The organism is Paraburkholderia sp. GAS333, from assembly GCF_050435665.1.
Classification (GTDB): Bacteria; Pseudomonadota; Gammaproteobacteria; order Burkholderiales; family Burkholderiaceae; genus Paraburkholderia; species Paraburkholderia fungorum_A.
Genome location: NZ_JBNDKS010000001.1, coordinates 1,492,494 through 1,549,738, shown reverse-complemented (window position 1 = coordinate 1,549,738; position 57,245 = coordinate 1,492,494). Strand labels below are relative to the sequence as shown.

The 57,245-nt window shown below is 62.3% G+C and carries 49 protein-coding genes and 2 tRNA genes (1 of these 51 only partly in view); 33 read left to right on the top strand and 18 right to left on the bottom strand.

What is annotated here, in order from left to right:
• From tig to ABH945_RS06860, 8 genes are all read left to right on the top strand, one after another.
• Positions 1-397, top strand: the end of a protein-coding gene (tig, locus tag ABH945_RS06895; RefSeq protein WP_074763947.1) for a trigger factor. 950 nt of this gene lie to the left of the window's left edge; only the last 397 of its 1,347 coding nucleotides appear in the window; its start codon lies beyond the left edge, outside the window; its stop codon occupies positions 395-397.
• A 192-nt stretch (positions 398-589) separates the two neighbouring features.
• Positions 590-1,243, top strand: a complete 654-nt coding sequence (gene clpP / locus ABH945_RS06890) for an ATP-dependent Clp endopeptidase proteolytic subunit ClpP (RefSeq protein ID WP_074763948.1) — start codon at positions 590-592, stop codon at positions 1,241-1,243.
• A 180-nt stretch (positions 1,244-1,423) separates the two neighbouring features.
• Positions 1,424-2,695, top strand: a complete 1,272-nt coding sequence (gene clpX, locus ABH945_RS06885) for an ATP-dependent Clp protease ATP-binding subunit ClpX (RefSeq protein WP_074763949.1) — start codon at positions 1,424-1,426, stop codon at positions 2,693-2,695.
• A 204-nt stretch (positions 2,696-2,899) separates the two neighbouring features.
• A complete protein-coding gene (gene lon, locus ABH945_RS06880; protein WP_074763950.1) occupies positions 2,900-5,323 on the top strand; it encodes an endopeptidase La in 2,424 nt (807 codons plus the stop codon).
• Between the two features lie 329 nt (positions 5,324-5,652).
• Positions 5,653-5,925: an HU family DNA-binding protein gene (locus tag ABH945_RS06875; protein WP_007585907.1), complete on the top strand. Its 273-nt coding sequence runs from the start codon at positions 5,653-5,655 to the stop codon at positions 5,923-5,925.
• A 130-nt stretch (positions 5,926-6,055) separates the two neighbouring features.
• Positions 6,056-6,131: transfer RNA gene (locus tag ABH945_RS06870), tRNA-Val, on the top strand.
• Positions 6,132-6,176: 45 nt separating this feature from the next.
• Positions 6,177-6,253 (top strand) — tRNA-Asp (locus ABH945_RS06865).
• Positions 6,254-6,337: 84 nt separating this feature from the next.
• Positions 6,338-8,281, top strand: coding sequence for a SurA N-terminal domain-containing protein (locus ABH945_RS06860; protein WP_074763951.1), 1,944 nt, complete (start codon positions 6,338-6,340; stop codon positions 8,279-8,281).
• Between the two features lie 148 nt (positions 8,282-8,429).
• Here ABH945_RS06860 and ABH945_RS06855 read toward each other — a convergent pair whose 3' ends face one another.
• Both ABH945_RS06855 and ABH945_RS06850 read right to left on the bottom strand, forming a co-directional pair.
• Positions 8,430-8,771 (bottom strand): hypothetical protein, encoded by a 342-nt coding sequence (locus ABH945_RS06855; protein WP_429250096.1) that lies wholly within the window; start codon positions 8,769-8,771, stop codon positions 8,430-8,432.
• A gap of 119 nt (positions 8,772-8,890) precedes the next feature.
• Positions 8,891-9,595 (bottom strand): arylesterase, encoded by a 705-nt coding sequence (locus ABH945_RS06850; protein WP_074763953.1) that lies wholly within the window; start codon positions 9,593-9,595, stop codon positions 8,891-8,893.
• Here ABH945_RS06850 and ABH945_RS06845 point away from each other — a divergent pair.
• Positions 9,594-10,280: an ABC transporter ATP-binding protein gene (locus ABH945_RS06845; RefSeq protein ID WP_429250095.1), complete on the top strand. Its 687-nt coding sequence runs from the start codon at positions 9,594-9,596 to the stop codon at positions 10,278-10,280. The genes ABH945_RS06850 and ABH945_RS06845 overlap by 2 nt on opposite strands.
• Positions 10,281-10,395: 115 nt before the next feature.
• Here ABH945_RS06845 and pgi read toward each other — a convergent pair whose 3' ends face one another.
• On the bottom strand, positions 10,396-12,018 hold the full coding sequence (gene pgi / locus ABH945_RS06840) for a glucose-6-phosphate isomerase (protein ID WP_074763955.1): 1,623 nt from the start codon (positions 12,016-12,018) through the stop codon (positions 10,396-10,398).
• A 298-nt stretch (positions 12,019-12,316) separates the two neighbouring features.
• Positions 12,317-13,906, bottom strand: coding sequence for an NAD(P)H-hydrate dehydratase (locus tag ABH945_RS06835; protein ID WP_429250094.1), 1,590 nt, complete (start codon positions 13,904-13,906; stop codon positions 12,317-12,319).
• Here ABH945_RS06835 and ABH945_RS06830 point away from each other — a divergent pair.
• Positions 13,905-14,225, top strand: coding sequence for a hypothetical protein (locus tag ABH945_RS06830; protein ID WP_429250093.1), 321 nt, complete (start codon positions 13,905-13,907; stop codon positions 14,223-14,225). The genes ABH945_RS06835 and ABH945_RS06830 overlap by 2 nt on opposite strands.
• On the opposite strand, the gene ABH945_RS06825 is transcribed toward ABH945_RS06830, so the two are convergent.
• Complete coding sequence (locus ABH945_RS06825) at positions 14,178-15,476, bottom strand: FAD-dependent oxidoreductase (RefSeq protein WP_429250092.1); 1,299 nt, start codon at positions 15,474-15,476, stop codon at positions 14,178-14,180. The two genes, ABH945_RS06830 and ABH945_RS06825, sit on opposite strands and share 48 nt — an antisense overlap.
• Positions 15,477-15,779: 303 nt before the next feature.
• On the opposite strand from ABH945_RS06825, the gene purL reads away from it, so the two are divergent.
• Both purL and ABH945_RS06815 read left to right on the top strand, forming a co-directional pair.
• Positions 15,780-19,871, top strand: a complete 4,092-nt coding sequence (purL, locus tag ABH945_RS06820) for a phosphoribosylformylglycinamidine synthase (RefSeq protein WP_429250091.1) — start codon at positions 15,780-15,782, stop codon at positions 19,869-19,871.
• The gene (locus tag ABH945_RS06815) at positions 19,829-20,086 is read left to right on the top strand and encodes a hypothetical protein (RefSeq protein WP_143026234.1); all 258 of its coding nucleotides are present in this window, start codon (positions 19,829-19,831) and stop codon (positions 20,084-20,086) included. Before purL ends, ABH945_RS06815 begins: the two co-directional genes overlap by 43 nt.
• Before the next feature lie 8 nt (positions 20,087-20,094).
• Here the strand turns inward: ABH945_RS06815 and ABH945_RS06810 are convergent, their stop codons facing one another.
• The 5 genes from ABH945_RS06810 to ABH945_RS06790 form a co-directional block, all read right to left on the bottom strand.
• Positions 20,095-20,874 (bottom strand): peptidylprolyl isomerase, encoded by a 780-nt coding sequence (locus tag ABH945_RS06810; protein ID WP_074763960.1) that lies wholly within the window; start codon positions 20,872-20,874, stop codon positions 20,095-20,097.
• Positions 20,875-20,883: 9 nt separating this feature from the next.
• Positions 20,884-21,198 (bottom strand): BolA family protein, encoded by a 315-nt coding sequence (locus ABH945_RS06805; RefSeq protein ID WP_429250090.1) that lies wholly within the window; start codon positions 21,196-21,198, stop codon positions 20,884-20,886.
• Between the two features lies 1 nt (position 21,199).
• On the bottom strand, positions 21,200-21,730 hold the full coding sequence (locus ABH945_RS06800) for a septation protein A (RefSeq protein ID WP_074763962.1): 531 nt from the start codon (positions 21,728-21,730) through the stop codon (positions 21,200-21,202).
• 350 nt (positions 21,731-22,080) lie between these two features.
• On the bottom strand, positions 22,081-22,503 hold the full coding sequence (msrB, locus tag ABH945_RS06795) for a peptide-methionine (R)-S-oxide reductase MsrB (protein WP_074763963.1): 423 nt from the start codon (positions 22,501-22,503) through the stop codon (positions 22,081-22,083).
• 92 nt (positions 22,504-22,595) lie between these two features.
• The gene (locus ABH945_RS06790; RefSeq protein ID WP_429250089.1) at positions 22,596-24,152 is read right to left on the bottom strand and encodes a protein adenylyltransferase SelO; all 1,557 of its coding nucleotides are present in this window, start codon (positions 24,150-24,152) and stop codon (positions 22,596-22,598) included.
• 216 nt (positions 24,153-24,368) lie between these two features.
• Here ABH945_RS06790 and ABH945_RS06785 point away from each other — a divergent pair, with 216 nt between their 5' ends.
• The 3 genes from ABH945_RS06785 (at position 24,369) to ABH945_RS06775 (ending at position 29,769) form a co-directional block, all read left to right on the top strand.
• Positions 24,369-26,045 carry a 3-(methylthio)propionyl-CoA ligase gene (locus ABH945_RS06785; RefSeq protein ID WP_429250088.1) on the top strand — a complete coding sequence of 559 codons (1,677 nt, stop codon included), beginning with the start codon at positions 24,369-24,371 and terminating at the stop codon, positions 26,043-26,045.
• Between the two features lie 167 nt (positions 26,046-26,212).
• Entirely contained in the window at positions 26,213-28,303 is a 2,091-nt protein-coding gene (locus ABH945_RS06780; RefSeq protein ID WP_429250087.1) for a 3-hydroxyacyl-CoA dehydrogenase NAD-binding domain-containing protein, read from the top strand.
• A 287-nt stretch (positions 28,304-28,590) separates the two neighbouring features.
• Positions 28,591-29,769 (top strand): acetyl-CoA C-acyltransferase, encoded by a 1,179-nt coding sequence (locus ABH945_RS06775; RefSeq protein ID WP_074763967.1) that lies wholly within the window; start codon positions 28,591-28,593, stop codon positions 29,767-29,769.
• A gap of 93 nt (positions 29,770-29,862) precedes the next feature.
• Here the strand turns inward: ABH945_RS06775 and ABH945_RS06770 are convergent, their stop codons facing one another.
• Positions 29,863-30,375, bottom strand: a complete 513-nt coding sequence (locus ABH945_RS06770) for an LEA type 2 family protein (protein WP_074766394.1) — start codon at positions 30,373-30,375, stop codon at positions 29,863-29,865.
• A 69-nt stretch (positions 30,376-30,444) separates the two neighbouring features.
• Positions 30,445-30,831, bottom strand: coding sequence for a hypothetical protein (locus ABH945_RS06765; protein WP_429250086.1), 387 nt, complete (start codon positions 30,829-30,831; stop codon positions 30,445-30,447).
• Positions 30,832-31,010: 179 nt separating this feature from the next.
• On the opposite strand from ABH945_RS06765, the gene ABH945_RS06760 reads away from it, so the two are divergent.
• From ABH945_RS06760 to ABH945_RS06740, 5 genes are all read left to right on the top strand, one after another.
• Positions 31,011-32,513 carry a PLP-dependent aminotransferase family protein gene (locus tag ABH945_RS06760; protein ID WP_429250085.1) on the top strand — a complete coding sequence of 501 codons (1,503 nt, stop codon included), beginning with the start codon at positions 31,011-31,013 and terminating at the stop codon, positions 32,511-32,513.
• 140 nt (positions 32,514-32,653) lie between these two features.
• Positions 32,654-33,139: a PaaI family thioesterase gene (locus ABH945_RS06755; protein WP_074766396.1), complete on the top strand. Its 486-nt coding sequence runs from the start codon at positions 32,654-32,656 to the stop codon at positions 33,137-33,139.
• Between the two features lie 178 nt (positions 33,140-33,317).
• Positions 33,318-34,316, top strand: a complete 999-nt coding sequence (locus ABH945_RS06750; protein WP_074763970.1) for an NADP-dependent oxidoreductase — start codon at positions 33,318-33,320, stop codon at positions 34,314-34,316.
• 53 nt (positions 34,317-34,369) lie between these two features.
• Positions 34,370-35,293, top strand: coding sequence for an SDR family oxidoreductase (locus ABH945_RS06745; RefSeq protein WP_429250084.1), 924 nt, complete (start codon positions 34,370-34,372; stop codon positions 35,291-35,293).
• A gap of 145 nt (positions 35,294-35,438) precedes the next feature.
• A complete protein-coding gene (locus tag ABH945_RS06740) occupies positions 35,439-36,398 on the top strand; it encodes an alpha/beta hydrolase (protein WP_429250083.1) in 960 nt (319 codons plus the stop codon).
• 115 nt (positions 36,399-36,513) lie between these two features.
• On the opposite strand, the gene ABH945_RS06735 is transcribed toward ABH945_RS06740, so the two are convergent.
• Together ABH945_RS06735 and ABH945_RS06730 are read right to left on the bottom strand one after the other, a co-directional pair.
• Positions 36,514-37,359: an NRDE family protein gene (locus tag ABH945_RS06735; protein ID WP_429250082.1), complete on the bottom strand. Its 846-nt coding sequence runs from the start codon at positions 37,357-37,359 to the stop codon at positions 36,514-36,516.
• Between the two features lie 137 nt (positions 37,360-37,496).
• Positions 37,497-38,570 (bottom strand): YgfZ/GcvT domain-containing protein, encoded by a 1,074-nt coding sequence (locus ABH945_RS06730; RefSeq protein ID WP_429250081.1) that lies wholly within the window; start codon positions 38,568-38,570, stop codon positions 37,497-37,499.
• 78 nt (positions 38,571-38,648) lie between these two features.
• Here ABH945_RS06730 and mltG point away from each other — a divergent pair, with 78 nt between their 5' ends.
• The 11 genes from mltG (at position 38,649) to ABH945_RS06675 (ending at position 50,319) form a co-directional block, all read left to right on the top strand.
• Complete coding sequence (gene mltG, locus ABH945_RS06725; protein WP_429250080.1) at positions 38,649-39,659, top strand: endolytic transglycosylase MltG; 1,011 nt, start codon at positions 38,649-38,651, stop codon at positions 39,657-39,659.
• Positions 39,659-40,279 carry a dTMP kinase gene (gene tmk / locus ABH945_RS06720; protein ID WP_074763974.1) on the top strand — a complete coding sequence of 207 codons (621 nt, stop codon included), beginning with the start codon at positions 39,659-39,661 and terminating at the stop codon, positions 40,277-40,279. Before mltG ends, tmk begins: the two co-directional genes overlap by 1 nt.
• 95 nt (positions 40,280-40,374) lie before the next feature.
• Entirely contained in the window at positions 40,375-41,403 is a 1,029-nt protein-coding gene (locus ABH945_RS06715; protein ID WP_429250079.1) for a DNA polymerase III subunit delta', read from the top strand.
• Positions 41,404-41,525: 122 nt separating this feature from the next.
• Positions 41,526-42,077 (top strand): GNAT family N-acetyltransferase, encoded by a 552-nt coding sequence (locus ABH945_RS06710; RefSeq protein WP_074763976.1) that lies wholly within the window; start codon positions 41,526-41,528, stop codon positions 42,075-42,077.
• 34 nt (positions 42,078-42,111) lie between these two features.
• A complete protein-coding gene (locus tag ABH945_RS06705) occupies positions 42,112-42,903 on the top strand; it encodes a TatD family hydrolase (protein ID WP_429250078.1) in 792 nt (263 codons plus the stop codon).
• 100 nt (positions 42,904-43,003) lie between these two features.
• Complete coding sequence (locus tag ABH945_RS06700) at positions 43,004-43,717, top strand: ankyrin repeat domain-containing protein (protein WP_429250077.1); 714 nt, start codon at positions 43,004-43,006, stop codon at positions 43,715-43,717.
• Positions 43,718-43,940: 223 nt separating this feature from the next.
• Positions 43,941-44,297: a Rap1a/Tai family immunity protein gene (locus ABH945_RS06695; protein WP_074763979.1), complete on the top strand. Its 357-nt coding sequence runs from the start codon at positions 43,941-43,943 to the stop codon at positions 44,295-44,297.
• 387 nt (positions 44,298-44,684) lie between these two features.
• Entirely contained in the window at positions 44,685-45,911 is a 1,227-nt protein-coding gene (locus tag ABH945_RS06690; RefSeq protein WP_074763980.1) for a mechanosensitive ion channel family protein, read from the top strand.
• Between the two features lie 418 nt (positions 45,912-46,329).
• A complete protein-coding gene (gene otsA / locus ABH945_RS06685; RefSeq protein WP_074763981.1) occupies positions 46,330-47,742 on the top strand; it encodes an alpha,alpha-trehalose-phosphate synthase (UDP-forming) in 1,413 nt (470 codons plus the stop codon).
• Between the two features lie 85 nt (positions 47,743-47,827).
• Positions 47,828-49,009 carry an AAA family ATPase gene (locus ABH945_RS06680; protein ID WP_429250076.1) on the top strand — a complete coding sequence of 394 codons (1,182 nt, stop codon included), beginning with the start codon at positions 47,828-47,830 and terminating at the stop codon, positions 49,007-49,009.
• A 242-nt stretch (positions 49,010-49,251) separates the two neighbouring features.
• Entirely contained in the window at positions 49,252-50,319 is a 1,068-nt protein-coding gene (locus tag ABH945_RS06675; protein WP_429250075.1) for a glycosyltransferase family 4 protein, read from the top strand.
• 182 nt (positions 50,320-50,501) lie between these two features.
• On the opposite strand, the gene ABH945_RS06670 is transcribed toward ABH945_RS06675, so the two are convergent.
• The 3 genes from ABH945_RS06670 to ABH945_RS06660 all read right to left on the bottom strand — a co-directional run bounded on the left by ABH945_RS06670 (position 50,502) and on the right by ABH945_RS06660 (position 52,539).
• Complete coding sequence (locus tag ABH945_RS06670; protein WP_074763984.1) at positions 50,502-51,095, bottom strand: BPSL1445 family SYLF domain-containing lipoprotein; 594 nt, start codon at positions 51,093-51,095, stop codon at positions 50,502-50,504.
• Positions 51,096-51,501: 406 nt separating this feature from the next.
• Positions 51,502-51,951: a hypothetical protein gene (locus ABH945_RS06665; RefSeq protein ID WP_074763985.1), complete on the bottom strand. Its 450-nt coding sequence runs from the start codon at positions 51,949-51,951 to the stop codon at positions 51,502-51,504.
• 282 nt (positions 51,952-52,233) lie between these two features.
• Entirely contained in the window at positions 52,234-52,539 is a 306-nt protein-coding gene (locus ABH945_RS06660) for a PsiF family protein (RefSeq protein ID WP_074763986.1), read from the bottom strand.
• A 459-nt stretch (positions 52,540-52,998) separates the two neighbouring features.
• Here ABH945_RS06660 and ABH945_RS06655 point away from each other — a divergent pair, with 459 nt between their 5' ends.
• Both ABH945_RS06655 and ABH945_RS06650 read left to right on the top strand, forming a co-directional pair.
• Positions 52,999-53,301, top strand: a complete 303-nt coding sequence (locus ABH945_RS06655; RefSeq protein ID WP_429250074.1) for a YciI-like protein — start codon at positions 52,999-53,001, stop codon at positions 53,299-53,301.
• Positions 53,302-53,877: 576 nt separating this feature from the next.
• Complete coding sequence (locus ABH945_RS06650) at positions 53,878-55,104, top strand: transposase (RefSeq protein WP_429250073.1); 1,227 nt, start codon at positions 53,878-53,880, stop codon at positions 55,102-55,104.
• A gap of 187 nt (positions 55,105-55,291) precedes the next feature.
• On the opposite strand, the gene ABH945_RS06645 is transcribed toward ABH945_RS06650, so the two are convergent.
• Positions 55,292-56,854 (bottom strand): mannose-1-phosphate guanylyltransferase/mannose-6-phosphate isomerase, encoded by a 1,563-nt coding sequence (locus ABH945_RS06645; protein ID WP_429250072.1) that lies wholly within the window; start codon positions 56,852-56,854, stop codon positions 55,292-55,294.
• Positions 56,855-57,245 lie beyond the last annotated feature (391 nt).

Here is a 57,245-nt window from a genome sequence, read left to right as displayed (position 1 = left end):
GATCGAACAGGATCAGGAGCGCCTCGTCGGAATGGCGCGTCAGGATCTGGAGCAACGCGGCGTGCCCAACGCTAAAGATGCGCCGATCCCGGCTGCCATGTTCAAGGAACAGGCTGAGCGCCGCGTCAAGCTGGGCCTCGTGCTGGCTGAGCTGGTCAAGGCTAACGAACTGCAAGCCAAGCCGGAACAGATCCGTGCTGAAGTCGACGAGTTCGCAAAAAGCTACGAAGACCCGAAGGAAGTCGTCCGCTGGTATTATTCGAACCAGCAACGTCTTGCTGAAATGGAAGCGTACGTCGTTGAAGCCAACGTCGTCGATTTCGTTTTGGGTAAGGCGAAGGTGACGGACAAGGAAGTGAGCTTCGAAGAACTGGCAAGCGCAACGGCGCAAGCGTAAGCGTCGCTGCAACGGCGTGCCGGCTGTCGGAGCGACGGCCCGCACGCCGTTTTTTTGTGCTGTGAATGTGCGTTGCATTTTGCATGGCATTGCGCGTCCAGTTCGTACTGATCGCGCACTTGAATGCGGGCTCGTCGACCACACCTGTCTAGCATCGAATATTTAGAATATTTCCAGACAAGGATCCATTGCATGACCTTTCGCGCTCAAATGCTGGACACGTTGACCTCCCAATCGTCACGGGATCTCGAAGCGCAGGCGCTCGGACTGGTGCCGATCGTCGTGGAAACGAGCGGCCGGGGCGAGCGCTCGTATGACATCTACTCGCGTCTGCTGAAGGAACGTATCGTGTTCCTCGTGGGCGAGGTGAACGATCAGACGGCTAATCTGGTTGTCGCGCAGATGCTGTTCCTGGAAAGCGAGAATCCGGACAAGGACATCAGCTTCTATATCAACAGCCCCGGCGGGTCAGTGTCGGCCGGCATGGCGATCTACGATACGATGCAGTTCATCAAGCCGGACGTTTCCACTCTGTGCATGGGTCTTGCAGCTAGCATGGGTGCGTTCCTGCTGGCGGCAGGAGCGAAGGGCAAGCGTTTTGCATTGCCGAATTCGCGCGTGATGATTCACCAGCCGCTGGGCGGCGCGCGTGGTCAGGCCTCGGATATCGAAATTCAGGCTCGGGAAATTCTGTACCTGAAGGAGCGCCTGAATAGTCTGCTCGCCCACCACACCGGCCAGCCGGTCGAGCGTATTGCCCGCGACACCGACCGCGACAATTTCATGTCCGGCGACGACGCGCAAGCTTACGGTCTGGTCGACCAGGTCGCGCACAAGCGTCCTTGACCTGGTGCGGTTTTGCCCTTAGTTGGGGCAAGGCCGCCAGATCCGTTGTGAAATAATCAAGAATCGTCCGAGCGCCTGCGGCAAACGCCGTCACCTTGGCTCAAACCCCGCCACGCCCAAACCGCGAGGCGGGGGCAAACGGCGTATCATGTAATTGAGTGTCCGGAGGCTCACACATCTATGGCGGACAAGAAAGGTTCTAACAGCGAAAAGCTGTTGTATTGCTCGTTTTGCGGCAAGAGCCAGCATGAGGTCAAAAAGCTGATTGCTGGCCCGTCGGTGTTCATTTGCGATGAATGTATCGACCTGTGCAACGAAATCATCCGTGACGAGGCGGCGGGTGCGGGCATCGAGGCGGGCTTGTCCAAGTCCGATCTGCCAAGTCCGCAGGAAATTCGTGAAATTCTCGACCAGTACGTGATCGGTCAGGAACGCGCGAAGAAGATTCTTGCAGTAGCGGTGTACAACCACTACAAGCGCCTCAAGCATCTCGACAAGAAGGATGAAATCGAGCTGTCAAAGAGCAACATTCTGCTGATCGGCCCGACCGGTTCCGGCAAGACTTTGCTCGCGCAGACGCTCGCACGCCTCCTGAACGTCCCGTTTGTGATTGCTGACGCAACCACGTTGACGGAGGCCGGCTATGTCGGCGAAGACGTCGAGAACATCATTCAGAAGTTGCTGCAGAACTGCAACTACGAAGTGGACAAGGCCCAGCGCGGTATTGTCTACATCGATGAAATCGACAAGATCAGCCGCAAGTCCGACAACCCGTCTATCACACGTGATGTGTCGGGTGAAGGCGTGCAGCAGGCTCTGCTGAAGCTCGTCGAAGGCACGATGGCGTCAGTGCCTCCGCAGGGCGGCCGCAAGCATCCGAATCAGGACTTCATCCAGGTCGACACCACCAATATTCTGTTCATCTGCGGTGGCGCGTTCGACGGTCTGGAGAAGGTCATCGTCGACCGCACCGAAAAGACGGGTATTGGTTTCGGCGCGAGCGTGAAGAGCAAGCAGGAGCGGGACGCGGGCGAGGTGCTTCGCGAAGTGGAGCCGGAAGATCTGATCAAGTTCGGTTTGATTCCCGAACTGATCGGCCGTCTGCCGGTGGTCGCCACGCTCGGCAAGCTCGACGAAACTGCGTTGATGAAGATCCTCGTTGAACCGAAGAACGCATTGGTGAAGCAGTACCACAAGCTGTTCAACATGGAACGCGTCGAACTGGAGATTCGTCCGGCTGCGTTGCAGGCTGTGGCGCGTAAAGCGATCCGTCGCAAGACGGGTGCGCGCGGTTTGCGCTCCATCCTGGAACAGGCGTTGCTTGAAGTGATGTACGACCTGCCGCAAATGAAAGGCGTCAGCAAGGTCATCATCGACGACAACGTTATCGACGGCGACGGCAAACCGCTACTGATCTACGAAGACGCGCCCAAGGTCGCGGGTTCGAACTGATCGGCTTTCGAGTTCTGCAAAAAAAGCCGTTCATGGCAACGTGAACGGCTTTTTTCGTTTATCGTGTGGTCAATGAAGCTTGTTTTCACAATGGAGTCACTGAACCTTCGGAGTCACTGAACTTTTCCCACACGCGGAGGCCTTGCAATAGTTTCTGCTGGCCTCACCTATCGAACGAACTGATTCCACTCATGGGGAAATGAAATGTCAGGAACCCAACTCCTCCCGCCGGAACGCATTACGCTCCCGCTGCTCCCGCTGCGTGACGTAGTCGTCTTCCCGCACATGGTGATTCCGCTCTTCGTAGGCCGCCCGAAGTCGATCAAGGCTCTCGAAGCAGCGATGGAAGGCGGCAAGCACATCATGCTCGTCGCCCAGAAAACGGCTGCGAAAGATGAGCCGACCGAAAAGGACATGTACGAAGTAGGGTGTGTCGCCAACATCCTGCAAATGCTCAAGCTGCCCGATGGCACCGTCAAGGTGCTCGTCGAAGGCTTGCAGCGCGCGAAGACGCTTTCCATCGAAGAACAGGAAACGCAGTTCTCGTGCGAAGTCATGCCGCTCGAACCCGACCACGCCGACAGCGCTGAAACTGAAGCGTTGCGCCGCGCGATCGTGTCGCAGTTCGATCAGTATGTGAAGCTGAATAAGAAGATTCCGCCTGAGATCCTGACGTCGCTGTCGGGTATCGACGAAGCGGGTCGTCTGGCCGATACGATCGCGGCGCATCTGCCGCTCAAGCTCGACCAGAAGCAGCACATCCTCGAAATGTTCCCGGTCATCGAGCGACTCGAGCATCTGCTCGCGCAACTCGAAGCCGAGATCGACATCCTGCAGGTCGAAAAGCGTATCCGTGGGCGTGTCAAACGCCAGATGGAGAAGAGCCAGCGCGAGTACTACCTGAACGAACAGGTCAAGGCGATCCAGAAGGAACTCGGCGAAGGCGAAGAAGGTGCGGATCTCGAAGAACTCGAGAAGCGCATCACGGCTGCCCGCATGCCGAAGGAAGCCAAGAAGAAGGCCGACGCCGAGCTCAAAAAGCTCAAGCTGATGTCGCCGATGTCGGCTGAAGCGACGGTCGTGCGTAACTATATCGACACGCTGATCGGCTTGCCGTGGCGCAAGAAGAGCAAGGTCAACAACGACCTCTCGAATGCGGAGCGCGTGCTCGATGAGGACCACTTCGGTCTCGAGAAAGTGAAGGAACGCATTCTCGAGTATCTCGCGGTCCAACAACGTGTCGACAAGGTCAAAGCGCCGATCCTGTGCCTCGTTGGGCCTCCGGGTGTCGGTAAGACGTCGCTGGGTCAGTCGATCGCTCGCGCTACGAACCGCAAGTTCGTGCGTATGGCGCTCGGCGGCGTGCGTGACGAAGCTGAGATTCGCGGCCATCGTCGTACGTACATTGGTTCGATGCCCGGCAAGATTCTGCAAAGCCTGACCAAGGTCGGCGTGCGCAATCCGCTCTTCCTGCTCGACGAAGTCGACAAGATGGGCCAGGATTTCCGCGGCGATCCGTCATCGGCTCTGCTCGAAGTGCTCGATCCGGAACAGAACCATACGTTCGCCGATCACTACGTCGAAGTCGACTTCGATCTGTCGGACGTGATGTTCGTGGCGACGTCGAACTCGCTGAACATTCCGCCGCCGCTGCTCGACCGGATGGAAGTGATCCGTCTGTCGGGTTACACGGAAGACGAGAAGGTCAGCATCGCGCAACGTTATCTTTTGCCCAAGCAGAAGAAGAACAACGGCCTCAAGGAAGGCGAGGTCGATGTAACGGAAACCGCGATCCGCGACATCATTCGTTACTACACGCGTGAAGCGGGTGTTCGTTCGCTCGAGCGTGAAATTTCGAAGATTTGCCGCAAGGTCGTGAAGATGCTTCTGCTGAAGAAGGCAGAAGGCGCGGTGAAGGTCGACGGCAGTAATCTCGACACGTTCCTCGGCGTGCGCAAGTACGACTTCGGTCTGGCTGCGAAGGAAAATCAGGTTGGCCAGGTCACGGGTCTCGCGTGGACGGAAGTGGGCGGCGATCTGCTGACCATCGAAGCCGCGGTGATGCCGGGTAAGGGCAATGTGATCCGCACGGGTTCGCTCGGCGACGTGATGAAGGAATCCGTCGAAGCTGCGCGCTCGGTTGTGCGTTCGCGTTCGCGTCGTCTCGGTATCAAGGACGAAGCGTTCGAGAAGCAGGACATTCACATCCACGTGCCGGAAGGCGCGACGCCGAAGGACGGTCCTTCGGCCGGTATCGCGATGACGACCGCGCTGGTGTCGGTGTTGACCGGTATTCCGGTTCGTGCCGACGTCGCGATGACGGGCGAAATCACGCTGCGTGGTGAAGTCTTGCCGATCGGCGGCCTGAAGGAAAAGCTGCTGGCTGCGCATCGCGGTGGTATCAAGCTGGTGCTGATTCCGGAAGAAAACGTCAAGGACTTGACGGAGATTCCGGATAACGTGAAGAACGCGATCGAAATCGTGCCGGTCCGCTGGATCGACAAGGTGCTCGAACTTGCGCTCGAACGTGTACCGCAAGCATTGCCGGAAGAAGAGGCAAAGCCTGCAACGCCCGTTGCAGCCGAGCCGGGTAAAGACGCTGGCGCAACAGAAGTTGTGAAGCACTAAAGCAGCTGGCAACCTGGTTGCTTGCTGGACAAAAAACCCGCGGTTACGGCCGCGGGTTTTTTATTGTCTGGACGCATCGCGTGATGACCGCGCGTACTGTCATTCCCACCTTATGGGCAAAGTTCGGAGTGCCCGCGCACGCATGGAATTGTTGCAATCTTCGGTTATAAAAAAGCGGTTTAAAAAGCCGCTGAATCAGGCTCAACCCCGCTTGACACAAGGGTTTCGGCCAATTCTAATGAGGCGGCTCGGCGTTACCGCCAGCCGCGTGATGATCCAGGTGCGTTAAAGCACCGTCACGATTGCCATAAACATTCTCGGGGGTAGGAATGAACAAGACGGAATTGATCGATCACATTGCACAACAAGCCGACATTTCGAAGGCGGCGGCAGGTCGTGCACTCGATGCTGTGATCGGTGGCGTCAAGGGTACGTTGAAGAAAGGCGGTTCGGTGACGTTGGTCGGTTTTGGCACGTTCGCGGTCGGCAAGCGGACGGCTCGTACGGGGCGCAATCCGCGCACCGGCGCAGCGATCAAAATCAAGGCCGCAAAAGTTCCTAAATTTAGGCCTGGCAAAGCTCTGAAGGATGCGCTAAACTAATGGGCTTGCTGCTTGAGGAATAGCCGGTTCGCCAGAAAGAAGTGCGGCGGGCAGGTGCTAGCCGAGGCGTCGAAATGTTCGGCCCGAAGCGATCAGGCAGCAATAGCAGAAGCACATGAATCGTGAAGCTGGGTGCTTAGCTCAGTTGGTAGAGCGGCGCCCTTACAAGGCGTAGGTCGGGAGTTCGAGCCTCTCAGCACCCACCAGTTTCAGATTCGGTTCGAGTGTTTCAGCGCAGTGACGCAGTATAAGGAGTGGTAGTTCAGTCGGTTAGAATACCGGCCTGTCACGCCGGGGGTCGCGGGTTCGAGTCCCGTCCACTCCGCCAGCATCCATGAAAGGCGAACTCCGGTTCGCCTTTTTTTTTGCCCGCTGTTGTAAGATCGGGCGTTCTGTTTTTGGCACTCCACGCATGCTCGATTTTTTCCGTAATCACAAACGCCTGATGATGTTCATGCTCATCCTCGTCATTGTGCCGGGGTTGGGTTTTGTGGGTATTCAAGGGTTCCGCGGCTTTTTCGACGAGAGCGCAAACGTCGCAAGCGTCAACGGTCACAAGATCACTCGCGCAGAGTACGACGACGCCATGCGTCAGCAGCTCGACCGCGCTCGTCAAATGCTTGGCGCGCAGTTCGACATGAAGTCGTTCGATACGCCGGATCGTCGTCGCGACATGCTCGACGGTTTGATCGAACAGCGCGTGCTGGCCGATGAAACGCAGCGTCTGCATCTGACTGCATCCGACGACGCCGTGCGTCGCGTTCTGCTCAACGATCCGGTTATCTCGTCGCTGAAGAATCCCGACGGCTCGATCGACCTCGACCGCTACAAGCAATTGCTTGCGATGCAGGGCATGACGCCCGACCAGTACGACGAGCGCGTGCGCTATAGCATTGCCACGCAGCAACTGCCGGCAAGCATTCAAGGCAGTGCTTTCACGTCGAAAACCCTCGCACAGCAACTGACCGCACTGGCAGAACAGCAGCGTGAAGTGCAGGGCATCGCGTTCCATCCGCGTGACTATGCGGCGAAAGTCCAGCCGACCGACGCGCAATTGCAGGCGTATTACGACGCGCACAAGAGCGACTTCGCCACGCCCGCCACGGCTACGATTCAGTACCTCGTGATGTCGCCGGCAACGTTGAGCGCGGCAACGCAGCCGAGCGACGCCGATCTGAAGAAGTACTACGACGACAACATCACGCACTTCCGCACGGACGGCGAGGTGCGTGCAAGCCACATTCTGATTTCGGCGCCGAAAGACGCGAGCCCGGCTGACAAAGCCAAGGCGAAGCAGAAGGCCGAAGAGTTGCTCGCGCAGATCAAGGCGCACCCGGATCAGTTTGCGCAGATCGCTCAGCAGAATTCGCAGGATCCGGGTTCGGCATCGAAGGGCGGTGACCTCGGTTACTTCGGTCGCGGCATGATCGCGGGCGGTCAGGCATTCGACGACGCTGTGTTCGCGCTGAAGAAAGACGAAGTCAGCGGCATCGTGCAAACCGATTTCGGTTTCCACATCGTCAAGGTGACGGATGTGAAGCCTGCCGTCACGAAACCGTTCGACGAAGTGAAAGATCAGATCGCGAAAGATCTGAAGACGCAACTGGCCAGCAAGGCATTCACCGACGATTCGGAAGGCTTCACGTCGATCGTCTACGAAAAGGCGAAGAGCCTGCAACCGGCCGCCGACAAGTACAAGCTCCAGTTGCAGACCGCAACGGTCACGCCGCAGCCGGATCCGAAGCTGCCGCCGGATAGCCCGTTGAACAACGCGAAATTCCTCGCGGCCGTGTTTGCTAACGATGCGGTGCAAGCTCGCAATAACACGCAAGCTATCGATGTTGGCGGCAACGCGCTGATCGCTGCACGCGTGACCGACTACAAGGCTGCGGCCGTGCCGGCGCTCGACGCGATCAAAGATGCCGTGCGTCAGAAGGTCGTTGCGGTTCAATCGGACGAGGCAGCGCATAAGGACGGTATCGCGAAGCTGGCCGAGTTTGAAAAGTCGAAGGCAACGACCGGTTTTTCGTCTCCGCTGAAGGTTTCGCGCAATGACGCGCAAGGCGTGCCGCCTGCCGCATTGAGTGCAATCTACAAAGCCGATGCGCAAAAATTGCCGGCTTACGTGGGTGTGGACCTCGGTGCTGATGGTTACGCGATCTATCGGGTGAACTCGGTGGTCGCGGGTGCGCCGATCGACCCGCAGCGTCTGACTGCTGCGCAGCAACAGATCGCACAAGTTGCCTCGCAGTCGGAAGTCGAAGCCTATGTGCAGGCGCTGCGCGAGCGTTCGAAAGTGAAGTTCTACGGTTCGCTCGACAGCAGCAGCAATAACGCGCAAGGCAACGACGACTAACTGTCGTCAGCGCTTTCAGGCCGCGTACAGAACACCGTACGCAGGCAAAAAAAGCCCCGCATTTGCGGGGCTTTTTCATTTGACGATCGCGGTGCGACCGGCAAATGGTTTGCTGCTACGCAACGAGCGTTGCGTCAGACATTAAAGCTTAAAGGCAGCCGCTGATCGCGCCAGCCGCTTCACCGCCAGCGCCGCCGCCTGAGCGGAAACCGACCCACGTGCCCGGGCCGCTGTAGGACGGACGCACCACAGCCGCAGCGCCGTTAGGCGGTTGCTGACCCGGCACATACACGTCCATGGCCTGGTCGTTGGCCAGGGTATTTTGCGTGACAACCTGCTGTTGCGAACCGTCGGCCCATTTCTGCGCGATGCAGGTGGCCACGGCCTTCGGCGGTTGCTGGCTTTGTCCGACGGATTGAACGCCAGCAGGCGGTTGAGCGGCGCAGGCAGAAATTGCCACGGTCAAAGCGATTAACGGTAGGTATTTCACGTTATCTCCTCGGAAGTCGCTCTAGCGAAACGAGCGGGGTGACACGGGATAGGAAAGTGTCAGAACAAACTTGCCGATCCGCGTTCCCAAAGTTCTGGAAACAAGTTGTTAGCAGCTTTTCAGTGCGACGAACTTGTACGAAGGAGTGGCTTTACTGCAGGCCACACGTTGTTGAGTAGCACTGGCTGTGCCTGCTGGGTCGGGTGCATCTGATCGGCCTGGAACATGTCCGGTTTGTCGGCGATGCCGGCGAGCAGGAACGGCACTAACGGCACACGCAATTCCTTCGACAGATCGCCATACAGGCCGTGGAACTTTTGCGTGTAGTCGGGGCCGTAATTGGGCGGGACGTACATGCCCACCAGCACGACCTTTGCATGTCCCTGTTGAGCCTGCTCGATGATCGTGCGCAGGTTGTCTTCGGTGGTGGAAAGCGGCACGCCTCGCAATGCGTCGTTGGCGCCGAGTTCGACGATCACGATGCTCGGCTTCAGGCGTTGCATGAGCGCCGGCAAGCGGGCCCGTCCGCCGCTGGTGGTGTCGCCGCTGATGCTGGCATTGGCGACGCTATAATCGATTCGCTCGTCGGACAGACGCTGGCGCATCAGCGCAACCCAGCCAGTGTCGCGAGGCAGGCCGTATTCGGCGGAGATGCTGTCGCCGAGTACGACGATTACCGGCCGGGCAGGTTCGGGCGCATTGGCGGCCTGGGCCGCGAAGGGCATCGAAAAGAGGGCGGCGGCCATCACGGTCGAGCCGAATGCTGTAGACAGCGCTGCGGCGCGCGGGGCTATGGCGAGCACTTTCAACCTACGCTTCACCATGCTAAACAAAACTGATCCAGTCATTGAAGTGCGGGGTTTGTGCAAGAAGGTTAAGGATGCAACGGGCGAACTGACGATTCTCGACGATATCGATCTTGCTATCGATGCCGGCAGCAGTGTGGCAATCGTCGGTGCATCCGGGTCGGGCAAGTCTACGCTGCTTGGCTTGCTCGCGGGATTGGACAGCGCGAGTTCGGGCTCGGTTCGGTTGCTGGGCCGGGAACTCGGCGAACTCGACGAAGACGGGCGGGCTGCGTTGCGCAGCGGATCGGTCGGCTTCGTGTTCCAGTCGTTCCAACTGATGCCGCACCTGACCGCGCTCGAGAACGTCACGTTGCCGCTCGAGTTGCAAGGCGGCGTCGGCACGCGCGAGGCGGCGCAACGGGCGCGTGGTCTGCTGGAGCAGGTCGGCCTTGGGCAGCGTACCGGGCATTATCCGAAGCTGCTGTCCGGTGGCGAACAGCAGCGTGTGGCGTTGGCGCGGGCCTTCGTCACGCATCCGGCTATCCTGTTCGCCGACGAACCCACCGGCAGTCTCGATGCCGCGACCGGTCACGCCGTGATCGATCTGATGTTCGAGATGAATCGCGCGAACGGCGCCACGTTGATTCTCGTCACGCATGACATCGAACTGGCGCGTCGTTGCGACAAGACGGTGACGATCGAAGCGGGGCGGCTGGCCTGATCCTGCGCCATCGACAAAAATCGTCGCTATAAAAAAAGCGGGCCACGAAGGCCCGCTTTTTCATTTCCGCTATTCATTCCTGCTAGAAGCAGCGGGATTCAGCCCGAAGCATCGCTCACTTCTTCAACGCGGCCCGCGCCCGCGCGATCAGCGCCGAGGTCGACGAGTCGTGCTTCTTCTCGTCCACGCTTGCAGCGGTCAGATCGGCCTCCACCACCTTGCCGAGAATCTTGCCGAGTTCGACGCCCCATTGATCGAACGGGTTGATGTTCCACACCGACGCCTGCACCAGCACCTTGTGTTCGTACAACGCGATCAACGCGCCGAGCGAACGCGCAGTGAGCGCATCGAGTATCAGCGTGGCGGTCGGCCGGTTGCCCGGGAAGGTCAGATGCGGCGCGAGTTCCGGCTTGTCCGGGCCCGCCACTTTCTTCGCTTCTTCAAGCGTGCGGCCGAGCATCAACGCCTCGCTTTGCGCGAAGCAGTTAGCCAGCAGCTTCGGATGATGGCTCGCCAGCGGATGCTCCGGCGTCAGCACAGCAACGAAGTCGATCGGGACGATGGTCGGCCCTTGATGCAGCATCTGGAAGAACGCATGCTGGCCGTTCGTGCCAGGCTCGCCCCACGTCACCGCCGACGTCGGATAGTCGACGAACGCGCCGTCGAGCCGTGCCGACTTGCCGTTGCTCTCCATCTCCAGTTGTTGCAGATACGACGGCAGGAAATGCAGCGCTTCCGAATACGGCGCGACCAGGTAGCTTTGCGAGCCGAAGAAGTTGCGATACCAGATGCCGATCATGCCGAGCAGCACCGGCAAATTCTTTTCGAGCGGCGCATCGCGGAAATGCTGATCCATCTCGTTCGCGCCAGCGAGCAGTTCATCGAACTGCTGCGGGCCGACCGCGATCATGATCGACAGACCGACCGCCGACCACAGCGAATAGCGGCCGCCGACCCAGTCCCACATCTCGAACACGTTCTCTTTCGCGATGCCGAACTTGACCACTTCCGCCGGGTTCGCCGACACGCCGACGAAATGCTTCGCCAGTGCGCTTTCCGGGCAGCCCTTTTCGACGAACCAGTCGCGCAGCGAGCGCGCGTTGGTCATCGTTTCGAGCGTCGTGAAGGTCTTGGACACGATGATCGCGAGCGTTTCCTCGGGATCGATCTGCTGCATCACGTTGTACAGATCGGCGCCGTCGACGTTCGACACGAAGTGCGTGGTGATCTCCGGCGTAGCCAGATGATGCAGCGCGTGCACGACCATCTTCGGCCCGAGATCCGAGCCGCCGATGCCGATGTTCACCACGTAGCGAATCCGCTTGCCGGTGTAGCCGGTCCATGCGCCGCTGCGCACCTGGTCGGCGAACGCGGCCATCTTCGCGCGTTCGGCCTTGATCTCGGCGTGGAACGGCGCTTTCGGATCGGTCGCGCGCAACGCGGTATGCAGCGCGGCGCGGCCTTCGGTCGGGTTGACGACCTCGCCCGCGAACATCGCGTCGCGGCGTTTTTCGACGCCGGCTTCGCGCGCGAGTTGCACGAGCAGCTTCAGGGTTTCATCGGTGATACGGTGCTTCGAGAAATCGGCCGCGAGTCCGCCGCCCGCGAACGCGAAGCGCTCGGCACGGGTAGGGGCGGGGTCGTTCTCGGGGGCGAACCAGTCGCGCATGTGCGCATCGCGAATCTTCTCGTAATGCGTTTGCAGCGAGGACCAGGAGGGGAGCGAGTTCTGGGTCATAGCGTCCGTCTAACCAGGGGGCACGAAGAAAGGCCGCGCGTGAAGCGCTGCCGAGGATGATGCAACGATGCTGTTAGAACGATGCCGCGCAGCCGGGTTCGCGACGCGGGCCGCAGTGAAGTTTCAACCGGCTTTTGACGAGCCGCAGAGCCTTCGGGCTCCGGTTGAAACTTCGCTGCTGCCCGCGATCGACCCGACACGCGGCGCAGTTGTCCAGTATAGCGGCGATGCGTGACAGCCTGCATGGGTTTGGGCATCGCGCGCAAAAGTTGGGACGACGGTGCGCGTCAGGCCGGCGTTATGCGGCCGTCGGCGGATAGAACATACGGTTCAGCAGGGTGCGCACCATCGGTGCGAGTTCGCCTGCTGTCAGGCCGGCCGGCCCATGGCCTTGCGCGGTGAGGGTGTCGGCGGCGAGGCCGTGCAGGAACACGCCCGCGAGAGCCGCCTCGTAGCGTGGCAAATGCTGCGCGAGCAATGCGCCGATGATCCCGCCGAGCACGTCGCCGGTGCCGCCGGTGGCGAGCGCCGCGTTGCCGGTCGGGTTGATCGCGAGGCGGCCGTCCGGCGCCGCGACGATCGTGCCTGTCCCTTTCAGAACCACGACGCTCGCAAAGCGCGCGGCCAGCGCGCGGGCCGCGCCGGGGCGGTCGCGCTGCACGGCGGCGGCGTCGCTGCCGAGCAGGCGTGCGGCTTCGAGCGGATGCGGCGTCAGGATGCACGGGTCGCCTTGCACGCCGCGCGCGGTCACTTCTGCGGCCAGCGCGGGATCTTTGGCGATCAGGTTCAGTGCATCGGCATCGAACAGTTTGGGCACGTCGAGCGGCAGCACGTCGTGCATGACGCGCGTCGCCCGCTCGCGGTGCCCCATGCCGCAGCCGACCGCCAGCGCATCCATCGAATCGAGCGGCAGATCGTCGATGGGATGCAGCATCAGTTCGGGATGCGGCGGATCGTAAGGCGGAGCGCCGTCGCCCAGCAGCGCGACATGCACCTTGCCCGCGCCGGCGTAGAGCGCCGCGCGCGACGCGAGGATCGGCGCGCCGCACATCCCCGTATCGCCGCCGACCACCGCGAGGCTGCCGAACGTGCCCTTGTTGGTCGCGAAATCGCGCGGCGGCAGGAACGCGCTGAAAAGCTCGGGCGCGTTCAATTGCACGACCGTGCGCGCGCCAATGTCGACGCCGATCGGCGCGACAGTCACCTGGCCGGCGAGGTCGCGCCCCTGCGCGGTGAACAGACCCGGCTTCGCGCCGATGAAGGTGATCGTGTGAGTCGCGCAGACCGCGACGCCGTCGCCATTGCCGACGACGGTGCCGGTGTCGCTGTCGAGTCCGCTTGGGACGTCGAGCGCGAGAACGCCGCCTTTTCTGGGCCGCGCTTTCGCCCGCTGCGACAACTGCCGCGCGACATTCGCGAATACGCCTTCGAGCGGACGGGTCAGGCCGATGCCGAACATGCCGTCCACGAGCCAGCGGAAGCCGTCCAGCGTTGCAGGCGGTTCCGGTGTGATCGGCACGCCCGCGGCGCGGGCCGTGTCGAGTGCCCAGCGGGCGTCGTCCGGTTTCACGTCGACGGGCATACACAACTCGACGGCGATTCCCGCCCTGTGCAATTCGGCCGCGAGAATCAACGCGTCGCCGCCGTTATTGCCGGGGCCGGCGATCAGCCACACGCGCTGCTTCGATTTTTCGACCGACGTGTCGCGGGTGATCTGCTCATGCAGAAAGCTCGCCGCCGATTGCCCGGCGCGGCCCATCAGCGTGTGCGGGGGCAGTGCGGCTTGAGCTTGCGATTCGGCGATCCGCAGATCCGTCAGCGTCAGCAGGGGCAGCGCCCGATGATGCGGGTTGATGAGGGTAGGCGGCGTGTGTTCGGCGTCTGTCATGGCGGACCTGGCGTTTCGCGTGCTCGTTGCAGCACGCGCAAGCAAAGGAAATCGCTATGTTAGTGCCGATGCGGGCGCGATGCGCGGCTCTTTCCGGCCCGCTTTGGTACGTGCGCGCCATTTGCAGCGGGAATTGCGGGAGCGGTCGTCGCGTGTGCTCGCAAACAGACGCGACCGGACGCAAAAGAACGCAACCGGCGATCATGAAAACCTTGTGGTTCTCATGATCGCCAATACGTTTTCAAGTGGATTTGATGCAGAAGCGACAGGCTTATTGAAACCGTTCTGCCCGCAGTGCGGCCAGCGTATCGGCCGGTAAATCGGACGTCTGGCCTGAAATCAGATCGGCGACCAGCTTGCCCGCTCCGCAAGCGAGGCCCCAGCCCGCCGGACCATGTCCGACATTGACGAACAGACGCGGATGCAGCGCATTGCCGATCACCGGCAAGCCATCCGGCGACAGCAGCTTGACGCCTTCCCACGGCAGCGCCGCCGAAATCCGCGCGGCGCCCGGAATCCAGTCATGCGTGGCCTGGCCGAGCAGCGCCAGCGCCTCTTTCGTGACTGCTTCGCCCAACGGCTTGTCGATCTGGCCGGCGCTTTGCAGCACCGCACCGCCCGCAATCCGCAACCGGTGATTCATCCGGCTGATGCCGATCCGCTTCACTGCGTCGACGATCGCCACATGCGGCGCGCATTCCTCGTGCGCGATCGGCGCGACCAGCGTATGCAGCCGCAGCGGATGCAGCGGCAGCTTCAAACCCAGCGGTTCGAGCAACGACAGGCTGCCATGACCGGCCGCCACGACAATCGCGTCGGCGTGAATCACGTCGACTTCGCGTGAACGGGCGTCCGAACCCGGACGCGGCGCCAGTTCCACCGACGCGCGTTGTCCTTCGAGACGGATCGCCGACACTTCGCAGCCGAGCATGAATTGCACGCCGCCTTGCGCGTCGAGCGTCTGTTTGATGAGTTTGGCGAACAGCGGGCAGTTGGCCGTGCGTTCCTGGTCGAACAGCACGCCGCCGGCGAACTCCGGTTCGGTGCGCACCGAATGCTCGAACGCCGCGCATTCGGCCGGCGTCAGCACGTGATGCGGGACTTCGTACTGGCGCAGCAATTCGAGCGCGGCTTGAGTCTGCTCCCATTCCTGCTGCGAGCGCACCAGATAAAGCACGCCGTTCGACTGTTCGAATTCGAGACCGAAGCGCGATTCGACATCGATCAACGCGTCGCGCGACGCTTCGATCAGCGGACGCAGCAGGCCGAACTGGCGGCTGAACGCGTCCGGTTCCTGCAGCGCGGACAATTGCTTGACGAACTGACGCGCCTGCCCATTGAAGCCGACCTTGCTGATCACGCCGTTGCGGGCGTTCTGGCGGCTCGCCATGAAGGTCGGGCCGAACCAGACGTCGAGCGGCGTGGGCAGGACCGTGCCGCCGTGGCCATAGGTGGCGCCCTGCGCGACGGTGGCGTGGCGCTCGACGACGCAGACCCGGTGACCGGCCGCGCGCAGGTGATAAGCGGTGGCGGCGCCTGCAATTCCGCCGCCAATGACGATGACATCCATGTTCTGATTCGAGTTGCCGGCGGGACGCCGAAGTGGCGTATCCGTTCTGGCGTGACATGCGGCGCTGCCTGGCATGAGCCGGGCTGCTTGCGCCGATCTGGTGAAAGGCCGAATGATAGCAGTCAAACGCAAGGCGCGGCCACGCGGGCGGCGCATCGACGCAGCATCGGCGGATGGACCGAAACCGCACCGTCAGGCCCGCTGGAAGCCTGTTCCCGGGGTATAATCCCGGACTTCCTTTCCGCCTCACGTCGCCTGTATGTTCGAGTCTGCGGCATCGCAGAGCGACGCAACGTCAAGTCCATGGCCCACTTCTCGTGTTTCCCCGGCGCTTCGGCCCTCTCCGATTTCCGTCAAACCCGCCTGCTCGACACGCTCACGCGCATCGATCCGAACATTACGGGCGTGCGCGGTCAATTCCTGCACTTCGTCAACGCTCAAACCCCGCTCTCCGCTGAAGACAACGCGAAGATCGAAGCGCTGATGCACTACGGCGATCCGCTCGAAGAAAGTAAAGAGCGCGGTTCGGTCGAAACTTTCCTCGTGGTGCCGCGTTTCGGCACGGTGTCGCCGTGGGCCAGCAAGGCAACCGACATCGCCCATCTGTGCAACCTCACGCAGGTGCGCCGCATCGAGCGCGGCGTCGAATACACGGTCACGCTGAAAAGCGGTCTGCTGGGCGGCAAGAAGGCGTTGTCGGACGAAGCGCGCGCGGCAGTCGCCGCTGCGCTGCACGACCGCATGACCGAAAGCGTCGCGCCGTCGCGCGAGCACGCGCTGCATCTGTTCGATGAACTGCCGGCCAAGCCGCTGCAAACCGTCGACGTGCTCGGCAACGGCCGTGGCGCGCTGGAAGCGGCGAACACCGAACTGGGCCTCGCGCTCGCGGACGACGAAATCGACTATCTGGTCGATGCGTTCACGAAGCTCGGCCGCAATCCGACCGACGTCGAACTGATGATGTTCGCGCAGGCCAACAGCGAGCACTGCCGTCACAAGATTTTCAACGCCGACTGGACCATCGACGGCGAGAAGCAGGACATCTCGCTGTTCAACATGATCCGCAATACCGAGAAGCTGAATCCGCAAGGCACGATCGTCGCGTATTCGGACAACTCGGCGATCATGGCGGGCGGCATGGCCGAGCGCTGGTTCCCGCGCACGCCGGAGCAACTTGGTGCGAGCGAATTGCCGGAGCACTATCGCCGCAACGTCGAGCTGACGCACACGTTGATGAAGGTCGAAACGCACAATCACCCGACCGCGATCTCGCCGTTCCCGGGCGCTGCGACCGGTGCGGGCGGTGAAATCCGCGACGAAGGCGCGACCGGCCGCGGCGCGCGTCCGAAGGCGGGTCTCGCGGGCTTCACGGTGTCGAATCTGGAATTGCCCGACGGCGTCGAAGCATGGGAAAACGCGCGCGACGCTGCACAGCCGCTCGCCCATCGCAATCCGGACGACAAGTTCGAAGCGTATGGCCGTCCCGACCGCATCGCGTCGCCGTTGCAGATCATGATCGACGGCCCGCTCGGCGGCGCCGCGTTCAACAACGAATTCGGCCGGCCGAATCTGGGTGGCTATTTCCGCGCTTACGAGCAGAACGTCGCGGGCCTGGTGCGCGGTTATCACAAGCCGATCATGATCGCCGGCGGTATCGGCAATATTTCGGACCAGCACACGCATAAGCACGATCTGCCGGAAGGCTCGCTGCTGATTCAGATCGGCGGTCCCGGCATGCGCATCGGCATGGGCGGCGGTGCGGCCAGCTCGATGGCAACCGGCACGAACACCGCCGAACTCGACTTCGATTCGGTGCAGCGTGGCAATCCGGAAATCGAACGCCGTGCGCAGGAAGTCATCAATGCGTGCTGGCAACTCGGCGGAAAGAACCCGATCCTGAGCATTCACGACGTCGGCGCGGGCGGTTTGTCGAACGCGTTCCCGGAAGTGGTGGACGGTGCTAGCAAAGGCGCAGTGTTCAATCTGCGCAGTATTCAACTCGAAGAAAGCGGCTTGTCGCCGCGCGAAATCTGGTCGAACGAAGCGCAGGAACGTTATGTTCTGGCGATCGATCCGGCCGATCTGCCGGCCTTCGAAGCGATGTGCAAACGCGAGCGCTGCCCGTTCGCGGTGATCGGCACGGCAACCGCCGAGCGTCAACTGAAGCTGATCGACTCCGAGCAGAAAGACAACGCTCACGAGCCGGTCGACATGCCGATGGAAGTGCTGCTCGGCAAGGCGCCGCGCATGCATCGCGACGTGAAGCGCGTCGAGCAGAAGCTCGAACCGGTCGACGTCACCCATATCGCTTTGCCGGACGTGGCAGCGAGCGTGCTGCGTCATCCGACGGTGGCGAGCAAGTCGTTCCTGATCACGATCGGCGACCGTTCGGTGGGCGGCACGACCGCGCGCGACCAGATGGTCGGTCCGTGGCAGGTGCCGGTGGCCGACGTCGCGATCACGACGATGGACTACGCGGGTTTCACCGGCGAAGCAATGACGATGGCCGAGCGCGCGCCGCTCGCCGTCATCAATGCACCGGCGTCGGGCCGCATGGCGGTTGGCGAGGCGATCACGAACATTGCAGCGGCGCCGATCGCGTCGCTCGACAAGCTGAAGTTGTCGGCGAACTGGATGGCCGCATGCGGCGCACCGGGCGAAGACGCGGCGCTGTACGACACGGTCAAGGCGATCGGCATGGAACTGTGCCCGGCGCTGGGCATCAGCATTCCGGTCGGCAAAGACTCGTTGTCGATGCGCACCAAGTGGGAAGACCGTGGTGTCGCGAAGGAAGTCGTCGCGCCGGTCTCGCTGGTCATCTCGGCGTTCGCGCCGGTCGAAGACGTGCGCAAGCACCTCACGCCGCAACTGCGCCGTACGAACGGCACGGACGGCGTGGGCGACACCGTGCTGATCGCGATCGACCTCGGCCGCGGCAAGCATCGCCTGGGCGGCAGTATCCTCGCGCAAGTGACGCAGCAGGTCGGCGACACGGTGCCCGACGTCGACGATCCGGAAGACGTGAAGCGCTTCTTCAACGCCATCCAGTCGCTGAACAACGACGGCAAGCTGCTCGCGTACCACGACCGTTCGGACGGCGGCCTGTGGGCGACGGTCTGCGAAATGGCATTCGCGGGTCACGTGGGCGTGTCGCTGAATGTCGACATGCTGGTGCTTGATCCGCATCACGAATCCGATTACGGCGACGCGAAAGACTGGGCGAAGCAGACCAGCGGCCGTCGCGAAGACCGCACGATCCGCGCGCTCTTCAACGAAGAACTTGGTGGCGTGATTCAGGTGCGCGCAGCCGATCGCGACGTGGTGCTCGCCGCGTTGCGCGAACATGGCCTGTCGGCGTGCTCGCACGTGATCGGCAAGATCAACGAACGCGACACGATCGAAATCTATCGCGACGCGAAAAAGATTTATGAAGCGCCGCGCGCCGAATTGCATCGCACGTGGAGCGAGGTGAGCTGGCGTATCGCGCGTCTGCGCGACAACCCGGCTTGTGCCGATGCCGAATACGACACGCTGCTCGACGCGGCAGATCCGGGCATCACGCCGGTCCTGAGCTTCGATCCGGCTGAAGACGTGGCTGCGCCGTTCGTCGGCAAAAGCGCTCGTCCGCGTGTCGCGATTTTGCGCGAACAGGGCGTGAACTCGCACCTCGAAACGGCGTATGCATTCGACCGCGCCGGCTTCGACGCGCACGACGTGCACATGAGCGATCTGCTGTCGGGTCGCGCGAATCTCGCAGACTTCGCCGGCGCGGTGGCCTGCGGCGGCTTCTCGTACGGCGACACGCTGGGTGCAGGCGAAGGCTGGGCGAAAACGATCCGCTTCAATTCGCAACTCGCCGACATGTTCGCCGAATTCTTTGGTCGCGACGACACGTTCGCGCTCGGCATCTGCAACGGCTGCCAGATGATGAGCAGCCTCGCGTCGATGATCCCGGGTGCCGAAGCCTGGCCAAAGTTCACGCGCAACAAGTCGGAGAAATTCGAAGCGCGTTTCTCGCTGGTCGAAGTGCAGGCGTCGCCGTCGATCTTCTTCGCCGGCATGGAAGGTTCGCGCATTCCTGTGGCGATCGCGCACGGCGAAGGTTTCGCAGACTTCTCGCAGCAGGGCGATGCGTCGATGGTCGCGGTGGCAATGCGTTATATCGATCACCGTGGTCAGGCGACCGAGCAGTATCCGTTCAACCCGAACGGTTCGCCGAACGGCATCACGTCGGTCACGACAGGCGACGGCCGCTTCACGGTGCTGATGCCGCACACCGAGCGCGTGCATCGCGCAGTGCAGATGAGCTGGCATCCGGAAGGCTGGGGCGAGGGCAGCACGGACGCAAGCCCGTGGTTGCGCGTGTTCCAGAACGCACGTCGCTGGCTGGGTTGATTTGTGTGGGGCTGCCGCTTCGGGCGGTGGCCTTTATCGCATCAAAAAAGCTGCCTTTGGGCAGCTTTTTTATTTCTGAGCTAATGCCAAAGCTCGAACTGCGATGCACCTGCTTTCGCACCTTCAAGCCCATCAAATTCACGGCAACAAAAAAGCCGCCCAAGGGCGGCTTCTCTGCATTTCAATCTTCATCAACCAAAGCGGTCTCTGAATAATCAGCCGCTTATTGAATCTTCGCGTTCTTACGCAGACCTTCTTCGAACGCTTGCAGCTTTTCCTGCTGGATCTGCTGAACGATCTGTGCACGAACCTGTTCCAGCGGCGGCGGCGTGACAGCACGCACGTCGTCGACACGGATGATGTGCCAGCCGAATTGCGTATGCACCGGCGCGTCGGTCATCTGGCCTTTCTGCAGCTTCTCGGCCGCAGCCGCGAATTCAGGCACATAAGCCTTCGGGTCCGACCAGTCGAGGTCGCCGCCGTTCTTGCCCGATCCCGGGTCCTTCGAGTATTGCTTCGCGAGGTCTTCGAAGCTTGCGCCGGCCTTGATCTTCGCGATCAGGTCCTTAGCCTGCTGCTCGTTGTCGACCAGGATGTGGTGCAGGTGATATTCCTTGCCGCCTGCGTCCTTGATCAGCGAGTTGTAGCGCGCGGTGACTTCGGCGTCGCTCGGCTGGTTGTTCTTCACGAAGTCTTCGATCAGCGCGCGCAGCACGACGGTTTGTTGTGCGACGGCGATCTGCGCCTTGATGTCCGGACGATTCGGCAGGCCGCGGCGCAGCGCTTCCTGCATCAGGATCTGGCGGTTCACCAGTTCTTCGCGCACTGCCATTTGCAGTTGCGGCGTGTTTTGCTGGCCTTGATGGACCAGTTGATCGATCAGTGCATCGGCTTGTGCTTTCGGAATCGGCGTGCCGTTCACGACAGCGATGTTCTGTGCAAATGCAGGTGCGGCCGCAAATGCAGCCAGCAATACCCAAAGGCGGGTTTTCTTCAAGGTCATCGGAAGTTCCTAGCGGGGCAACAAAGCAAATTCTTCGGGCGTGTACGCCGTGATGGCAAGGGCATGAATGCCGCGCTGCATGGCATCGGCCAGCGCATCATACACCATGCGATGCCGTGCTACGCGGGGCTTTCCGGCAAATGCGGCGGCCACGATCGTGACGGTAAAGTGACCGCCCGCCGATGCGCCGGCGTGTCCCGCGTGCTGCGCGCTGTCGTCCGTGATCTGGATCGACGCGGCCGGCGCGAGTGCGGCGGCGAGGCGCGCTTCGATCAACGCGGCGCGCTCGGCGGTGGTGGCGTGCATGAAAACATCGGTCGTCATGTCATTCTTCCTTCATGTACTTCGACAGCCACAAACTCTGTCCGACGATGAACACCAGCAGGCATCCGGTCGCGCCGAACAGCTTGAAATTGACCCACTGATCGGTCGTGTAGTGATACGCGACGAACAGATTGACCAGCCCGAGCAGCACGAAAAACGCTGCCCAGATCAGGCTGAGCTTGCTCCAGATCGCGTGCGGCAGCGTGATCTGCTTGCCCATCATCGCTTCGATCAGGTTCTTGTTGAAGGCCAACTGAGACACCACCAGCGCGACGGAAAACGCCCAGTACAGCACGGTCGGCTTCCACTTGATGAAGGTGTCGTTGTGCAGCACGAGCGTGGCGCCGCCGAACACGGTGACGACGCCCAGGCTCACCCACAGCATCGGGTCGACCTTGCGGTGGCGGAAGGCCACCCACGCGATCTGCACCAGCGTGGCGACGATCGCCACTGCCGTCGCCGTGAAAATGCCCCAGATCTTGAAGGCGACGAAGAACAGGATGATCGGGAACAGATCGAACAGGAATTTCATTATCTGGTCGGGAATTCGGAGAGTGAGTCGGAGAATTGGGTGCGTTTCAAAGCGCCCGGTAGTGTACGCCGCGTGAGACCCGATGCGGCAGCGGCCAGCGATAAATGGTGCCAGGTGCTGCATGCCGTCTGCTGTCTGCCGCCGAAGGTCGGTGCGGTTGCACCAGCCGACGCGGGTTCAGCGGGCCAGTGCCAGCGGCGTTGCGGACCAGACTGGTAAGACACCAGCCCGAATCCGCGTAACCCGCTTGTGAACGGTGTGCAAACTTTTCGCAAGCCGCCCGAAAACGACCCGCAGGCCGCCGCAAGCAAGATGAAGTTTCCGTGGCGGTCGGCCAGCCACGCGCCGCGTTACTTGGGCTCGAATTGTAACGCAGCCGAATTGATGCAGTAACGCAGGCCGGTCGGCGCGGGACCGTCTTCGAACACGTGGCCCAGATGCGCGCCGCAGTTCTTGCATTGCACCTCGATGCGCAGCATGCCGTGCGAGCGGTCGGTTTTCTCGGCGATCACTTCGCCGTCGATCGGCTTGAAGTAGCTCGGCCAGCCGCAACCGGCGTCGAACTTGGTGTCGGATTCGAACAGCGGCGTGCCGCAGCACACGCAATCGTAAATGCCGCGGTCCCAGTGATCGTGATAGCGGCCCGTGAACGGGCGTTCGGTGGCCGCATGGCGCGTCACCTGATATTCGACGTCGGACAGCTGTTTGCGCCATTCGGCGTCGTCTTTCTGCACGGCGGGTGCGTCGGTGTTGAGATCGTCGGGCTTGTTCATGGTCGGGTTCCTGTCTCGGGCTTGTTTTGGGGACGGCTCAATGGCTCAGGCTTCTTTCACATCAGATTCAGGCGTCGGGCGGATTGCGCGCATCACGACGAGCAACTGACTTCCAGCGAACTCGCCCAGTCCGGCGGCAACCCCGCATACGCTTCATTTTCAGGCTGTTCGTCGAACGGACGGCGCAGTACGGCCGCCAGGCGCTCCACTTCGGAAAAATCCTTCTCTTTCGCGCGACGGATCGCCGTTTCCGCCAGGTGATTGCGAAGTACGAATTTGGGGTTCACCGCGTTCATTGCAATGGCGCGCGCGGCGTCGTCACGCGTTTCGTGGGACAGGCGCGCGCGATAGTCGTTCGCCCAGGTGTCGAACGCGGCACGGTCGAGGAACAGGTCGCGCACCGGCGCGTCGCCGCTCGCATCGTGTTTCGACATGCGCGCAAGGTTGCGGAAGGTCAGCGTGAAATCGGCGCGATTCGCGTGCATCACTTCGAAGAGGCGATTGACCAGCGTGTCGTCGCCGTCGCGCGCGGTTTCGAGCCCGAGCTTCGCGCGCATCCGGCGTTCGAGCGCGGGCGCAAAACGGTCCTTGAAGCCGCCGAGCACACGCTGTGCGTCTTCAATCGATTTGTCGCCACGCACGCTTTCTTCGTGCTGTTCGCCGAGCAGCGGCAACAAGCCCTGCGCGAGGCAGAACAGATTCCAGTACGCAATTTGCGGCTGCATCTTGTACGAATAGCGGCCTTGCGAATCGGAGTGATTGCAGATGTAGCCGGCGTCGAAGCCGTCCATGAAACCGAACGGGCCGTAGTCGATCGTCAGACCGAGAATCGACATGTTGTCGGTATTCATCACGCCGTGGCAGAAGCCGACCGCCTGCCACTCGACCATCAGGTCGGCGGTGGAATCGACGGCTTCGCCGAGCAAAGCGAGATAGGGGTCTTCAGCGTCGCGGCAATGCGGATAAAAACGATCGATCACGTGATCGGCGAGCGAGCGCAGCGCGTCGGTCCGGTCGTTCGAATAGAAGTGCTCGAAGTGGCCGAAGCGCACGAAACTCGGCGACACCCGCGTGACCACGGCAGCCGTTTCGAGCGTCTCGCGCCGCACCGGCTGATCGGAGCCGATCACGCACAGCGCGCGCGTGGTCGGAATACCGAGGTGGTGCATCGCCTCCGAACACAGATATTCGCGGATCGACGAGCGCAACACCGCGCGGCCGTCGCCCATCCGCGAATAGGGGGTGCGGCCCGCGCCTTTGAGCTGCAACTCGAAGCGCCGGCCGTCATGTTCGATTTCGCCGAGGCCGAGCGCTCGGCCGTCGCCGAGTTGACCGGCCCACACGCCGAACTGATGACCCGAATACACCGACGCATAAGGCAGCGCGTCGGCGGCCCATTCACGCGTAGCGTTACCGGAAAACAGCTCGGCAAAGCCCGGATCGTTCTGAATGTCTGTGTTCAGACCGAGCAACGCGGCGGTCTCGGCGGAAAAACCGACCATGTACGGCGCGGGTAACGGCGCTGCCGGCAGGCGCGTCAGAAACGTGCTGCCGAGCCGCGCAAATGCGCTGTCGGACGATGTGGTCAACGCGTTGGAAAGATCCGTTACCGCTTCGGATAACCCTGCAATGCTTGGGGAAAACGACATATTGAGCGCCTCTGGATTAACCGATATTGTAAGTCCGCGCCCGCGGAGCTGCTGGCCAGCCTGCCGACGCTGTCGCAACGCGCTGTTGCAACGATCTCTCGCCGGTCTCGAAGCATAGCCCGGCGGCGCATCCCGACACGTCCGCCCAAGTCCTCGCGGCTCCCGGCCCGAATTCCAATCCGATCGAACAGAACACAAGCCAGGAGACCCCGTTTTATGACGACGCCGCTGCTGGGCCAGATGATGGACGTGCCGCTCACCGTGTCCTCGTTGCTCGCGCATGCCGCGCGGCACTTCGGCAGTAGCGAAATCGTGTCGCGGCGCATCGAAGGCGATCTGCATCGTTATACCTACCGCGACTGCGAAAAGCGCGCGAAGCAGCTCGCACAGGCGCTGATCGCGCTGGGCGTCGAACCGGGCGAACGGGTCGCGACGCTCGCGTGGAACGGCTACCGTCATCTGGAAGCGTATTACGGCACGGCCGGTTTCGGCTCCGTATGCCATACGATCAATCCGCGTCTCTTCCCCGATCAGATCGCGTACATCGTCAATCATGCGGACGACGCGTACGTGCTGTTCGACGTCACGTTCGCGCCGCTGGTCGATTGCATCGCGCCGCAATGTCCGAAAGTGCGCGGCTGGATCGCGCTCGCCGACGAAGCGCATCTGCCCGCGATGCAAACGCCGGTGCTCTGCTACGAAACGCTGCTCGACGCGCAGGACGGCCATTTCGACTGGCCGTCCATCGACGAGCGTCAGGCGTCGTACCTTTGCTATACGTCCGGCACCACCGGCAATCCGAAAGGCGCGCTGTACTCGCATCGCTCGACGGTGCTGCACGCGTTCGGCGCCGCATTGCCCGATGCGATGTGCCTGTCCGCGCGCGACGCGATCCTGCCGGTCGTGCCGATGTTCCATGTGAACGCGTGGGGCGCTCCGCACGCCGCGCCGCTGACCGGCGCGAAACTGGTGCTGCCCGGCAAGGATCTCGACGGCAAGTCGCTCTACGAATTGATGGAAAGCGAACGCGTGACGTTTTCGGCGGGCGTGCCGACGGTGTGGCTCGGGCTGCTGAACTACATGCGCGAAGCGGGCGTGAAATTTTCGTCGCTCAATCGCACGGTGATCGGCGGCTCCGCGTGTCCGCCGACCATGCTGCGCACGTTCGAAGACGACTACGGCGTGCAGGTGATCCATGCATGGGGCATGACCGAAATGTCGCCGCTCGGCACGCTGTCCAAACTGACGTGGGAGCAGAGCCAGCGTCCGCTCGCCGAGCAACGCAAATCGCTCGAAAAGCAGGGCCATGTGATCTATGGCGTCGACATGAAAATCGTCGGCGACGATGGGCGCGAATTGCCGTGGGACGGTGTCGCGTTCGGCGATCTGCATGTGCGCGGGCCGTGGGTGATCGACCGTTATTTCCGCAAGGACGAATCGCCGCTGGTGGACGGCTGGTTTCCGACCGGCGATGTCGCGACCATCGACGCCGACAGTTTCCTGCACATCACCGACCGCTCGAAAGACGTCATCAAATCCGGCGGCGAATGGATCAGCTCGATCGACATCGAGAACGTCGCCGTCGCGCATCCGGCCGTGGCCGAGGCGGCGTGCATTGCGTGCGCGCATCCGAAGTGGACCGAGCGTCCGCTGCTGGTGGTGGTCAAGCGTCCGGGCGTCGACGTGACGCGCGAGGAACTGCTCGCGTTCTACGACGGCAAGGTCGCCAAATGGTGGATTCCCGACGACGTCGCGTTCGTCGACGAACTGCCGCACACGGCCACCGGCAAGTTGCAAAAACTGAAGCTGCGCGACATCTTCCGCAATCACGTGTTGCCGTCCGCGCTCGAGGATGAAAAGAACTGTCCGCTTGCCAGGGGAAACCCCGTCTAACGATAAATTGAACGAGCGTGCTTTTTTGTGTATTCTGCCTGCTGACCCCGGACAATCGGAAAGATGGACAATGAGTTGGGCCGCATGAGTCATGCGCCAACTCGATGAACCGGACAGGCGGCACGCAACGTGTCGCCTCATTGCATGGATCGCATGGAGGCAGGCAGATGGCAGTGGACTACACAACTCACGACGGCGTGGCCGTCATCACGCTGAACAATCCTCCCGTGAACGGCCTGGGCCTTTCGACACGCGCGGGCATCGTCGACGGGATCGAGCGCGCGCAGAACGACCAGGCCATCAAGGCCATCGTGCTGACGGGCGCGGGCAAGGCCTTTTCGGGCGGCGCCGACATCACCGAATTCAATACGCCTAAAGCGACCCAGGAGCCGACGCTCGCCACGGTCATCAGGATCGTCGAAGGCAGCGCGAAGCCGGTTGTCGCGGCGATTCACAGCGTGGCGATGGGTGGCGGGCTGGAACTGGCGCTCGGCGCGCATTACCGGATCGCCGCGCCCGGCGCGCAGATCGCGCTGCCGGAAGTGAAGCTCGGCATCCTGCCGGGCGCGGGCGGCACGCAGCGTCTGCCGCGTGCAATCGGCCTCGAAGCTTCGTTGAACATGATCGTCTCGGGTGCGCCGGTGTTGTCGGAAAAACTCGCCGATTCCGGTCTCTTCGATGAAGTCGTGCAGGGCGATCTGGCCGAAGCGGCGCTCGCGTTTGCACGCAAGGTCGGCGCCAAAACGGGCTCGCATCCGCGAGTGCGCGATCGCAAGATCGAACATCCGAATGCCGCTGGTTTTATCCAGTTCGCACGCAACAGCGTCGCGGCGATCGCGAAGAATTTCCCGGCTCCGCAAAAGTGTATCGACGCGGTCGAAGCGGGCGTGCAGAACGGTTTCGACAAGGGTTTGGCATTCGAGCGCGAATGCTTCATGGCGCTCGTGCAGACGCCGGAAAGCCACGCACTGCGCCACGCGTTCTTTGGCGAGCGCGCAGCGAGCAAGATTCCCGATGTGCCGGCTGATACGCCGGTGCGCGAGATTGCCAGGGTCGCCGTGATCGGCGCGGGCACGATGGGCGGCGGCATCGCGATGAACTTCATCAACGCGGGCATTCCGGTCACGCTGCTGGAGACGAAACAGGAAGCGCTCGACCGCGGTCTCGCGACCATCCGCAAGAACTACGAAGCCACGGTGAAGAAGGGCAAGCTCAAGCCCGAAGCGCTCGAACAGCGCATGGCCTTGCTTACGCCCACGCTGTCCTACGACGACCTCAAGCAGGCCGATCTGATCGTCGAAGCCGTGTTCGAAGAACTTGGTGTGAAGGAGCAGGTGTTCAGGAAGCTGGACGAGGTGGCGAAATCCGGCGCGATCCTCGCGTCGAATACGTCGACGCTCGATGTCGACAAGATCGCGGCATTCACGAAGCGTCCGCAGGACGTGGTCGGCATGCACTTCTTCAGCCCGGCCAACGTGATGAAGCTGCTTGAAGTGGTGCGCGGCAAAGAGACGTCGAAAGACGTGCTCGCCACCGTGATGAAGCTCGCGAAGAAGATCAAGAAGACGGCCGTGGTGTCGGGCGTTTGCGACGGCTTCATCGGCAACCGGATGATCGAGCAGTACATCCGCCAGGCGCTGTTCATGCTCGAAGAAGGCGCGTTGCCCGCGCAGATCGACAAGGCCATCGAGAAGTTCGGCTTTGCGATGGGCCCGTTCCGCATGAGCGACCTGGCCGGCAACGACATCGGCTGGGCGATCCGCAAGCGCCGCTATCAGGAACATCCTGACATGCACTATTCGAAGGTCGCCGACCGTCTGTGCGAGATGGGCCGCTTCGGTCAGAAAACCGGCGGCGGCTGGTACGACTACAAGGCGGGCGACCGCACGGCGTATCCGTCGAAAGTGGTCGACGAGATGATCGGCGAGTTCTCGAAAGATGCCAACGCCGAGCGCCGCAAGATCGGCGACGACGAGATTGTCGAGCGACTCGTGTTCGCGCTCGTCAACGAAGGCGCGAAGATTCTCGAAGAGGGCATTGCGTCGAAGGCGTCGGACATCGACATGGTCTATCTGACCGGCTACGGCTTCCCGCTCTATCGCGGCGGTCCGATGCTGTACGCGGACACGGTGGGCCTCTACAACGTCGAGCGCGCGATTCGCCGCTATGCATCGCGGACCAATGGCGACGCGTGGAAGCTCGCGCCGAGCATCGCGGAGCTGGCCGCGAAGGGCCGTGGTTTTAACGACCACGGTTGAGCGGGCGAAAGACCTCCCGATTGGACTAACTGAGGTAGCGCGCGTTGCTGCGTTTCTGCTGCATGGCGAATCGCCGGCGCGCTGCTCGATTCGTATGGGACTGGAGTGGGCGTTAAAGCGCTAACTCGAACTCACTCGTATGGGACGTGAGTAAGAGCTTTGCATGGGGCCAGAGTAGGTGCTAAAGCGCCAACTCTGGTCGACAGCTAAAGCGCCAACTCGAAACTACTCGTATGGGACCGGGGTCAGCGCTAGAGCGCCAACTCCGATCGACAAAGGAGATATGCATGACTGATGCCGTAATCGTATCGACCGCCCGGACGGGACTCGCCAAATCATGGCGCGGCGGTTTCAACATGACGCACGGCGCGACACTCGGCGGCCACGTGACTCAGGCCGCCGTCGAGCGCGCGAAGATCGACCCGGCTCGCGTCGAAGACGTGATCATGGGTTGCGCGAATCCGGAAGGCGCGACAGGCATGAACATCGCGCGGCAGATCGCGCTGCGCGCAGGCTTGCCGGTCAGCGTGCCGGGCATGACAGTGAACCGCTTCTGTTCGTCGGGCTTGCAGACTATCGCGCTCGCCGCACAACGCGTGATCGCCGGTGAAGGCGACGTGTTCGTCGCGGGCGGCGTGGAGTCGATCTCGTGCGTGCAGAACGAAATGAATCGCCACATGATGACCGAAGGCTGGCTTAGCCAGAACAAGCCGGAAATCTACTGGTCGATGTTGCAGACCGCCGAAAACGTCGCGAAGCGTTATTCCATCTCGAAAGAGCGTCAGGACGAATACGGCGCACGCTCGCAGCAGCGCGCAGCTGCCGCGCTCGAAGCCGGCAGGTTCAAGGACGAAATCGTTCCGCTGACGGTGCTGGCAGGTGTCGCCGACAAAGCGACCGGCCGTCTGTTCACGAAGGAAGTGACGGTCAGCGGCGACGAAGGCATTCGCGCCGACACGACGCTCGAAGGCGTATCGAAGATCCGTACGGCGATGCCCGGCGGGGTGATCACCGCGGGCAATGCGAGCCAGTTTTCGGATGGCGCGTCGGCATGCGTCGTGATGAACGCGAAGGTCGCCGAGCAGGAAGGACTGCAACCGCTCGGCATTTTCCGCGGCTTCGCGGTGGCCGGTTGCGAGCCGGACGAAATGGGCATCGGCCCGGTGTTCGCGGTGCCGAAGCTGCTGAAGCAGGCGGGTCTGAAGGTCGAAGACATCGACCTGTGGGAACTGAACGAAGCGTTTGCCGTGCAGGTGCTGTATTGCGCTGACAAGCTCGGCATTCCGCACGACCGGCTCAACGTGAACGGTGGCGCGATTGCGGTTGGTCATCCGTATGGCGTGTCGGGTGCGCGGTTGACGGGCCATGCGCTGATCGAAGGAAAACGTCGCGGCGCAAAGCTGGTGGTCGTGACGATGTGTATCGGCGGCGGCCAGGGCGCGGCGGGCCTGTTCGAAGTAGTGTGAACGGGCGCGTTCGGCGGTGAAGTGCGAAAGGCGGGTGCCACTGGTTCAAGCTGATAACACTGAACTGGCAGCGCCCGTTTTTACCCGCGCGCGTTACTGCAAGCCCATGTCCGCCATCGGCAGCTTCAAGCTTCCCTGATCGACGAATCGCGTGGTGCCGGTCAGGCCGCTCGCGAGCTTGCCGCGTAGCGTGTACGGGACTTGCCCCGACTGCATCGCGCCGGGCAGCGCGAGCGCCTGGCGAACCACGGTGAACGCAGGCACGGTCAGCGGCACGCTCACCACTGTTTCGCCGAAGCGCGGCACCGTGCCGCTCTGGTCGCTGACGCCGCTAGCGAACGGCTTGCCGTTCAGATCGAGATCGACCGAGATGCCGTTGAAACTGATCGTGGAGTCGTTCGGATTCTGCACGCGCAGTTTGATGTTGAAGCGCATCTCGAGTCCCTGGTTGTCGATCGGCTCGATGCCGGCCACATTGACACGCAACGGGTCGGCGCCGAACAGCCCGGCGCAACCGTTGAGCGTCAGCGTGACGACCGCGCCGATCGCAACCAGGCGGGCAACGCGGGAGAAGGGTCCGGACAGCAGCGTGCGAACGAAGGACATGACCGGCACCTCGATGGAAGCGGGTTGGTCATGCATTGTAGCCGGGGGCAAAGTGCGACCGGAGACCGTTCAGGCGATACGCCGCAAGCGCGCGTTGACGATACTGCCCAGATGGCGAACGGCTCGATGGAAAACACGGCGGATCGAGTTTTCCGAGCCAGAAGCCTGCACGACGAAGGTCGCGCTACGGGCATCGGCAGCGTGAATCGAAACGACACCGCGTTGCGGCGTCACGAACCGTTCGCCTTCGCGCAAGGTGACCGATGTGGGCTGGACCGTATCACCGAGCCATGCGAGCGAATGATCGCGGAAGCCAAGTTGCAGATCACCTTCCACGGCCACGATCGACGTACCGGCCTGCAGGTCGTGCACGCCGACCTGGCCGGCGGCGAGATGAGACAGAGCAGGGGCGGCATCGTCGAAAAGCCTGCCGCTGCTGGATTGAAGTACTGGCATGACTGGCTTCCTGTAAACCGTTTTCATGTCACCCAGCTTATTGAGTCCGTTCGCATGAAAACAGCCACAGCTTTCGACAATCTGAACCGGTACAGGATCGTGATTTATCGCGCTGTATCGGTTGGAATCAGGCCGATCTGTATCTGTCGCGGCGTGCAAACTGTCCGCACCATCGGCTCATGACCCAAGCCAACTTCAATCAGACCAACCCGGCCGGAACCCGTCCAGCGGATACCGACCCGCTCTATCGGCAACTCGCCGACCAGTACCGGCGTGCCATCGGTAGCGGCGTGCTGCGTCCGGGCGACCGCATGCCGTCGATGCGCGCGTTCATGCAGCGCCACGGTGTGAGTCTCGCGACGGCAACCGAGAGTTATCGCGTGCTCGAGCGGGCGGCGTTGATCGACGCACGGCCGCGCGCCGGCTATTTCGTGCGCGCGCCGCATACGGCGGCGTTGCCCGCCGCGTCCGAACCCGACCTCGCGAACTTGCCGCGCGCCGCTCAATTCGTCGGCATTCACTCGACGATTTCGTCGATCGTGTCGACTTTCCAGCGCTGTCCAGATGCGTTGAATCTCGGCGGCGCAACCGCATCGCCGGATCTTTTCCCCACCGACGCATTGCAGAAGGCTGCACTGCGCGCATTGCGCAGCAAGCCGACGTTGCTGACCGCCGCGGGCCCCGATCAGGGCGATCCGGGCTTGCGGGCGATCATCGCGCGCCGGGCGCTTGCGGCGGGCATCCAGATCGGTCCCGACGACATCATCATGACGCACGGCGGCATCGAGGCCGTGAACCTCGCGTTGCGCGCGGTCACGCAGCCGGGCGACACCGTCGCGGTCGAGTCGCCGTGTTTCTTCGGCTTGTTGCAGGCGCTCGAAAGCCTCGGCCTGCGTGCGCTCGAAATTCCTGTTAGTCCGACCACCGGCCTTTCCGTCGAGGCATTGGCGTTCGCGCTGCAGACGCATCCCGACATCAAGGCCGTGGTGGTCGTGCCGAATCTGCAAAATCCGCTCGGCAGCGTGATGCCCGACGCGCACAAGGCGAGCCTCGTCGAACTGTGCTCGCGGGCCGGCGTTGCGCTGATCGAGGACGACCCGTATCGCGAACTGGTCGATGCCGCGCAGCCGCCGAAGTCGCTGAAAGCGTGGGACACGGATGGCACCGTGATTCATTGCACGTCGTTCAACAAGTCGCTCGCGCCAGGGATGCGGGTCGGCTGGCTGAACGGCGGGCGCTGGCATCCGCGAATCGGCATGCTGAAGTTCGCGCAGTCGCGGCATAACGAGCAGTTGTCGCAAGTGGTGCTGGCCGGGTTTCTGGAAACGAACGCGTATGAGCGGCATCTGCGGCGTTTGCGGGAAAGCCTGCGGATTCAGCGTGAGCGCATGGCCGCAGCGGTGGCCGCGTCGTTCCCCGATGGCACGCGATTCACGCCGCCGCGCGGCGGGATGTTTTTCTGGATCGAGTTGCCGCGCGAGGTGTCGTCGGCGGCTTTTTTTGAGGCCGCTCTCGCTGACGGCATTCGCGTGATGCCTGGCACCGTGTTTTCGAACAGCGGGCGCTTCGATCATTTCATCCGCCTGAGTTGTCCGAGCACCGATCTCGATCTCGCGGACGAAGCGATACGCAGGCTCGGGCGGCTCGCGGCGCGGATGCCGGAGCATGCGTCCGTGCCATAGCGGGTATCATTTCCTGCTGCGCGTGGGCGTCCGTGAATTCGAATCGACGTGATTCATCGGGTATGCGTCCAGGCAGTCTGAAGTTCAACGAATCCGTCGATGGCGCTTGCTGCCGTCGGCTCCGAAATCCGAATACCGCAATGACCGATTCCTCTTCATCCACTCAATCCGGCAACGCAACGCTGCCCGAAAGCCCGTTCGTCGACCGGCTCGGCGCAAAACTGCTGTCGGCCGCCGACGGCGTCAGCGAAGTCGTGCTGCCGTTGCAGCCGGACCATATGAACACCTGGGACGTCGCGCACGGTGGCGTCACGATGACGCTCGCCGACGTCGCGCTCGCGATGGCCGCGCGCAGTCTGGCCGGCGACGGCGTGGGCGTCGTCACCGTCGAAATGAAGGTCAACTTCATGCAGCCGGGCCGTGGCGAATTGCGCGCAACCGGCCGCGTGCTGCACCGCTCGACCACGATGGCGTATTGCGAGGGCGAGATTCGCGACAGCGAAGGCCATTTCGTCGCCAAGGCGCTCGGCACCTTCAAATACATGCGACGCCTCGCCGTGGGCCGCGACGTGACGCAGCAGCGCCTGCGCAGCGACCCGTCGGCGAAACCCGGTCCTAGCGACTGATCGTGCCGGCCGTGTCGTTTCGATCGAGCGAAATAACCTGCGTGCCGGAAGCGGCGCGCAGGGTCTTCGCCGAATTTTCGCCAAGGGTTAGCACACACAACCGCCGTTTAAATCATTCACTGGTCACCCGGCAGATCATCGCCAGCTTATTCACGCATAACTCAAGGAGACGCCCGTCATGACCCAGATCAACCGTCAACTCGTGCTCGCTTCGCGTCCGCAAGGCGCGGTGACGCCCGACAATTTCCGTCTCGTCGAAACGCCGCTTGCACCGCTCGCCGATGGCGAAGTGCGCGTGCGCAATCACTACCTGTCGCTCGATCCGTACATGCGCGGCCGCATGAGCGACGCCAAGTCGTACGCAGCGCCGCAAGCGCTCGACGAAGTGATGATCGGCGGCACGGTCGGCGAAGTGGTGGAGTCGAAGAATCCGAAGTTCGCGGTCGGCAACAAGGTCGTCGGCATGTTCGGCTGGCAGGAATTCGGCACCTCGAACGGCACCGGCATCCAGAAAGTGGACGACACGCATGTGCCGCTGTCCGCGTATCTCGGCCCGGTCGGCATGCCCGGCGTCACCGGCTGGTACGGGCTGAACCGGATCATCGCGCCGAAAGCGGGCGAGACGGTCGTGGTCAGCGCGGCGAGCGGCGCGGTGGGCAGCGTGGTCGGCCAACTGGCGAAGCTGGCCGGCGCGCGCGCGGTCGGCATCGCGGGCGGCGCGGACAAATGCCGCTATGTGGTCGAGACGCTCGGCTTCGATGCGTGCGTCGATTACAAGGCCGGCAATCTGTACAAGGACCTGAAGGCCGCGACGCCGGACGGCGTGGACGGCTATTTCGAGAACGTCGGCGGTGAAGTGCTCGACGTGACGCTCGCGCGGATGAACGCGTTCGGCCGGATCGCGCTGTGCGGCTTCATCGCGGGCTATGATGGCGAGCCGATCCCGCTCAAGCATCCTTCGCTGATGCTCACGCAGCGGCTGCTGGTGCAAGGGTTCATCGTCAGCGAGCATATGGACGTGTGGCCGGAAGCGCTCAAGCAGCTCGGCACACTGGTCGCGCAGAAAAAGCTGCAATATCGCGAGACGATCGCCGAAGGGCTCGACGCCGCGCCCGAGGCTTTCATGGGTCTGCTGAAGGGCAAGAATTTCGGCAAGCAACTGGTCAAGCTGATCTGAACGATGTGAAGTCGCGGCGCGTCGACCACGCGCCGCTCAACCCGGAGTCGGTTATGTTCGAATTCGCAGACAAGGTGGCGGTGATCACCGGCGCGGCCAGTGGCTTTGGCCGGGCGTTCGCGCAGAAGGGGGCGGCGCTCGGCATGAAGCTCGTGCTGGCCGACGTGAACCCCGACGCGCTTGCGCAAACCGTCGATGCGCTGCGTTCGAACGGCGTCGAAGTGATCGGCGTGCCCACCGACGTGTCGAATGCGGCCCAGGTCGAAGCGCTGGCGCAAGCGGCGCTCGATGCATTCGGCAAGGTGCATCTGCTGTTCAACAACGCGGGCGTGGGCGCGGGCGGCTTCCTCTGGGAAAGCTCCGCGAACGACTGGGCGTGGGTGTTCAACGTCAACGTGATGGGCGTCGCGCACGGCATCCGCGTGTTCACGCCGATCATGCTGGCGCAGAACGAACCGGCGCATATCGTCAATACGGCGTCGGTGGCGGGCTTGCTGTCGCCGCCCGCGATGGGGATTTACAACGCGTCGAAGCACGCGGTGGTGTCGCTGACGGAGACGCTGTATCACGATCTGCAACTGGCCCAGGCGGGGCAAGTGTCGCAGGCGGCTCAGGGTGCTGCGGATGCATCCGCAGTGGTTCCATTGGTCGGCTGCTCGCTGTTGTGCCCGGCGTTCGTGCCGACCGGTATCGCCGATGCGGAACGCGCGCGTCCCGAGCAATTGCGCAACGATAGCGGACCGACCCGTTCGCAGATCGCCGCCGACAAGCAACTGCAGCGCGCAGTGCGCTCGGGCAAGCTGACCGCCGACGATGTCGCCGATATCACCTTCGAGGCCATCGCCGTGCGGCGGTTCTATATCGTCACGCATCCGGGCATCATGGCGACGGTGGAACTGCGTCACGAGGACATCGAGCATTTGCGCAATCCGACCGATCCGATGTCGCTGAAACCGGAAGTGAAGAACGCCAACTGAGCGTGGTGATCGCTGCGAGTTGGCGCGACGGCTTGGTGTTTGTCCAAACGCTTATCCAAACGTTTATCCGATGGCCGGCGTGCGGTTCCTCGCGCCGGCTTTTTCAATTTGCGGCGCGTTTGCGCCATCGAACCCACATGCGCCCATGCCGCTGAATCCGAAGATCGAGCAGGTGCTCGATATGATCGCGCGGGCCAGGCGCCCGCAGTATCACCAGATGTCCGCGCAGCAGGCGCGTGCGTCGTACGAAAAAAGTGCGCCGATTCTGGAGATCGCGAGCGCGCCGATGGTCACGCTCGACGATCTGCACATACCGGTCCGCGACGGCGCGACGATCCGCGCGCGTTTGTATCAGGCGGTCGAACCGAGTTGGGCCGAACCTGCGCCCGCGCTGGTGTATTTCCATGGTGGCGGCTTCACGGTGGGCAGCGTCGATACCCACGACGCGCTATGCAGGATGTTCGCGCGCGACGGCCAATGCACGGTGTTATCGGTCGATTACCGGCTCGCGCCGGAGCACAAATTTCCCACCGCCGTCGACGATGCTTTCGATGCGCTGATTTGGCTCCACGCGCATGCCGCCGAGTATGGCGTCGACGCGAACCGGTTGGCGATCGGCGGCGACAGCGCGGGTGGGACGCTGGCCACGGTTTGCGCCGTGCTGGCCCGTGACGCGGGCATCCCGCTTGCGCTGCAATTGCTCATTTATCCGGGTACGACGGGTTATCAAAACACCGCGTCGCACGCGCGGCTTGCCGATGGTTTTCTGCTGACCGCCGACACGATTCAATGGTTCTTCGAGCAATACGTACGCGATAAAAGCGATCGTGACGACTGGCGTTTCGCGCCGCTCGACGGCCAGCGCGAGGCGCCCGATTTCCGCGGCGTCGCGCCGGCATGGATCGCGACTGCCGAATACGATCCTCTCAGCGACGAAGGGCAGGCGTATGCGGAAAAGCTGCGCGCGGCGGGGAATCGGGTGACGCTGAAGTGCTATGCGGGCATGATCCACGAGTTCTTCAAGATGGGTGGATATGTGCCCGAGGTGGCCGCCGCTCATGCAGATGCGGCTGCGGTGTTGCGCGGGGCGTTCGGTATCGGGTGATGCAAGCGACGCCCGGCGGTGTTGCCCAGATCGACCCGCTTCGATGCCCGGTGTTGCAGCGATGCCCAGTGTGTGCCCCGTGAGCCACGCGCGTGAGCCCAGACAAAGACTGCCCTCACACCATCTCACGCTCGATATTGAATGCAAAGCTGCGTTCAAAGTCTCCGGGCCGCGCGATCCGGTGCGAGCCGTTATCGTCGCTGCGCTCGGCGACGGCCACGCTGACCACTTCGCCATGCGCGCTCACCCTCAACGCCGTCGTGCCACGCGTGCCGTATTCAGGCGTTTCGATAAACGCCGCCGACAACGCCCGCTCCCGTTCAAGCGGAATACCGGTGGACGGCAGTTCGTCATCGCGGGCAAGACGCGGGTCGCGCATCAAATCGATCAGACGTTCGAGCGTCGGCATGGCGTCGCGTGAAAGCAGGGTGCCGAGTTCGGTGCGCTTTTTGACCAGCTTCGGCCACGCAGTATCGAGTACCGCGTTCGAAATGCCGTGCGTACCGGGCGTCAGCAGAGCAGGGGCTGCGTCGGAGCGGTTGCAGTACCACGCGAGTTCGCGGCGCATCCAGTCGCCGACCAGAAGATTGAAGCCGTTGTAGATGTCGCCGGTTTGCGCAACCTGTTGCAGATACGCGAGCGGGCTGTCGTGAGCGACGCCGTTCGCATCGCGCGCCGAGCCGCTCAGCCAGTCGCTCACCAGCGTGCCGCGTGTCGGCGCGTCGGCGCGCATTTCGTGCGGCGCCCGGTAGTTGGTCAGCGCGGCAAACCGGCCATCACGCGACATGCCGAGCCACGTGCCGCCGCCCACCAGATCGCGGCCCGCCAGCACGCCCGGCGCGTCCTGCCACCAGCTGATCGGATCGGCTGTGCGTCGAAAGAATTCGTCGCGATTCGCGGCGAGCGTGAAGAGCGGGCCGTCGACCGCGTCGGGTCGCCAGTCGAAAACGATCAGGCACATCGGGGACGATCTCCCGCTTGAAGTGAAGGGCGTGGTGAAGGCGCGTGGGTGTCGACGCGTTGACCGGGCCAGTACAGACCAGCACGGACCAGTAAAAAGCGGCGCCAGATTGCGCCGCTTTTTACCATGCACGGGTATTAAACCTCGGTGGGCAAGCCGTACGGCAGCGTGAGGAACCGGAGCGCCGGACCGTCGGCCGCGCCCAGATGCACCGATCCGCTTTCCAGCGACGCGAGCTTGATCTCGACCAGCAGATCGACCCCGCCGCCTTGCGCAGAGGCCGCGTTGACGATCATTCCGCATGGCTGGCCGGGATCGTCTGAGTGGAACAGTTCCGTGCCCGCGCGGACTGTGTCCAGTTCGCCGGCCACATTCGCAAGCGACGTGCGGCGCTTGATCGTGCCGCGATACTGGCTGCGCGCGACCACTTCCTGACCGGGATAGCAGCCCTTGCGGAAGTTCACCGCGCCGAGCACGTCGAAATTGACCATTTGCGGCACGAACTGCTCGACCACCGGCTGCGTGATACGCGGTTCGCCCGCGCGGATGTCGAGCCAGTCCCACACGGCCGGCGACACGCGCGTGAGCTTTTCATCGAGCGACGCAAGGTGCGCGTCGACCTGCGCCTTCGGGCCGATCCACAGATAACGCAGTCGCTCCAACGCGTCGGGCACGCGGATCAGCGAACCGGCCGTGCTGTCGACCTGCACGTGCACGCCGTCGGGCAACGCGTCGAATACGCCGGACAACGCGCGGCGCACGTCGCCCGCCAGACCCACGACGGCGAGTTCGCCGCTCGCGTCGGTCAGCTTCGCCTTGGCTCGCAGCACGAACATCGAGAGCCGTTTCTGCACTGCCGCCTGCACGTCTTTCGACACCAGCAGGCGGATCGTGTCGCCGCTGCGCCACGTCAGGAACGACGCCAGCAAGCGTCCCTTGGCCGAGCAGTAGCCGGCGAGGCGCGCGGTGGCGGCGTCCAGATGCTGGGTGTCGTTGGTCAACTGGCCGTGCAGGAAGCTCGCCGCGTCGTCGCCGGTTGCGTCGATCACGCCGAATTGCGTGAGCGGCATGTAAGCGCCGTGCTGCAGCACGGCCTCGAATTCTTCAGCCGACGGCCGCGGCAGCACGGGCAAGCCGGTGGCTGCTGGGGTTGACGTCGTAGCTGTGGTACCTGACGCAGTGCCTGGAGCGGTAGCGAGCGGTGTGTTCATGGATTCCGGGAACAGTCAATTCTGACTTTGGCTAAGGCAAACAGCTATTATATGCAGTCAAACCACCTCCCGTTCCGCATGTCCCTGTTCAAGAAATGTTTCGTCGCCGGCTCAATTGTCGTTGTGCTGGCCGCAGCCGCAATTGCAGGCGGATATCACTGGGCCACCAGCCCGCTCGACCTGACCCCCGCGCAACTCGACGTCACCGTCAAACCGCACAGCAGCCTGCGCAGCGTCGCGCAGCAGCTCAATCGGGGCGGCGTGCCCGTCGAGCCGGAGTTGTTCGTCGCCATGACGCGGCTGCTCGGCCTGCAGACCGACCTGAAATCGGGCAACTACGAGTTCAAGAGCGGCGTCACGCCCTACGAAGTGCTGCAGAAAATCGCGCGCGGCGACGTCAACGAATACGTTGCGACGATTATCGAAGGCTGGACCTTCAGGCACATGCGTGCCGAGCTGGACGCCAATCCGGCGCTCAAACACGACACGCTCGGCATGAGCGACGCCGATCTGATGACCGCGATCGGCGCGCCGGAAGCGTCGATCGGCAACGGCGAAGGGCTGTTTTTCCCCGACACGTATCTGTTCGACAAGAACACCAGCGACCTCGACGTCTACCGTCGCGCGTACCGGCTGATGCGGCTGCGGCTCGACGAAGCATGGGTCGCACGCGCGCCGGACCTGCCGTACAAGACGCCGTACGACGCGCTGACTATGGCGTCGATCATCGAAAAGGAAACCGGCAAGAAGTCCGACCGGCCGATGGTGGCGGCGGTGTTCGCGAACCGTCTGCGCACGGGTATGCCGCTGCAGACCGATCCGACGGTGATCTACGGAATGGGTGAGAGCTATGCCGGTCACATCAGAAAGAAAGACCTGCAGACCGACACTCCCTACAATACCTACACCCGCATGGGCCTGCCGCCCACGCCGATTTCGCTGCCCGGTGTCGCGTCGCTGCAGGCGGCGATGAACCCGGCGCAGAGCACCGCGCTGTACTTCGTGTCGCGCGGCGACGGCAGCAGCATCTTTTCTGACACCCTCGGCGATCACAACAAGGCCGTGGACAAATACATTCGAGGGCAATGATGGCGCGCGGCAAATTCATCACGTTTGAGGGCATCGACGGAGCCGGCAAGACGACCCATCTCGGCTGGTTTCGCGAACGGCTCGAACAGAAGGTCGCGAGCACCGGCCGTTCGGTGGTCATGACGCGCGAACCGGGCGGCACGCCGCTCGGCGAACAGATCCGCGAGATCGTGCTGCATCAGAAAATGGACCTCGAAACCGAGGCGCTGCTGATGTTCGCACTGCGCCGCCAGCATCTGGCCGAGGTGATCGAACCGGCGCTCGCGCGCGGCGACTGGGTGCTGTCCGACCGTTTCACCGACGCGACGTTCGCCTATCAGGGCGGCGGGCGCGGCCTGCCGCGCGACAAGCTGGAAGCGCTGGAGCGCTGGGTGCAGGGCGGTTTTCAGCCGGATCTGACGGTGCTGTTCGATCTGCCGCCCGAAGTCGCCAACGAACGGCGCAGTGCGGCGCGCGATCCGGACCGGTTCGAGAGCGAATCGACGGCGTTTTTCGACCGGACTCGTGCCGAATACATGCGTCGCGCAGAAGAGGCGCCTTACCGATTCGCTATCATCGACTCTTCGCAGAGCATCGCCAGAATTCAGAAGCAGCTTGAGGAGTTGGTCGCAGGCCTTTGATTTTAAATAAATATAACTGCGATTTATAACTCTGCCATCAAGCTCGTATAGAACTTTAGATAACGGCATCAACTGATTGATTTCAAAGAGAAACGATGATTTATCCGTGGCAAGCCGATGACTGGAACCGCCTGCAGCAGCTGCGCGGCCACTGGCCGCATGCGTTGCTGCTGCATGGACAGGCGGGCATCGGCAAGCTGCGCTTTGCGCAGCATCTGGCGCAAGGCCTGCTGTGCGAAGCGCAGCAGGCTAACGGCGAGCCGTGCGAGAAATGTGTGGCGTGCAACTGGTTCACGCAGGGCAACCATCCTGATTACCGGATCATCGTGCCCGAGGCGCTGGCCGCCGAAGCGGGCCTGAACGCGACTGCACCGGACGAAAAAGCCGACGCCGACGAGAGCAAGAAAACCCGCACGCCGAGCAAGGAAATCAAGATCGAGCAGATTCGCGGCCTGCTCGATTTTGTCGGCGTGGGTTCGCATCGCGGCGGCGCTCGCGTCGTCGTGCTGTATCCGGCCGAGGGGCTGAATATCGCGGCGGCCAACGCGTTGCTGAAGACGCTCGAAGAGCCGCCCGCGGGTGTCGTGTTCCTGATGGTGTCGGCGCGGATCGACCGTTTGCTGCCCACCATCATCAGCCGCTGTCGCCAGTGGCCGATGACCGTGCCCGCGCCGGATGTGGCTACGAAATGGCTGGCCGCGCAAGGCGTCGCCGACGCGCCCGCGCTGCTCGCCGAAGCCGGCGGCGCGCCGCTCACGGCACTCGCGCTCGCCAGCGACGAAAACCGCACGCTGCGCGACTGGACGCTCAAACAACTGGCCGCCGGTCCCGATTGCGACGCGTTCGCATGCGGCGAAGCGCTGCAAAAGCTGCCCGTGCCGCTGGTGCTGGGCTGGCTGCAACGCTGGATGTACGATTTGCTGGCGCAGAGCACGGCAGGCGCGCCGCGTTATTTTCCGCAGGCTGCCGGCGCGTTGACGCGCTGCGCATCGCAGGCCGACGCCGGTGCATTTGCGCGCTTCATCCGCACCGTGACGCGTCAGCGCGCGGTCGAGAACCATCCGCTGAATGCGCGGCTGGTGTTCGAGGAACTGTTTATCGGCTACCGCGAGTTGTTCGCGTAAAGCCGTTACGCGGAATCCGCCCGGCATCGCGCACACTGGCCGTGGCGCGACACCCGGCCGGCTTCGCGTCCCGTTAAGTTGTCACTGTCTTTCATCACAATCAAACCAATTCGAACAGCACCATGAGCCTTTCCTACCGCGATGCCACGCTCGACGATCTGCCCACCATCGTCGCTATTTACAACTCGACCGTGCCGTCGCGGCAAGTGACCGCCGACCTCGAACCGGTCAGCGTCGAAAGCCGGCTGGCGTGGTTTCACGCGCATGGTCCGCAGAAGCGTCCGTTGTGGGTAGTGGAAGATTCCGAGCAGCCGGGCCGGGTGATCGCGTGGTTGAGCTTTTCAGATTTCTACGGCCGTCCGGCCTATCTGCGCACCGCCGAAGTCAGCATTTATCTCGACGAAAGCGCGCGCGGCAAAGGCCTCGGCAAGCAATTGCTGGCGGCTTCGCTCGCGGCGGCACCGGCGCTCGGCATCGACACCGTGCTGGGTTTTATTTTTGGTCACAACGACGCGAGCCTGCGGCTGTTCCGCGGCTTCGGTTTCGACACGTGGGGCTCGCTGCCGCGCGTGGCCGTGCTGGACGGCGTGGAGCGCGACCTCGTGATTCTCGGCAAGCGCCTCGATACGAAGCACGCCGACCCCGCCGCGCCTGTGAACCAGGCCACCGCCTGAGCCACCTCCGGCCAATTTATTGCAGGACATCACCATGTTTGTTGATTCGCACTGTCACATCAACTTCGAAGGACTCGCCGACCGCCTGCCGCAAGTGCTGGAAAACATGCGCAGTCATTCGGTCACGCATGCGCTGTGCGTGTCCGTCGATCTGGAGACGCTGCCGTCCGTGCTGGAGATCGCCAGCCAGCACGAGAACGTGTACGCGTCAGTGGGTGTGCATCCCGATCACGAGGACATGCGTGAGCCGAGCCTCGCCGAGCTGATCGAACTGGCTGAACATCCGAAGGTGGTCGCGATCGGCGAGACCGGGCTCGATTACTACCGTCTGGAAGGCCGCTCCATTGCCGATATGGAGTGGCAGCGCGAGCGGTTCCGCACGCATATCCGCGCCGCGCACGCGACGAAAAAGCCGCTGATCATCCACACGCGCTCGTCGTCGGAAGACACGCTGCGAATCATGGCCGAGGAGCGCGCGAGCGAGCCGGGCGGCGTGATGCATTGCTTTACCGAGCCGTGGGCCGTCGCCGAACAGGCGCTGGCGCAGAATTTTTACATTTCGCTGTCAGGCATCGTCACGTTCAAGAGCGCGACCGACGTGCAGGACGTCGCGCGCCGCGTGCCGCTCGACCGTCTGCTGATCGAAACCGACTCGCCGTACCTCGCGCCGGTGCCGTATCGCGGCAAGCCTAATGAACCTGCGTACGTAAGTTATGTCGGACGCTTCATCGCCCAACAACGCGAGATGCCGGACGAGGCGCTGGCCGCTGCGACCACGCAGAACTTTTTCCGGCTTTTCAACATCCCTTCGCCGAACGTGGCCTGATACGTTGGCAACGCAATACCGAGCAATATCAAAAGGATAGGGAAGTTTCCTAAAGCAAAACATGAAAACTATTTCGATGTCGACTGTCAGAGTTAATCCGATGTTTGCAGTAAGCGATGTGGCCACTGCAACGCTGGCTTCAATCAGGCGCCGCATGTCGCGTGGCGTTTTTGCCACCACGTTCGCGTGCGCGGCGTTAGCCTCGCTGGTCGCTTCGCCGGCGCACGCCGCGCCGATCGACTCGCTGATCAAGTCGGTCAAGTTCGACGACGTCGACGGTGTCAACAAGCTGCTCGCCAAGGGCATGGACCCGAATAGCGTCGACAACCAGGGCATTCCTCTGCTGGTCATCGCCGCGCGCGAAAAGTCCGACAAGGTCGGCGCGGCGCTGGTCGCCAATCCGAAGACCAACATCGAGATTGAGGATAAGGCTGGCGAGAACGCGATGATGATGGCCGCGCTGGGCGGCGATCTCGACTTCGTCAATCTGCTGATCGCGAAAGACGCCGAAGTGAACAAGAAGGGCTGGGCGCCGCTGCACTACGCGGCTGCGAACGGTCACGACGACATCGTCAAGGTGCTGCTCGACCATTCGGCCTACGTCGACGCCGGGTCGCCGAACGGCACCACGCCGCTGATGATGGCCGCCCGCGGCGGTCACGTGTCGACGGTGAAGCTGCTGCTCGACAACGGCGCGGACCTGACGGTGAAGAACCAGATCGGCTTGACCGCGCTCGATTTCGCGAAGACCTATAAGGAACCGGACGTCATCGAAGGCCTGACTGCACGGATGCAGCAGATGCAGCAGAAGTGACGTCAAGCGGACGTAAGGTGGCGAGCCGGCCATTCAGTCTGCTGATTGACTGGCAGACGCGCGGCTCACCCCCTGTTCACCACCGATTTGCCTGAAGATACGCGGTTGCCAGCCTGCTGCGACCCCGTAAAACAGTGCAAAATGACGACTTTGGCGCGCCGCACGGCGCGCCCTCTGGATGCGGCGAAAGACCGCCTGATAAACGACCCTGGAAAGGAACACCATGCTGCGGGCTTTGATTTTCGCCAGCGCGCTCGCCGTACCGCTATCGGCAGCCGCGTTTACGGGGGGCGACCTCAACAAGCTATGCACGAAGACGGACATAGCATCGCGTAGCGCATGCGCGGCTTATATCGAAGGCGCCGCCGACGGCATCTTCAACACGATCGACGCGATTGGCGGCACCACCGGTCCGCGTGTCGGCCAGTATTTCTGTCTGCCGCCCGACGCTCGCTCGGCTCAATTGACCGACGCCGTGCGCAAATACATCGCTGAAAATCCGAATGTTTCCGGCTACAACGCCAGCACGGCCATTTCGCTGGGGCTTGGCAAGGCATTTCCTTGCCGGAACGGAAGCTGAGTTGTAGTGATCTGAAGGGCGGGTGCAGGCGCCGAAGGCCGCAGCTTTCGTCCTGTCCTGAGTTCGAGCTGAAAGCCGGGATTCCCGAATGGGCGCGCGCTTCCAGACAACCCGGCCCTCCGGGGCGCCGGGCGCGGTCCGCCGGGACACCTTTTTCACTGTGCGTGGATGAACACCTAAGATGTCGATAACGGTGTCATCGATTTGCCACGCATTTACTGCCGAACCGCCACGTCAGCACGGCCGAAGCCGTGATGTGCCGATGTCGTGATTTCCCCGATTCGACCTGCGTAAGCACTACAGCCGCCGCACCACACGCAACGCCGCCCCCGCGCTTCACGCGCAGCGGTCCTGTCTACCCGTCAAGCCAGGAGGATCACGCCCGTTATGTTTACTTCCGACGACATCAGCCGCCTCGCCGATTCGCCTCTGCATACGTGGCTCGGCACGTTGATCGTCTCGATCATCTGCGCATCCCTCGCCGTTGCCGTTCACCGCTTCGGCTCGCGCATCGTGATGCGCCTCGCGAAGCCTCATCCGCTGCCCAGCGTCATCCTGCGTTATATCAACAAGCCTTCGCTGTTCGTCCTCGTGATCGTGGTGCTGGAAGGCATCTGGGCTGAAGCGCCCGACACGCTCAATTACATCGTGCCGCTGCGCGACGTCACCGCGATCGCGTTGATCGCCGCGCTCACGTGGCTGTCGGTGCGCTCGGCGGCGGCGATCGGCGAGGCGATCATCCGCGCCCATCCGCTCGATACCGCCGACAACCTGCACGCCCGCCGCATCCATACGCAGGCGCGCGTGCTGGCGCGCTCGGTGATGATCGTCATCGTGATCGTCGGGGTCGGCGGTGCACTGATGACTTTTCCGAACGTGCGGCAGATCGGCGCGAGCCTGCTGGCGTCGGCGGGGGTGGCCGGTCTGGTCGCCGGTATCGCGGCGCGGCCGGTGCTCGGCAATCTGATCGCGGGCTTGCAGATCGCGCTGTCGCAGCCGATCCGGCTCGACGACGTCGTCGTGATTTCAGGCGAGTGGGGGCGCATCGAGGAGATCACCGGAACCTACGTGTCGGTGCGGCTGTGGGACCAGCGTCGGCTGATCGTGCCGTTGCAATGGTTCATCGAAAACCCGTTCGCCAACTGGACCCGCAGCAGTTCGCAGATCATCGGCACGGTGTTTCTGTTCGTCGATTACCGGATGCCGCTCGCGCCGCTGCGCGAAGAACTGGCGCGGATCGTCGAGGGCGCGCCGGAGTGGGATCGTCGCGTGCAGGTGTTGCAGGTGACGGACGGCACCGAGCGCGCGATGCAGTTGCGCGCGCTGGTCAGCTCGCTCGATTCGGGGCTGAACTGGGATTTGCGCTGCCGGGTCCGCGAAGGGCTGCTGGACTTCATTCAGCGGAACTATCCGCAGTATCTGCCGAGGGCGCGCGCCGAAGTGTCGGCGGAACTGGATGTGGGTCAGGCCCAGCCGCCGGTCGACTGGGTTCCGCGCAGTGCACAGTCGCCAGCGGGAAGTACCGCCGCGAATACCGAGGCGGATCCGGTGGCGAGCCGGATTGGCCGGCATGGTGTTAGCGACGTCGCGGAGAAGGCGAGGGAAAAGGCTTAGGTTACGCCGGGGGCATAATCGTACGAATGTGTCGGCGTGATCGATTTTGTGAGCGGATGTAGTGCTTTAAGCGTTTGGGCGGCCTGCATGCAGATTTCGCAGCGAAGCGCACTGAAACTTGCGCCTGGGGCTGACAGGAATGCGCCCTCATCCGCCATGTGCGCATGACAAAAAAGCCCGCATTTTCATGGGTTAATTGCTCGGCAGCCTCCCGGACGGCGAAGCCCGATAAGCCGTCGCACAGAACCGATCCCGCCTTCGCGCGGTCGAAACGTCCACTCACTCACGAATCCGGCGCGGCCTTGCGTGCTTCACAGGCTTCGGGCGGTCGCGGTATCGCAACGTCATTGCGTCAGCGACACGCACCGGGTCCTGGCGCACCCGGCACGCGTCGCGCGAACCAAGGAGGACATGCAAGATGGGCCGATTGATCGTTGTGTCGAATCGCGTTGCAACACCGACGGAAACCAAAGGATCGGCGGGCGGACTCGCGGTCGGCGTATTCGGTGCGCTGAAAGATGCGGGCGGTGTGTGGTTCGGGTGGAGCGGCGACGTGGTCAGCGAGACCGTCGCCAATGCAGGGCCGACCCTCGAACAGGACGGCGCCGTCACCTTCGCGACCGTGGGCCTCACGCGCAAGGACTACGACCAGTACTACCGTGGCTTTTCGAACGCGACGCTGTGGCCGGTGTTCCACTATCGCAACGACCTCGCGCGCTACGAGCGCGAAGAATACGCGGGCTACAGGCGCGTCAACGCATGGCTCGCGCACAAGCTGATCAAGCTGCTCGAACCCGACGACGTGATCTGGATTCACGACTACCATCTGATCCCGTTTGCCGAAGCGCTGCGCAACGAGGGCATCACGAACCGCATCGGTTTCTTCCTGCACATACCGTTTCCGTCGCCGCAAATCCTGCTCAACATTCCGCCGCACGAGGAACTGGTCAAGTCGCTGTCGTGCTACGACCTGCTGGGCTTCCAGACCGCGACGGACCAGGAAGCTTTCCATGATTACGTCACGCGGCACGCGCGCGGCACGGTGAGCAAGGACGGCATTATCGAAGCGTTCGGGCGCAAGCTGCGCACCGGCGTCTACCGGATTGGCGTGTTCCCCGACGAAATCGCCGAACAGGCCAAACGCTACGAAAGCCGCCAGCACGTACTCGACCTGAAGCAGAGTCTTGAAGGGCGCAAGCTGATCATGAGTGTCGACCGGCTCGATTATTCGAAAGGGCTGGTCGAGCGATTCCGCGCATTCGAGCATTTGCTGGAGCGCTCGCCCGAGTGGCGGGGCAACGTCACGCTGGTGCAGATTGCGCCGCCCACGCGCTCCGATGTCGTCACGTATCAGAAGATCCGCCAGGACCTGGAGTACGAAGCCGGGCGAATCAACGGACGGTATTCGGGCCTCGACTACACGCCGATCCGCTATCTGAACCAGCAATACGACCGCTGGAAACTCATGTCCCTTTTCCGCGAATCGCAGATCGGCTTCGTGACGCCGCTGCACGACGGCATGAATCTGGTCGCGAAGGAATACGTCGCCGCGCAGAATCCCGACGATCCGGGCGTGCTGGTCCTGTCGATTTTTGCGGGCGCGGCGGCTGAACTGACTGGCGCGCTGCTGGTGAATCCGCACGACGCGATCGGCATGTGCGAAGCATTGCAGCGTGCGTTGCAGATGCCGCTCGACGCGCGTCAGCGGCGTCACGAGATCAATATGGCGGCCTTGCGCAAGAACGACCTCGGGGTGTGGCGCGATACGTTCCTGAGCGATCTGCGCAGCGTGCCGGTGCAGAAGCCGGGCAAGGGCGGCGGGCATAAATGATGGCGCGGGCCGACGTACCGGTTTTCAAGTCTGCTAAAGCAAAAGTAGGGCGGTTCGCAATCGCCATCAGGCCACGGGGGCATGCATGTTGAGCACGTTAGCCGTCGCGGGATACCGGTCGTTGCGCGAGCTGATCGTGCCGCTTGGCCGGCTGAACGTGATCACCGGCGCGAACGGCAGCGGCAAGTCGAGCGTATACCGCTCGCTCCGTCTGCTGGCGGAAACCGCCCGTGGCGGCGTGATTACGTCGCTCGCTCGTGAGGGCGGTTTGCCGTCGACTTTATGGGCCGGTCCCGAGCGGTTTTCGCGCGCCATGCTGGCGGGTGAAGTGCCGGTGCAAGGCACGCGCCGTAACGAGCCGGTCAGCCTCCGGCTCGGTTTTGCCAGCGACGAATTCAGCTATGCAATCGATCTGGGGCTGCCTCCGCCCGAAATGCCCGCGAATCCGATACCGAGCAAATTTCTGCTCGATCCGGTCATCAAGCGCGAATGCATCTGGAGTGGTCCGTTGCTGAGGCCTTCGGCGTTACTGGTCGACCGGCACGGCGTGGCGCTGCGTACGCGTGACGAGAATGGCGAATGGCAGACCATTCCGCAGCCCGTCGCGAGCTTCGACAGCATGATGACGGAGTTCGCCGACCCTCGCAGCGCGCCCGAGATGATCACGGTTCGCGAACAGATCCGCTCGTGGCGTTTCTACGATCATTTCCGCACCGACGCCGACGCGCCAGCGCGCCTGCCACAGATAGGCACGCACACGCCCGTGCTATCCAACGACGGCGCCGATCTGGCCGCTGCGTTGCAAACCATCCGCGAAATCGGCGATCCGGCCGCGCTCGACGCCGCCATTGACGACGCCTTTCCCGGCTCACGTCTCGACATCGACACGCATGACGGCCGTTTCGAAGTGGCGATGCAGCAACACGGCCTGCTGCGGCCGCTCAAGGGCGCCGAATTGTCGGACGGCACGCTGCGTTATCTGCTGCTGGTTGCTGCGCTATTGACGCCGCGTCCGCCCGCGCTGCTGGTGCTGAACGAACCGGAGACGAGCCTGCATCCCGATTTGCTGCCGGCGCTCGCCCGTCTGATCGCGCGGGCTTCGGTGCATTCGCAGGTGCTGGTGGTGTCGCATGCCGCGCGTTTGATTGCGGCGCTGGAGCGCGAGGAGGCGAGCGAGTCGATCGTGCTGGAGAAGCACTTCGGCGCCACCCGCATCGCCGATGCCGACGAGCGCGATCTTCCCGCCTGGAAATGGCCGTCGCGTTAATCGGCGACGACGGCGCGGATCCACGAGGGAATGTAAGCTGAATGTAACAGCGCGCAGGAAGTGCAAGACTCGGCGCCTTCGTTGCCCGGGACGCGAATAATAGTCGGAAGCCGTCCGCGCAACGACGCAGCTTTGCGCCTGCGCGGACGATCGCATTGATTGGATGTAACGGCGCTGTCATACTCGGCGTCGCTGATGTGCACCGCCACAAGGCGCAAGCCATCAGTCCACGGAGACAGACTATGAAGATTGCGCAGATCGCCCCCTTGACCGAATCGGTGCCACCCAAGCTGTACGGCGGCACCGAGCGTGTCGTGTCGTACATCACCGAGGCGCTGGTCGCGCTTGGCCATGACGTGACGTTGTTCGCCAGCGGCGACTCCGTCACCAGCGCGAAACTCGAGGCCGTCTGGCCGCGTGCGCTGCGCCTCGACCCGGGCATTCGCGACCGCGTCGCGCCGCACATGTTGCTGATGGAACTCGTGCGACGCCAGGCCGAAGACTTCGACGTGCTGCACTTCCACCTCGACTATTACTCGTTCTCGGTGTTCAAGCGTCAGGACACGCCGTTCGTCACGACCATGCACGGCCGTCTCGATCTGCCCGAGCAGCAGCCCGTGTTCGACACCTTCAACACCGCACCGGTCATCTCGATCTCGAACGCGCAGCGTCACCCGTTGCCGCAGGCGCGCTGGCTGACCACCGTCTATCACGGCCTGCCGGAGCAGCTTTACACGCCGCAGCCCGTCGAACAGAAGTACCTCGCGTTCCTTGGGCGTATCTCGCCGGAAAAGCGGGTCGACACGGCCATTCGCATTGCCGGCCGTTGCGGCATGCAGATCCGTATCGCGGCAAAAGTGGACGCGGCCGACCGCGAATATTTCGAACGCGAGATCAAGCCGTTGCTGGACTTGCCGCACGTGGAATTCATCGGCGAGATCGCGGATAACCAGAAGGCCGAATTCCTGTCTGGTGCGCATGCGCTGCTGTTCCCGATCGACTGGCCGGAGCCGTTTGGTCTCGTGATGATCGAAGCGATGGCGTGCGGCACGCCGGTGGTCGCGTTCAATCGCGGCTCGGTGCCCGAAGTGCTGGAAGACGGCGTGACGGGGTTTATCGTCGAAGATGAAATCGGTGCGGTGGCGGCGGTCAACCGTCTGCACAAGATGCCGCGCGCGGGCGTGCGGCAGCGCTTCGAAGAACGCTTCACGTCGCACCGGATGGCCCAGCAGTATGTCGACGCGTATCAGTCGGTGATTCGTGCGCAGAAGCGCTCGCGCTTCAAGGTGATCGATACGTCGGGTAGTTGAGCGCACCGGGCGGGCCAATCGGTCCGCACAAAAAAAGACGGCGATGTGCGTGGCACATCGCCGTATTCATGTCTGCCAGAGATTCAACGCCTGTGTTGACGCTGAACGCCTGCATCGGGGCAAAGCCTCGCTCCGAGACGCGAGCCGGCCGACCCGCTGCTAAACCCAGCCCGAACTCACGCCTAGATCTTCAGACGCGACACCTTCGTGCCTTGCAGCGACAGATCGCCCATCAGGCCGGCATTGGTCAGCACGAATACCTCGACCGGCGCGGTTGCCGTGTTCGAGTCGATCGCACCGTTTGCGCCGACCGTGACCAACGCAACCGACGCGTCGCCGCCGACCGACCAGCCATCCGTGTTGCGGAATTTGTCCAGCGCGTCCTGCGTCATGAACAGGAAGATGAGCGCTTTCGACTGCGCACCGGCCTGCAGGCCGAACGAGCCGGAAATCGTACTGTAGTAGCCGACCGTGCTGCCGCCGACGCGCAATGCGCCTTCGCCATACTGGCCGCCGACAATGAAGCCGGCTTGCAGAACCGACGGGAACACGAGCACGCCGCGCGCCTTGGAAACCAGTTCACGCGAACCCTTGACGGTGGTGAAAAGCCGCGACATGGTGCCGTCGACGCTGGCATCGATCGACTGACGTTTGGATTCGTTGGTGGAGGCGGTGCCTTTGTTGCTGTCAGTGCCGGTGGTGGTACAACCCGCGAGTGCAAGGCCGCCGAAAGCGAGCGCAGCGGTGGTCTTCAGCATGAAGTTTCGTCTTTGCATCGTTTTTCTCCGTATGGTTCCGGGGCGCAACCCCAGTGGAAGTGCTAGGTCGCGTTTAAGTTATATCACACGCAAGCATAAATGGCGCATTCCGCAGACAGCCGAAAAGCCTTACGCGGCGGGGCTTTGCGGCAAATCGTAAGGCACGCCGAAGTAATTTTGACCGGCTTCGCAGAGTGCGGCGGCGCGCTTCGTACGATGTGTTTGAACAGGTTTTCCATGACGCGCGCCTGGTTGATGACTTTTGCCCACGCCCCGCTGCGAGGCCTGATGACGGGCTTATGAACCGGCCTTTTTTACCGATTCTGGATAACAGACTAATCGGCGAAATCGAATTGAAAGTGTTGCGGGGACGCCGCAGTCGCGCCCGCAAGCACGGGTGGCGCAAGGATTCGTTCCGCCGACGCTATCCATGATTGGCCGGGCTCTTCACCGGCGGCGGCCTGCGCAGCGCCCGCCGCACCATGCCGATCAGCACGCCGATCAGGAACAGCACGACCGCCGGCACGACCCAGTAGCCGACGAACGCGTGCCACAGATAAGACATCAGCGTCGAGCGCCGCACGCTGTACTCATGGATTGCATCCTTCTGATGCGGCAGATTGGCGGCCAAAACGTCGGCGGGGCAGCCGGCGGCCTGCGCCTCCTCAGGCTTGCCGCGACAGCGCGCGGGAGCGCCGGCGGCGCGTTGTGCGTCGGTGAAACTCCAGGTGGACAGCTCGCGGTCGAGGTCGACGGCGTTATAAGCCATTTCCTCGCGGATTTCGTTGACCGCCACGATCGCCACGGGCACGGCCCAGAACACGATGACGACCAGCCACCGCCTCAACCAGCGGTTTTTATGTTTCGATACCATCCTTGCCTCCAATCGATGCTCAGCGGCATCAACGACAAGATGGCGGCCCGTCTAATGTGATTGATTTATATCTGGGGGTGGGCCGTCTCCGCAGCCATCATAGAAGAAAACGGCAGGTTCAGGCGGGCGGACTGTAGCGGGAGGGGCAGACGGACAAAGGCCGCGCCAGACAGCAGCGCGGCCCGATTGGGACGATGCGTGTTTCAGTAATCAGATGAGCGCGAAGAGGGACGTTTGACTTCCGTGCCCGTCATGCATCGCTCATACGGCAATCACACGCAATCAGTTGGCCGGTGCGGACGACAGGCAGCTCTTCATGAATGCCTTGCGGTCGTCGCCTTTCTTGCCGGTGGCTTGCGTGTTGCACGCTTTCATCTTGTCCTGCTGGCTCATCGGTGCAGCGGCCGGTTTGGACGAGAGACACGTTTTCATGAACGCCTTGCGGTCGTCGCCTTTCTTGTCGGCGGCCTGCTTGTTACAGTCGGCCATTTTCGTTTGCTGGCTGTTCTGTGCGAATGCCGGTGTGAACATCGGGGACGCGAGAACAGCGCCGAGCGCCAGCGTAGCAATAGCGGATTGGATTTTCATGTGACACTCCATCGGTGGTGAAAACGTTTTTGGTCGTTCATGCGCGTGGGCGTCAACGGCATCCAGGTACCCCCGGCGCATCCATTATGGCAAATGCTGTCTGCCAGAACGGACAAAAGCGCATTCCGGTTGACAGCCGATTCCGCTCGTTTTCCCTGACTACACGGGACATCACAGAGGGGTTCACACAGCCTTTCCGTTTGAAACAGGCGAATGGAAATCGTAATAAATTATCGTATGCATTCCAGATCAATTGAAATGGCAATTTCAAACGATTTATTCCATGCTTTATTCAAAGCGGATGAAAAAAATTGAAAATGCTTTTCGCATTGCTGCACATGCACCTGAATAGTAAATCGGAAAAAAATCCCACGGCTGATCCTGCGGGTAATTCTGGCCTCGCAGCCTGCAATGGATCGTCTTTTACCTGTAACCGAAGAAGGCCACAGGAGGTTCTTCATGCACTATCTGTTGATGTATGAGCTTGTCTCCGACTACCTCGACCGTCGCGGCGAGTACCGCGATGAGCACCTGAGACTCGCATGGACAGCGTCCGAACGCGGCGAACTTTTGCTGGGCGGCGCGCTAGCCGATCCTGTCGACGGTGCCGTGCTGCTCTTTAAAGGCGATTCACCCGCAGCCGCCGAAGCCTTTGCCAGAGCCGATCCGTACGTGCGATCGGGGCTCGTCGCAAGCTGGCGGGTGCGTGAATGGACGACCGTCGCCGGTGAGGGCGCTACCAAACCTGTGCGTCCCGCATAGCGCGGATAGTGGCATCCACGTATCGATGGGAGGCGGGTGGGAGCACGTGTACCAACACCGAACGCGCGCTCCCCGTCGCGCAATTTCCCTCAGGCATGTTTGCTGCTCAATGCCCGTCAGACTGTGCTACGCCCAGCATCTTCGGCCGGAAACAATACTTCGAAATAGCATCCCGGCCATGCTATAGATTCCTAAATCAATTCAGTGATGCTGCATACCGTTGTGCCGTGCAATAACGTATTCCGTTGCCCGATAAGACAGTGCTTTTGTTACCGCAATGCGTGAAGCGACGCAGCGAAAAGGACAAGATTGTTTCTATCCGTAACACTTGTCTCAACCGTATTCACGCAAACCCTGGTGGTGGTATGCTTCGTGCACAAATTCTCCCATGCACGAGTGAGACCACGTTTTGTGCTTCGGAATAGGGACAAACCGCACTAACTCAGGGCGGTATTGACCAGCCAACAGAACGTACAAAACATATTTGTGCAACCGCGGGCTGCACACGAATCGTGAAAGCTGAATTCGTGGCAAGTCCAAAGCCGCGGCCAGGCCAGGCTGCGTGGAGAAAACCCAATGTTTTTCGATGAGCTAAGCAATGACGAATGGGCGCTGCTGGCAGTGCTTGTCTCTGACGAGCCGGCCGTCCGTCTGAACCGACGCGGCCGGCCCCGCGCCGAACCGCGCATCGTCGCGAATGCCGTCCTGTGGATTCTGACAACCGGCGAACCCTGGTCGAAACTGCCAGGCCGCTATCCGTCCGGGCCAACGTGCCGGCGGCGGTTCGAAGAGTGGCAACTGAACGGCACTCTCCTCGAGATGGTTCGGCTGTTGTCGCAAACCGGGCGCACGTTCGCGTACATTCCGCCACCGGCACCGCCGGTTGCGGCCAAACCCGTGGCTCCGGTCACGGAAACGCCCAGCATGCGTGACGAAGGTCTGCGTGGTGTGTCGTGGAAAAGCCCTGAATCGTGGCAGGCGCCTCGTGTGTCGAACACGCTGGGCAACTGGCGCTCGGCCGATCCGATTGCCGATATCACGCGTCAATTGTCCGGTCTCTCGAACGAGGCGCCGGTGGCGCGCGCGCGTCCAATGCCTGCAACGCCGGCAGCGGTCGTTGCGCGCTCAGCGGCGCGCGTCGATCTGCCGGTCAGAACGGGAGAGGCGGGCGCGGTGGGCTCGGCAATGGCGCAACTCGATTTCGCTATTGCGTCGGCACGCCGTACGCCGAATGCGCCCAACGACGACCTTCGCAGTCCACTGTCGATGAGTCTCGCGCCGCGCGGCACGCAGGTGGCCGGCAGCAACGGCTATCTGATCTGTACCGTCGCCGAGCAGGTGCCAGGCGCGATGTATCGCGCGTCGGCGGAAATCGTGAAGGACGGCAAGCGTGTCGAACGCTCCGGCCTGATCGGCCCGCGCTTTGCCGAGGCGGCCGAAGCCGAGCAGTACGCGCTCGACTGGGCGCAGCAGTGGATCGACCGGGAATGCGTCGCGCAGGGAGCGGCAGAGCCTGCTTTGGCGGAGTCGCTTCAATCCGCCGAAACGCATGCCGAGACTCATCCGCGCGTGGCTCGTCCATTGCCCGCGCTGCGTCACGTGCCGGAACCCGTCACTGTGAATCACGGCGCGCCGCTGCACGGTCCGATCAATGCGTTTCGCGGACCACTGCGTCGTTATCCGGGCGAACCGGTTGCCGCAACTGTTACGGCGTCGTCCGTTGCGGTGAACGCGGTGACCGACAGCACGGCATCGGATCGTTTTTCGTCGGCCTATATAGAACTCGTCTCCCACGTGGGATGAGCATGTAGTACCCCGCGGCCGGTAGGAGCAACCGCCGCAGGTTCCCGCTTCATTCGTTGTGATCTACCGCTGTTGCCCTGAATGTCGTCCGCGCTGTTGCACGTGCCCGCTGCTGTTGCCGGTGCCTGAGCCCGCTTGGCTTGATGAGTCGTCGACGACAACCCGCCGACGACTCCCAATGGCCTGGTTACTGGCGACCGTACGTGTCGTCGAAACGCACGATATCGTCTTCGCCGAGATACGAGCCGGACTGCACCTCGATCATTTCGAGCGGCATCTTGCCCGGATTTTCGAGGCGGTGGGTGACACCCAGTGGAATATAAGCCGACTCGTTTTCGGAGACGATAAAGCGCTCTTCACCTCGCGTGACGAGCGCCGTGCCGCGCACGACGATCCAGTGTTCCGCCCGGTGATGATGCATTTGCAGCGACAGGCGCGCGCCCGGCTTCACCACAATGCGCTTGACCTGGAAACGCTCGCCGGTATCGACGGAATCGTAATTGCCCCACGGACGATGCACCTTGCGATGGTTGGCCGCCTCGGCGCTGCCATCTTCGCGAAGGCGTCCGACAATCTTCTTGACGTCCTGCACGCGCGATTTGTCGGCAACCAGAATCGCGTCCGGCGTTTCGACGATGACGAGATCCTGCGTGCCCACGCAGGCAATCAGGCGTCCTTCCGAGTGGGCGAAGGTCGATGTCGCGCCTTCGAACATCACGCGGCCGCGCGCCACATTCTGATCCGCGTCTTTCTCGGAGATGTCCCAGATCGCGTCCCACGAACCCACGTCGGACCAGCCGGCTTTCAGCGGCACGACCACGCCCGATGCCGCGCTTTGATCGCCGCCGAGTTTTTCCATCACCGCATAGTCGATCGAATTCGACGGCGATGCGCTGAACGCGTCACGCTGCAGGCGGAAGAAGTCGCCGTCTGATTTACCGCCCGCGAAAGCTGCTTCGCAGGCTTCGAAAATGGCGGGCTGGAAGTGACGAATCGCCTTCAACCACGTCGACGCACGCATGATGAAAATGCCGCTGTTCCACCAGTATTCCTGCGATTCGATGTAGCGCTGCGCCAGTTCGAGATGCGGCTTCTCGACAAAGCGGTCGAGTTGGTGCGCAACAATCGACGCAGATGATTCGCCATCCGAATCAACGGCCGCGTTACCGCCTTCAGTTGTGCCAAGCGCCGCGCCGATGCGAATGTAGCCATAGCCGGTTTCCGCGCGGGTCGGCACGATACCCATCGTGACGATATGACCGGCTGCCGCGTGCCTGACGCCTGCAGCAACGGCGGCCTGAAATCCCTTGCCGTCGGTGACCGCGTGATCGGCGGGCATCACGACCATGATGCCGTCCTCGTCCTGCGCGGCGATCGACAACGCGGCCACCGTCAGCGCCGGAGCCGTATCGCGGCCGGCCGGCTCGAGAATCAGACGCGTCGGCTTGCCGCTCGTGCGCAATTGCTCGGCGGTAGTGAAGCGCTGTTCTTCATTCGCGACCACGACGAGTTGTCCACTTAGCGGATAACCCGCTTCGAGTCCATCGAGTCGGCGCGTGGTGGATTGCAGCAGCGAATCGTCGCCGAGCAGTCCGATCAACTGCTTCGGATGCTGCTCACGCGACATCGGCCACAACCGCGTGCCGGAACCGCCCGCAAGAATCACGGGATGAACCTTGAGCTTGACGTTCAGGGGCGTAGCTTGGGTGGACCGGGTGTCGGCAGACTTGGCCGTGACCGGAGCTGTCATGATGAACTCCTCGAGGCTGGGTGAATGCGTCGAGATTTAACACGACTTCTTCAATCAATAAAAGCGCGTTAAATGAAAACTATATAAAACGAATAATAAAATTCACCCGCCGATGAAGAAAAAATGTCCGGTGAATTTATAAAAAAGAAAAATTACCCGAAAAAATTCGGAAGAGATTTTTTCACATCATTTTCTGCGTCAGAATAACGCCACAGGGTGTTACGTAAGTTTCGTAGGGAAGCTGGCAGTCTTGCCCGCAGATGCTTACAGGACGGCCTGAAAATGCATACGAGAGCGACAAAAGCGGTAACAATTGCCGCACAAAACTCGGAAAAAATGCCGAAATATTGACCGATACAATTTGAGATATTTTGCGGTCTTGCAGCGCGAA

What these genes read in the sequence shown, in the direction of transcription:
- clpP (WP_074763948.1), top strand. Translation starts at nt 590, where the DNA reads ATGACCTTTCGCGCTCAAATGCTGGACACGTTGACCTCCCAATCGTCA.
- clpX (WP_074763949.1), top strand. Translation starts at nt 1,424, where the DNA reads ATGGCGGACAAGAAAGGTTCTAACAGCGAAAAGCTGTTGTATTGCTCG.
- lon (WP_074763950.1), top strand. Translation starts at nt 2,900, where the DNA reads ATGTCAGGAACCCAACTCCTCCCGCCGGAACGCATTACGCTCCCGCTG.
- ABH945_RS06875 (WP_007585907.1), top strand. Translation starts at nt 5,653, where the DNA reads ATGAACAAGACGGAATTGATCGATCACATTGCACAACAAGCCGACATT.
- ABH945_RS06860 (WP_074763951.1), top strand. Translation starts at nt 6,338, where the DNA reads ATGCTCGATTTTTTCCGTAATCACAAACGCCTGATGATGTTCATGCTC.
- ABH945_RS06845 (WP_429250095.1), top strand. Translation starts at nt 9,594, where the DNA reads ATGCTAAACAAAACTGATCCAGTCATTGAAGTGCGGGGTTTGTGCAAG.
- ABH945_RS06850 (WP_074763953.1), bottom strand. Translation starts at nt 9,595, where the DNA reads ATGGTGAAGCGTAGGTTGAAAGTGCTCGCCATAGCCCCGCGCGCCGCA.
- pgi (WP_074763955.1), bottom strand. Translation starts at nt 12,018, where the DNA reads ATGACCCAGAACTCGCTCCCCTCCTGGTCCTCGCTGCAAACGCATTAC.
- ABH945_RS06830 (WP_429250093.1), top strand. Translation starts at nt 13,905, where the DNA reads ATGGCGGACCTGGCGTTTCGCGTGCTCGTTGCAGCACGCGCAAGCAAA.
- ABH945_RS06835 (WP_429250094.1), bottom strand. Translation starts at nt 13,906, where the DNA reads ATGACAGACGCCGAACACACGCCGCCTACCCTCATCAACCCGCATCAT.
- ABH945_RS06825 (WP_429250092.1), bottom strand. Translation starts at nt 15,476, where the DNA reads ATGGATGTCATCGTCATTGGCGGCGGAATTGCAGGCGCCGCCACCGCT.
- purL (WP_429250091.1), top strand. Translation starts at nt 15,780, where the DNA reads ATGGCCCACTTCTCGTGTTTCCCCGGCGCTTCGGCCCTCTCCGATTTC.
- ABH945_RS06810 (WP_074763960.1), bottom strand. Translation starts at nt 20,874, where the DNA reads ATGACCTTGAAGAAAACCCGCCTTTGGGTATTGCTGGCTGCATTTGCG.
- ABH945_RS06805 (WP_429250090.1), bottom strand. Translation starts at nt 21,198, where the DNA reads ATGACGACCGATGTTTTCATGCACGCCACCACCGCCGAGCGCGCCGCG.
- ABH945_RS06800 (WP_074763962.1), bottom strand. Translation starts at nt 21,730, where the DNA reads ATGAAATTCCTGTTCGATCTGTTCCCGATCATCCTGTTCTTCGTCGCC.
- msrB (WP_074763963.1), bottom strand. Translation starts at nt 22,503, where the DNA reads ATGAACAAGCCCGACGATCTCAACACCGACGCACCCGCCGTGCAGAAA.
- ABH945_RS06790 (WP_429250089.1), bottom strand. Translation starts at nt 24,152, where the DNA reads ATGTCGTTTTCCCCAAGCATTGCAGGGTTATCCGAAGCGGTAACGGAT.
- ABH945_RS06785 (WP_429250088.1), top strand. Translation starts at nt 24,369, where the DNA reads ATGACGACGCCGCTGCTGGGCCAGATGATGGACGTGCCGCTCACCGTG.
- ABH945_RS06780 (WP_429250087.1), top strand. Translation starts at nt 26,213, where the DNA reads ATGGCAGTGGACTACACAACTCACGACGGCGTGGCCGTCATCACGCTG.
- ABH945_RS06775 (WP_074763967.1), top strand. Translation starts at nt 28,591, where the DNA reads ATGACTGATGCCGTAATCGTATCGACCGCCCGGACGGGACTCGCCAAA.
- ABH945_RS06770 (WP_074766394.1), bottom strand. Translation starts at nt 30,375, where the DNA reads ATGTCCTTCGTTCGCACGCTGCTGTCCGGACCCTTCTCCCGCGTTGCC.
- ABH945_RS06765 (WP_429250086.1), bottom strand. Translation starts at nt 30,831, where the DNA reads ATGCCAGTACTTCAATCCAGCAGCGGCAGGCTTTTCGACGATGCCGCC.
- ABH945_RS06760 (WP_429250085.1), top strand. Translation starts at nt 31,011, where the DNA reads ATGACCCAAGCCAACTTCAATCAGACCAACCCGGCCGGAACCCGTCCA.
- ABH945_RS06755 (WP_074766396.1), top strand. Translation starts at nt 32,654, where the DNA reads ATGACCGATTCCTCTTCATCCACTCAATCCGGCAACGCAACGCTGCCC.
- ABH945_RS06750 (WP_074763970.1), top strand. Translation starts at nt 33,318, where the DNA reads ATGACCCAGATCAACCGTCAACTCGTGCTCGCTTCGCGTCCGCAAGGC.
- ABH945_RS06745 (WP_429250084.1), top strand. Translation starts at nt 34,370, where the DNA reads ATGTTCGAATTCGCAGACAAGGTGGCGGTGATCACCGGCGCGGCCAGT.
- ABH945_RS06740 (WP_429250083.1), top strand. Translation starts at nt 35,439, where the DNA reads ATGCCGCTGAATCCGAAGATCGAGCAGGTGCTCGATATGATCGCGCGG.
- ABH945_RS06735 (WP_429250082.1), bottom strand. Translation starts at nt 37,359, where the DNA reads ATGTGCCTGATCGTTTTCGACTGGCGACCCGACGCGGTCGACGGCCCG.
- ABH945_RS06730 (WP_429250081.1), bottom strand. Translation starts at nt 38,570, where the DNA reads ATGAACACACCGCTCGCTACCGCTCCAGGCACTGCGTCAGGTACCACA.
- mltG (WP_429250080.1), top strand. Translation starts at nt 38,649, where the DNA reads ATGTCCCTGTTCAAGAAATGTTTCGTCGCCGGCTCAATTGTCGTTGTG.
- tmk (WP_074763974.1), top strand. Translation starts at nt 39,659, where the DNA reads ATGGCGCGCGGCAAATTCATCACGTTTGAGGGCATCGACGGAGCCGGC.
- ABH945_RS06715 (WP_429250079.1), top strand. Translation starts at nt 40,375, where the DNA reads ATGATTTATCCGTGGCAAGCCGATGACTGGAACCGCCTGCAGCAGCTG.
- ABH945_RS06710 (WP_074763976.1), top strand. Translation starts at nt 41,526, where the DNA reads ATGAGCCTTTCCTACCGCGATGCCACGCTCGACGATCTGCCCACCATC.
- ABH945_RS06705 (WP_429250078.1), top strand. Translation starts at nt 42,112, where the DNA reads ATGTTTGTTGATTCGCACTGTCACATCAACTTCGAAGGACTCGCCGAC.
- ABH945_RS06700 (WP_429250077.1), top strand. Translation starts at nt 43,004, where the DNA reads ATGTTTGCAGTAAGCGATGTGGCCACTGCAACGCTGGCTTCAATCAGG.
- ABH945_RS06695 (WP_074763979.1), top strand. Translation starts at nt 43,941, where the DNA reads ATGCTGCGGGCTTTGATTTTCGCCAGCGCGCTCGCCGTACCGCTATCG.
- ABH945_RS06690 (WP_074763980.1), top strand. Translation starts at nt 44,685, where the DNA reads ATGTTTACTTCCGACGACATCAGCCGCCTCGCCGATTCGCCTCTGCAT.
- otsA (WP_074763981.1), top strand. Translation starts at nt 46,330, where the DNA reads ATGGGCCGATTGATCGTTGTGTCGAATCGCGTTGCAACACCGACGGAA.
- ABH945_RS06680 (WP_429250076.1), top strand. Translation starts at nt 47,828, where the DNA reads ATGTTGAGCACGTTAGCCGTCGCGGGATACCGGTCGTTGCGCGAGCTG.
- ABH945_RS06675 (WP_429250075.1), top strand. Translation starts at nt 49,252, where the DNA reads ATGAAGATTGCGCAGATCGCCCCCTTGACCGAATCGGTGCCACCCAAG.
- ABH945_RS06670 (WP_074763984.1), bottom strand. Translation starts at nt 51,095, where the DNA reads ATGCAAAGACGAAACTTCATGCTGAAGACCACCGCTGCGCTCGCTTTC.
- ABH945_RS06665 (WP_074763985.1), bottom strand. Translation starts at nt 51,951, where the DNA reads ATGGTATCGAAACATAAAAACCGCTGGTTGAGGCGGTGGCTGGTCGTC.
- ABH945_RS06660 (WP_074763986.1), bottom strand. Translation starts at nt 52,539, where the DNA reads ATGAAAATCCAATCCGCTATTGCTACGCTGGCGCTCGGCGCTGTTCTC.
- ABH945_RS06655 (WP_429250074.1), top strand. Translation starts at nt 52,999, where the DNA reads ATGCACTATCTGTTGATGTATGAGCTTGTCTCCGACTACCTCGACCGT.
- ABH945_RS06650 (WP_429250073.1), top strand. Translation starts at nt 53,878, where the DNA reads ATGTTTTTCGATGAGCTAAGCAATGACGAATGGGCGCTGCTGGCAGTG.
- ABH945_RS06645 (WP_429250072.1), bottom strand. Translation starts at nt 56,854, where the DNA reads ATGACAGCTCCGGTCACGGCCAAGTCTGCCGACACCCGGTCCACCCAA.